The following is a 57,671-nucleotide window of genomic DNA, read 5'->3' as shown; positions in this document are numbered from 1 at the left end:
AGACTTGCCGAGGATTCGATAGATTATTAATTACTAAAATCTTCCATGCACTTAGTGAAAAAACTGAGGGAAATGCCATTTTAATAGCACTCAATATTTTTCCTTGCTTGAGAGCTACCAGACTCCAATGTAGTTTAAGATAAGCTTGAATATTTTTAATTGGTGGAGTTTCAGCACGGTGAGTTTCACTCACCAAAGCATAGATTTTTTCCTTCATCAAAATATTAGTATCCATCCTCGTTTTAAGAGGAAACTTTTGATTGTAAGCTCCAGGCCAAATTGTGCGATAAGCAAGGCACTGATTTACAAAAACAGCATCTCCAAACTGGGCAATTTTGATCCAAGAATCAATGTCATCAAAGTTCGCATCTAAGCTAGAATCCCAGCCGCCGGATTTCAGAAAAGCCCAACGAGCGAAGACAACTTGAATGGGAGTACCAAAAGGGATAAGTTCTAGTAGCATCCCAAAATGAAGGTCTTCTTGGGGAATAGAGAAAGCTTTGCCGGGACCAATTTGTCGGGTTCTGTAAAGTTCGACCTCGTTGACATCAACCTGCGCCGCCTGACAAGAGGCAATGACAGCGTTTGGACACAGCGCGATCGCCCGATTCATTTCCTCTATAAAATTCGGTGCTAAATAGTCATCATCATCAACCGGCTTAATCCACTCGCCTTTAGCAAGTTGCACTCCAGCATTCATCGTCGCCGAGTGACCCAGGTTAATTTGATTGCGGTGATAAACGAGGCGTTCGTCACCTTTGTCTCGAAGCGCTGCCACTAAACCGCTCACATAGGCTTGGGTGCCATCCGAGGAGCAGTCATCAGCAACAATGACTTCACAGGGCAGTGTTTGGGCAAGAGAGGTGTCAATTGCCCGTTTTAGTAAGGAAAGGCGGTTATAAGTCGTAATAACGATACTGAATTTCATCCCAGCTCCGCTTGGGATACTTCAGCCAAAGGTATCCTATCTTGATGCAAAAGAGAAGGTGGAAATTACTAGATTTGCAAAGCTTTATAGTACAGGAGTCAGACAATTTTAGCTTTTAGAGGAGCGATCGCTCCTCCATAACCGCTTTAAAATCCAAAATTGGCTGACTAGAGAGCTAGTGGCTGGGCGCAAAGCAGTGGGACGTAAAGTTGCCATGCAACCCATAAGGGATATGATGCTTCAAGTGCAATCGCGCCACCGGACCTCGATCGACGTGTGCGGCATCTAAAATAACGACATCAGAGCGGTGGTGAGAAGAGTCGTAAACTAACGTCAGCACCCAACCCTCATCTTCACGGGTAGCACCCGGACGAGGGACAAAGATCGGTTCGCTAACATAGCCTTGGGGTGCTGCACTCCAGAGTTGGCGACAATCTGATTCTAAATCCACCTTGAGGATAGCTTGGAGAGGCGCATTGCCCTCGGCAGCATGAGCTGCACCCAGATATAGATACTGATAAGGGCGTCCGACTCGTTCGGGATGAACGAAGGGAAACTCGCAGCAACGGCTTTCTAAAAGCCTCCGCCGTACCGTTTTATCTTTATCCTTTAAATTAAACTGGAACCGCCACATTTGTCCGGGGGATAGTGCCTGAAAGTCTACCTCCCGATAGTCTGATTCCGGCTCAACTTCTGGAAAAGACTCATAGCAAATTGAGTCAATACAAATTTCGTCCCCTTGCTCAAAGGCATTGGCATGGTGGAAGACAAAACCCGACTGAGTTTCAAAAATTTGCATTTTTTCCCCTGGTTGGGGGTTGCGGGGAATCACCACAATCCGGGTGAGTTGCTCCGCCTGGAACTTGACACACTCACCCGCACCGCGAAATCCCAGCAGGAAAGGCACCGGGTTGAAGGAAACGGGATTTTGGAAGAAGATGCAGTAATTGGGCGTAATCGCAAAATCGTGGATGAAGGCGAAGCCAGGAACGCTGTGAGAGTTCTGCTGCACAACTTTGCCAGCCGCGTCTAATTCATAGATGATGATGGTGCTGGAAAGACCCGGTTTAATGGCAAAGTTCACCAGGCAAGGGGCACCACCCTGGCGATCGCATCTAGGGTCAATGCGAGGATGAGCGGCAAAGGCGTCACCATTTTGCAAAACCCCGTCCAAATATTCTTTCCCCAGGGTTTCCAAGGTGTTGGGGTCTAAAAGATGAGGTTCGGCAGCTTCCCAAAGCGCCAGGAGTTTGCCCCCCCAGTAAATGACGTTGGTGTTGGCAATATTTTTGAGTTTCACATCAAAAGCATTGGCTAGCCAACCACCGGGCTTCTGGGTGCCAAAGACGCCGCGATAGAGAATTTTACCGGCTTTCTGTTCTTCCACATAGCCCTGTGTGCGGACAAAGCGATTGCGAAAGTGGGCGCGACCTTCTGAAAAGGCGATCTTGGCAATCATGCCATCTCCATCAAATGGGTGATGGATGCGTTGACCCTTGACATCTAGCAACCCGGGGCCATTCCGAAACAGCGTTCCTTCTAGTTCTGCGGGAATCTCCCCTTCAATGTCATCAATCCAATAATCGAATTCTTGCGGCAAAGATTCATAGCCCTTTTGCCACTTTTTAATGTGGTAGGGAAGTTGATCGGGCACCTCTGTGGGCACCGGAAAGCGTTCTGGTGTGGGTATTTGCATATTAAACGATTCGGCTTAGAAAAACTCGTGACGCGATCGTGAACTAGGACAGACGTGTTAGCGCCGCTGCACGTTAAGTCGCACGGATGAATGATTTGTCGGATGGGATAGCGATCGCTACCCTATGCAGGTGTTGGGTTTCCTGGCGTCCCAACCGACGAAAATCTTCAATTTCATTGCATCCGCCTAGTGAGTGCCGCAGCTTTCTGATTTTCGTTTCCAGTCTGAAACGGGAAGCGGAATCAGCACTGCCTACTCTCGATCCTTCCTCTTTTAGTCGGCGGGTTCTTCTACTGTGGGGATGAGTTCTGGAAGAAAGTCAGGAACAAAAGACCGTTCCCGATGCTGAATGGGGGCTGACTGAATATGTATGGCTGATGACGGTTGCAAGCTTGGCATCTCGCCAGATGGCTCGGTTTCCGGTTTGCCTGCGGGTAGCCAACCAATCAGTGGCAGCGGCAAAAGGGTTGATAGATTCGTAATCACGACCAACTGCCAGAGATGGTCAAAATTCCTTTCGGTGATGCCCAGCCAATAGGTGAGGACGGCTCCCAGTTCGTGGGACAATAACCCTGCCATATTTGTCACCGACATCAGCAGCGCAAACAAGGTTGCTTCTACTCCAGGCGGACATAGCCGCGCCGCGAGTACCAACAAGGGCATATAAGCAATCTGTCCCATAACGGTCAGAATCAGACTGTCTCCCAGGCTGAACCAGCGATCGTCGATGCCTAAAGAGCGGTTGGTATGAGTCACCAGCAGCAGCGTGGTCATTCCAAGTGCCGCTGCGATGATCGTTGTCCAGGTGAAAATGGTGCGAAAGGGGACGGCTTTGAGAAATCGTTGAAAAATTGCAATTCCGAGCAGGGAGGCGAGACTGGTGACGAGACGTACCCGTCCCAAAAATTCTGGCTCAAACCCTAGTTCGTTGGTAGTGAAGTAGAAAAAGGCACTATCTGCGGTCGGTGTGGCTTGCAAAAGGAACAGAAAGGCGGTTGGTAGCCAGATTGATTTTTGGCTAACCGCTTTTCCCAGTTGTTTGATCTGGTTGGCAACGGTGGAGACATCCGGGCGATCGCTAATTGGCTCTTCTGCAATTAACCAAGCAACCGCTGACACGATTAAGGGGAAACCAGCGGTAATGGCAAAAATAGTATGGCTCCCGAAGTGTTGCAAAAGGAAACCGCTAAAATACGCAGTTACTAAGCCTCCCAGCGATGAGGCACCCCAGGAGAGGGATTGCAGGGAACCGGCATCACTCTGAGACTCTGCCCTGGCTCGTTCTACCACCAGCGAGTCTACAATTACATCGCTAACCGCTACCGAGAGGGACGAAAGCGCGATCGCCACTGTCGCCGCCCAAGCTGTATGCACAATCGTTGCCAGACTAAACCAGGAAATCGCTCCCAATAGTCCGGATAAGATCAGATAGGGTCGCCGCCGGTAGCCAAACACCGGTAGACCATCTGACAGAAAACCAAATAATGGCTTTACCACCCAAGGAATGGCAGCAATGCCCATCAAAGCCGAAACTTGAGCCGGACTTAGCGACAGTTCATCTTTGAGAAAAAAGCTGACTGCTAGACGCGCTAAACCCAAGATTCCCTGCACCAAATAGACCGTTAGAATGGCGCATAACTCAGGAGTCGGCTCATGACCAAAGAACACCTTTTTGATCGCGGAGTTCTTGATTTCGGACATACCAGAGGGGGAAAACTGCATTGATAACTTTTTTTAAGAAATATCAACATTCACCCTATGATAACCTCCCACTTTGGATGTGTTGTCAGTCCAAAGCCGGGATGATTCAGTGGTTGGTAGCCCTTAATTCCTTCCTCTCAAGAGAGTACAGATTAGGCAGGATAGGAACTTCAGAGGCTTCTAGGGAGAAGGTGGAAATAACTGCATTCGGTAATCTTGTTGTGGGAAAGAAGTCGTCTATAAAGATTGACTTGTATAGGGTTGGCGATATTTGTAAGTCGCTTTCCCATTTCGATCGAACCCATTTCTAGAAATTAGCAATTTTTTCTTTTTCCATGATTCCTGACTGTTTACCCAGAATGAGGGGTGTAGCCCGTCACTGTCCAAGTGCCATAATGTGGTAATGCCAAATCAGCAGTCGGTAAATTTACCAGTTTTCAATTCCCGAAATTAGCCCAAAAGCTACAGTAGAAAATGCTATGGCTCTGTCTTTGCCTCTGTTTCTCCCCATGTTAGCTCCGCTAAGGCTAGGGCGATGATGAAAGGCTTTTTTAAGTCCCAGACATCCACGCTATTGGATCTAAGCGATCGCCTCAAGATTGCGTTGTCGGAATTCACGGGTGTGCGAGTGGTAGCGATCGCTAGTCTTGTTGTGAGCGGGTTCGTTTTAGGAGTGCGTCATTTGGGCGGTCTACAACCTCTAGAACTCGTCGCTTTAGACCAACTGGTGCGGTTACATTCCGATCCAGGTCCCGACCCTCGGCTCTTAGTTGTGGGCATTACAGAAGGCGACATTCGCACTCAGAAACAATGGCCTTTATCCGACCGGACAATGGCGCAGCTATTGGCAAAGTTGCAATCATTGCAGCCTCAAGTAATTGGCTTAGATGTGTATCGGGAAATCCCGCAACAACCAGGAAATGCCGAACTTAAGGTGCAACTCCGGGAAAAAAATATCTTTGCCATTAAGAAATTTGGCGATACGGAGCTGGAACTGGTGTCGCCGCCGCCGGGATTTCCAGAGGATCGAGTTGGTTTTAACGATTTGCTGCTCGATCCGGATGGCGTTGTCCGTCGCAATCTATTGTTTGTCTCGGATGATACAAGCACTTATTTCTCGTTTTCCCTGCGGCTAGCGATCGCTTATTTAGAAAGTGTAGGCATCACACCAGAGTCCAGCCAACAAAATCCCGATTATATTCAACTGGCAAAAGCGGTATTTGTCCCGCTCCAGCAAAACTCTGGCGGGTATCAAAATATGGATGCGCGGGGCTACCAAGTTCTGCTGAATTACCGCTCCTCAAACGTGGCGCGGCAAGTTACGCTCACCCAAGTTTTAAAGGGACAGATTGACCCGAACTGGGTGAAAAACAAGATTGTGCTGATTGGCACAACGGCACCCAGCGCCAAAGATACTTTCTCAACCCCCTACAGCCCAGCCGAGAAGGAAACCGCCAAGATGCCCGGCGTCTTGGTTCATGCCCAGATGGTCAGCCAATTCCTTGACGCTGCCACGGGGGAGCGACCCCTATTTTGGTTCTGGGATGAACGGATAGAGGTGTTATGGATTGTCGGATGGACACTGCTCGGCGCGATCGCGGCTTGGTGGTTGCGGCATCCCGTTGTCTTAATTTTGGGCTGCGGCGTTGGTTTGGGGGTTCTGTTGGGCACCTGCTTCTATCTATTTACTGTGCAAGGATGGGTGCCTCTGTCGGCTCCCGTACTGGGATTTATCCTCACCAGCGGGGTGGTCATTACCTACCGCTCTTATGATGCACAGCAGCAGCAACAAATTATCATGAAGCTTTTGGGACAGAATACTTCACCGGAAGTTGCCAAAGCTCTCTGGAAAGGACGCGATCGCTTGATCAAATCTGGGAAATTACCAGGAATTAAGCTAATCGCAACCATGATGTTTGCAGATATCAAAGATTTCAGTACCATTGCCGAACAAATGCCTCCGGAAGCTTTGCTGGAATGGTTAAATGAAATGCTGGATGTCGTCACCCACGAAATCATCGGCCATGAAGGCATTATCAACAAGTTTACCGGGGATGGCTTCATGGCTGTGTTTGGCGTGCCGATGGATCGCATCCACAAGGAGGAAGTCGCTCTTGATGCCCAGCGCTCGATAGAATGCGCTCTAGCAATCGGCGAAATTCTAGAGGAATTGAACCAAAACTGGAAAACTCGTGGCTTGCCAGTCATCCAGATGCGAATTGGAATTTTTACGGGTCCCGTCGTCGTTGGCAGTTTAGGAGGCAAAGACCGCCTAGAATATGGCGTCATTGGGGACAGCGTTAATACTGCCGCTCGCTTGGAAAGTTGCGAGAAACACCGCCAACCAAGCAACTGCCGCGTCCTGATCGGTAAGGAAACCCTGGTTCATCTTGATAACCAGTTTCTGGTTGAATCTTGGGGACCATTGCCACTGAAGGGCAAACAGCAAATGGTTGATGTCTATCTTGTGGTGGGGCGTCAAAGGGAAAGAGCGTCAGAAGTTTGATGACTAGCAAATTTTCTAAGATACAGCGAGTGTAGATGCTCCTTTGACGTGTTCCGATTAATTAGGTTACAAAAATTAATGAATATTTTTTGCGCTTATTAAAGCAGTGTCATAAATCGTTAAAAATTAACGTCACTATCAGAAGTATGCTGAATGATGAAAAACTCACTTCCCAGATAAATCGGTTACTGTTGTTAGCAGTTATCACACTTTCATCAACATCTACTTCCCGATTCATTGGGTCAGAAAGCAATAAAAACAGAGCGATTTTTTCTGATAAAGAGGCATTTCGATGATTGAAAAAATTTTGTTAGCAGACTCTGGAACTGGACATTCTGAAGAGATGCTCAAGGCTTTGATAGAACTGCCTTCGATCCAACGGGCAGCGGTCACTATCTTGCACGTCGTTCCTTCTCAAATTACCACTGAGTCCATGACTTCAAAGTGGGAAGAGGGAGGCAGGATTCTCGCTACAGCCATCCAGACTCTGAACCTAGACCCAAATCACGTTAACACCATGCTGAGGCAGGGCGATCCGAAGGATACGGTTTGCCAGGTAGCAGAAGAAATAAATGCTGATTTGATTATTATGGGTTCGCGGGGCCTAAAGCGTCTGGAATCCATTTTAGAAAATTCGGTCAGCCAATATGTTTTCCAATTGTCTTCCCGCCCAATGTTGTTGGTGAAAGACGATATTTACGTCAAGAAAATCAACCGCATCATGGTTGCAATGGACGGCTCAGAATCGGCACAACAATGCTTAAATCTGGCTTTGTTTCTGTTGCGAGATAAAAAGGGTGGGCAGTTGGTTCTGGTTCACGTCAACAAAGCTCGGACAGGTTTTGAAGAAGCCGCTAACGCTGAAAAAGATCCTGTACTTGCTCCTGCGATCGCTGCCGCTAAAAAACAAGGCATTTCTTATAAGTGTGTCACCGGAAATGGTAAAGCAGGCCCAGAAATCTGTCGTTTGGCAGAGGAATCAAATGTTGATTTGTTGATGCTGGGTTCTCCCGATCGCCGTCCTTCGATTGCCAAAGGTTTACCAGATTTGGATCGCTTGCTGGGAACCTCGCTATCCGACTACGTGCGAGTCTATGCAAATTGTCCCGTTCTCTTAGGACGCACAGCGACTACCTAAGAAACGCCAAACCTAAGCCTAAAAAAATTCCCCTCGCCAGAAGGACATGGCAAGAGCCTTGTCCATACTACAGCGGGGGGATTTTGTTCGATACAGATGATTAAGGATTCTTGTTGCTTTCGCGGCTAGCAGTTTGGATGTACAGAATCAACAAGAAAACTGTGGGAACCAGCACAAACAGGATGCTGGCGACAAAACCAAGATCGTTAACTTGCATTGAACCCAGCCTCTAATTAACTTTAAAGCACCACCCTTAAGCATATCATCCGGTGTCTGTCTTGAGGAGAGTGCGATCCCAAGAAGCCAAAATAGCGATCGCATTTTCCCATGCAAGCGCGATCGCTCTCCTGGAGCAGACATTGAGGCGATCGCGCTCTCACCAATATAAAAAGCGAACCGACAGGTCGGCCCTTCGCGATCGCGCTTTATTCTTAAAGGAAAGAGAAAAGCGATCGCATATTTTACGCAACAACCTTACTCAGACTCGTCACCCAAATAAGCTTGGCGACTGTGCCGAACATGAAGAACGGCTACGACATCTTGTTCGACCACAAATAGAATGCGGTATTTCCTTGGTTTTCCGACCCATAATTGCCGAATTTCACGACCAATCATCGGCGCTTCTGGTGCTGCTGTGCATCGGTTGGGTAAAGTTCTGAAACGATGCGATGCGATCTCAAGATGTTCCCTTATTTTTAGGTACGACTTTTTAGGTACGACCGGGTATGCTCACATCCAACCGGGAAGATTCCAATTTATCAAAAGATCAAGCAAGAATTTTTCAAGCTAGTGTCGCTAGGAGGATTGTTCTAGGCAGTAGAGCGAGAAAACTTAAACGCAGAGGATGCAAAGGAATCGCAGAGTCCGGCAGAGAATTTATCATTGCCTTTGCGTAACTTTGCGAAATCCTTGCGATCTTTGCGTTAATAAACCTTCAATTTTTTATCGCGGCTTTGTTTTCACACTTGTTGGGCCATTTACAAGAGTTTGACAAGCTAAGCGATAGGTTTCTGGCTTTTTCTTCAGTTTGCGATTTTCCACCTCAGTGCGAGGCGAAAGATTTTCCATACCTTCCACAATTTCCACAATGCAGGTACCGCATTGACCGTAGCCCCCGCAGTTCATCATCTTTCCCCTAAAGGTATAGATATCAATGCCGTTCTGGAGGGCTTTTTCTCTTAAGTTAGCCCCATCCGCTGCGATCGCTTCTTGATTTTCATTGACAAATGTAATATTAGCCATCCGCCTTTTAACTCACCTCGCTTCTATTAACAAATCTTAAAAAATTATACAAATTTAGCAAAGCCGATCTCTACTGAAATGCCAGTGGTGTTTTGAGACACCGTAGGCTCGATTTGCTTCGCTCACCCTATTGGGGCTGATCGAAAAGTTGACTATCTGGGAGATTGCTGATCGCCCGTTCGAGAGCTGCCAGAGAGCGATTGTAATCCAGAACCGCTGTAAGACGGTTTACTCTAGCACGAGTTAGCTCGGTTTGAGCGCTAATGACATCTGTCTGGGTACCAACGCCAGATCTAAATCGTAACTCTGCCAGACGCAAGCTTTCTTCTGCCTGGGTAACGGCAAAAAAGGCAGTTTGAATATTCTCGGCATTCGACCTTAAGTTGAAATAAGCTTGTTCCACCTCCAAGCGGATTTGGTTGCGCTGGTCGGCAAATTGAGTTTCAGCGATCGCTATGTTCGTTTCTTCCTGACTGGCTCTCGCTCTGGCGGCTCCCCCATCGTAAAAATCCCATCGGAATTGCGCCCCCAGGGTTAAACCATCGGCAGGCCCGATATCGTCATTTAATACCCCTAAAACGCTGTAGTTGGCAACGAGGTTGACTTGCGGTCTGGTTGCCGCCAGGGCAATGCGCCTTTGCTCTTGGCTGATGTTCCGTCGAGCCAAGAGCTGTTCTAGCTCAGCGCGATTCTTCACGGCGAGGATAATACTCTGTTCTAGTGTTAGATTCCATTCACCAGCGACCTCAATTTCATCTGCTGCTGCCACCTCAACGGTTTCCCCTAGACTCAACAGCCTCGTTAATTGCCTGCGGGCAATGCTCTGCTGACTCCGGCTGCGAGTGAGATCCTGCACGGCATTTGCCAGCTGCACCTGCGCCCGCAGTACGTCAAATCGCGTTCCAAGTCCAGCTTGTTCTAGCAATTGAGCATCCCGGAGACTCCTGGCGGCATCTGTCACTGCTGCTTGGGAAATCTCAGTTTGGGAGTCGGCTTCTTGCAGATCGTAGTAAGCATTGCTGACATCCAGGCGTAGTTGCTCGGACTGGCGTTCTACTTCTAACTGATCGAATCGCAGCTGTTCTTCTGCCGCCCGGATACGTGCCCCGCGCCGCCCGGAGGTGTAGAGTTCGTAACTCACTTGCAGGCCGGTGTCAAAGGATGTCGAAACAGTATTATCGTCGTCATTCCCCAAGAATGGGTTTAATGGCGATGACTGTTGTCGCCGATTTTGTAGCTCAGCATTCGGGGAATCTGACCTAGTAAAATTTGATTCTACGCCGATTGTTGGAAACTCAGCCGCCCGAAATTCTCGCACGGATGCCCGCGATCGCTCTAGGGTAAGAATTGCCACTTGTAAATCCCGATTGTTGCGCCGTGCCAGCTCCAGAGCTTGTTGTAGGGTAATTCGTTGGAAGTTTTGAATTTGCACTTCCTCAGATCTGGTCGGAAATTGTAGGGGATTAGCGCTGGGGTTGAGATATTCAGGGGGTAGGCTTTCCAGCGTGGCGGGTGCTTGTGGCGATTGTGCTGGAGCCGACTGGGAAACGTCTGTCTTGCCTCCCGTTGCATTTGGAGGGCTAGCTCCATCTCGGCTAACGGCTTCCTTTAGCGTCTGGGAAGAGATTGCGGGAAGCGCTGGGGTAGGGGCAACCGACGGGGTTCCCTTACTTTCAGCGGAAGTAGGATTTGGCTGAGTAAGCGGAGGCTTTTCTTGTGCAACACTGACTTTTGCACAGCTCATGGCGATCGCTGCACTCGCACCCACAGCCATGAAACCAGTTCCTACCCAGTGAAACGGATGACTAGAATTTGGCATAAGTTTTTGAATTTGGTCTGCGCTGTTAGAAAAACTTCTTTTCTTTAGCTCAAGCACCTTAAGAAGGATACTGGGTTGCGAATGTGCTTGGCAAACGAATTTTTGTGAATTGGGGCAAGAACCTGAAAATGCAGAACCCTAAGCCTGATATTGGTGCATTCTGCCAGAAATAATTGATTTCCTTAGCCCTAAAGCAGATAGCCCCTGTATTTCCCTTGACATGGCTTTGCCATTATTTGATTGCAGTATTCGATGTCTCTCAAGTGGCGATGATTCCCGCCTCTACCTGGCTTTGCCCCGAACTTCCCAGAGGGGGTTCGCTTCGTTCAGACGCCAGTCGTTCGTTCAACCATTCGATTTCGCTTTGAATCACTGCTTTACATCTGTGCCAAACTTCTGCCTGGTAAGGTTCTGCTGGCAGCGATTCTCTTTCTTGGCTTTCCAGGCGCAGCCGACAAACCATCAAGCGATGCTCCAGCAACTTAATCCGTTTGGCAGGTTCTAAGTGACCAAAAAAGAAAAACTTGATCGTGAAGCGAGAGCGAGCATTCACCCAGCTTTCATGGGGATATTCCATCATTTTGTGCATCCATCGCTCGCGCCCTCGATCCGTAATGCTGTAAATCTTGCGGATCGAACCCGCTTCTCCTTCCTCCTCTACCAGCACTGATATTGCACCCCGTTCTTCCAGGCGCTTCAAGAGCGGATAAATAGCTCCATAGTTGACGCTGATACAACCACTCATGAACAGCTCTAGTTGCTGTTTTAGGCGGTAGCCATGTAGCGGTTCGCGTTGTAGTAAACCTAAAGTAGCTAATTCCAGCATTTATATCAATCTGATACAATTAATAGTTGCATTTGATTTTAATATATGTAGATGTTATCTGCTGTCTCTCTTTCGCAATCATCCGGCTGAGGTGGGGTGGCGATGAGCGCAAGCCGATTAAGAAAACTATATAAGCCAATCACGACGTTGTTAAAAGTGGTTTAAGTACGGCTTTGTAAGTGTAGAGCGGTTTGCTATCAAACTTAAGTAAAAGGAGAGGAAACGACAATGCCCGATCCTGATTCCCCGTCTCCAGTTCCAATTGACGCAGAACCGTCTGCGATCGCAGCCGACGGTCAGGCTCTAGAATACGATGAGTCTGCGGCAAATGAGCGGTATCAACCACGGAAAAAACAGCGTTGGTCTATGGCGCTGGGAATTATCCTTTTAATCGTTGGTGCAGGTTTTGGTTGGCGGTGGTGGCATAGCCGTGCTAATGATGCACCGAATGCGACTGCTGCGGCGGCGGGCCAACCTCAAGGAGTTCCTGTCAAGCTATCAACGATAGAGACAGCGACAATTCAGGAAAGTTCCGAGTTTGTCGGTGCTTTAGAAGCGCAACGTTCAGTGGTATTAAAGCCTGAAATTGACGGACGAGTCAGTCAGATTTTTGTTGCTGAAGGCGATCGCGTTCTGGCTGGGAAGCCCTTAGTCCAACTCAGCCGCGAAAAGAGACAAGCAGAATTAGCTGGCGTCCTCCAGGCTGTTAACGCCGCCCGCGCCACCCGTGCCAATGCCGCCTCGCAAATTAAAGCCTTAGAAGCAGAACGGGCTTCTCGTGTCGCTGAAGTGGAACTACAACAGGAAAACCTCCGCCGCACTTCCACCCTCGTACAGCAAGGCGCGTTGCCCAGAGCGCAACTAGACCTAGTTACCCGCGATATCCGCGCCGCCCAAGCCGCCTTAAATGCTAGCAACCAAGGCATTCAGGCAGCTCAAGCCAGCCTTTCTGAAGCACAAGCCGGGGTACGGCAAGCTGAAGCCAACGCCAATCTTTCCAATGAAGAACTGAAAGATGCCACAATTGTCGCCCCCATCGCTGGCGTTGTCGGACTTATCCCAGTCAAGTTAGGAGACTACGTTAGGAGTGGCGATACGATTGCCACGGTTACTCAAAACCAAGCGCTAGACCTGCGGTTATCTATCCCGCTAGAACGAGGGCCAGATATACGCTTGGGGCAGAGAGTTGAAGGGAAGGATTCTCAAGGAAAGGTGCTAGGTACAGGTCAAATTAGCTTCATTTCGCCTAGAGTAACGAGCAATTCTCAAAGCATCCAAGCAAAAGCTAGCTTTGACAATTCACAAGGACAACTGCGAGATGGACAATTTATCAAAGCTAATCTGATTTGGCAAGAACGTCCGGGAGTTTTAATCCCCACTAGCGCTATTTCTCGCTTGGGTGGAGCAACTTTTGTGTTTGTGGCGCAAACACAACAACCTCAACCAGGGCAACCAGAACAACCAGGACAACCCAAACTTGTGGCTAAGCAAAAACCCGTGAAGTTGGGCGCGATCCAGAAAAATAATTATCAAGTGTTAGAAGGATTACAACCCGGAGAAAAAGTTATTGTCTCAGGCCTTCAGAATTTGTCTGATGGCGCTCCCATTCTTCCTGAGTCTAAGTAATCAGTAATGGGTAATAGGTAATGGGTAAGATAATGGAGAATTTTCTTCACTAATCCCTAATATCTAATACTTAATACCCACCGATTACCAATTACAAATTACTAACAATATGTTTGCAGATTTCTTCATTAAGCGACCAGTCTTTGCTACAGTCTGCGCCATAGTTATTTTGCTAGTGGGAGGAATTAGTATTCCCACTCTACCTATCGCCCAGTTTCCAGAAATTAGCCCGACTCAAATCAACGTTACGGCTAACTACAGCGGAGCTAGTGCTGAAGTCGTAGAAAACGCTGTGACCAACATTTTAGAAAGGCAAATTAATGGAGTCGAGGGATTAAAATATCTGAGTTCGAGCAGCAGTAACGATGGCACCAGTACAATTACAGCTACCTTTGACTCATCCCGGAACAAAGATATCGCCGCAGTCGATATTCAAAATAGAGTTTCCGTCGCCCAACCGCAGCTACCACAAGCCGTACAACAAACTGGGGTCACGGTAACAAAACAGTCCAGCAACATCCTCTTAGCAATTGGTTTGTACGCCGAAAATAAAGAGTACGACAACATATTTTTAAGCAATTACGCAGACCTCTATTTAACAGATTCTCTGAAAAGATTAAAGGGCGTTGGTGACGTGCAAATTTTCGGTGAACGCCGATATTCTATGCGTTTATGGCTAGACCCGAATCGGCTTGCTAGTCGTAGTTTAACGGCTCAAGATGTAGTCAACGCACTCCAAGAACAGAACTTACAAGTCGGTGCTGGGCGAATCGGTCAGGAACCTGCTCCAGAAGGGCAAATGTATCAAATTGACCTGCGTGCAGTCAGCCGGCTGACAGAAGCTTCTGAATTTGAGGAAATTGTCTTAAAAACGGATACTGACGGCACGCTTGTCAAACTTAAGGATGTGGGGAGAGCAGAATTAGGAGCGGAAAATTACAGCTCTTTTCTGCGATTTCGAGGCAATGATGCTGTAGGTTTGGGTATTTTTCAGCTTCCCGGTAGTAATGCTTTGGATGTTGCCAGAGCAGTGAAAGCAGAAATGGCAAAACTGGCTACTCGCTTTCCGCCTGGTTTGCAATATCGGGTGGCGTTTGACACAACTTTGTATGTTGAACAATCGCTCAAAGAAGTAGTTAAAACACTATTTGAAGCGATTGTTTTGGTCGTCTTAGTTATCTTTGTTTTTTTGCAAGATTGGCGAACAACTTTGATTCCAGCAGTGACAATTCCCATTTCCTTGATAGGAACTTTTGCTTTTATCAAGGTATTCGGGTTTTCGATTAATAGCTTGTCTCTGTTTGGTATTACATTAGCTACTGGCTTGGTAGTTGATGATGCGATCGTTGTAGTTGAGGATATCGATCGCTTGATCCAGCAAAAGGGGATGACTCCTCGTGCAGCTGCAAGTGAAGCGATGCGGGAACTTTTTAGCGCCTTAATTGCAACTTCACTGGTGCTAATGGCGGTGTTTGTTCCAGTTGCATTTTTTCCCGGAACAACGGGAGCGCTGTACAAGCAATTTGCATTAACAATTGCTTTTTCAGTTGCTATTTCTACCTTTATTGCTATTACATTGACTCCATCTCTTTCAGCTTTGTTATTGCGTCAGGGACAAAAGCCTGGAGGATGGCTTGGCTGGATTTTTGACCGAATTAATGGAGCGATCGACTGGACGCGGCGAGGATACAAGCGATCGCTTAACTTCCTGACACGCTTTCGAGGCTTCGTCGTCGGGTTGTTTATCGTTTCTTTGGGAATAACTGCTTGGCTTTATCTGAGCGTACCTACAGCGTTTCTTCCCGAAGAAGATCAGGGTTATTTCATCACGCTTGTCCAAGGGCCAGAAGGCGTTTCCCTGCAATATACAGGCGAAGTTATGGACAAGGTAGAAAAAGAAATTCTTAAAAACCCTGAAGTAGTCGGAACTTTCGTAGTAGGTGGCTTTAGTTTTAGCGGTAATACTTCTAACAATGGGATTATATTTACTACTCTCAAACCTTGGGAAGAACGCCATAAAAAAGAGCAGTCAGTGCAAGCGATTATTGACAGTTTATTTGGTACGCTATCAGGTATCACCGAAGCAAGAGTCTTCCCCGTTAATCCTCCATCAATTCAAGGTTTGGGCAGTTTTGGCGGCTTCCAATATCAGTTGCAAGACCAACGCGGTAATAGTCCCTTAGAGTCTTTGGTTCAGTCAATGGGTCAACTATTAGGTCGTGCTAACCAGACACCTGGATTGCAACAAGTGTTTAGCACTTTTGCTGCAAATACGCCACAGCTACTAATCGAAGTTGACCGCAACAAAGCTAAGGCGTTGCAAGTTTCGGTAGACGATATTTTTAATACACTGCAAACATTCTTGGGTTCGCAATATGTAAATGATTTCAATTTACAGCAAAGAAATTATCGGGTGTACGTGCAAGCAGACAAACAGTTTCGCTCTAACCCGGAAAATATTGGTAATCTGTACGTCCGCTCCCAACAAAATCAGATGATTCCTTTGAGCAATTTGGTAAAAGTTACTCCAACGACTGGAGCGCAAACTATTAATCACTACAATCTATATCGCTCCATTGAAATCACTGGTTCTGCTGCTCCTGGCTATAGCTCAGGACAAGCACTTAAGACAATGGAGCAGGTATCCAAAGAGGTTTTACCAGTTGGTTTAGGTTATGAATGGTCGGGGACTTCACTAGAAGAAATTGAGTCTGGCGGTCAAGCACCAATAATTTTTGGTTTGGGACTTATTTTTGTGTTCTTGGTGCTGGCTGCTCAGTATGAAAATTATGTTGACCCCTTCATTATTCTGCTTTCAGTTCCGCTGGCAATTTTAGGGGCATTGTTAGCTCAATCGATGCGCGGGTTGTCTAATGATGTTTATTGCCAAATTGGTCTAGTAATGTTGATTGGTTTGGCGAGTAAAAATGCAATTTTAATTGTAGAATTTGCCAACCAACTCCGAGAAAGCGGGATGTCAGCAACCAAGGCGGTGGTTGAAGCTTCCCAAGAGCGTTTGCGACCAATTCTGATGACTACTTTCGCCTTTGTCTTGGGTATTGCTCCTCTGGTAAATCCCGAAGGAGCAGGAGCCGCCAGCCGACGTTCTCTAGGAACTGCGATCGCAGGCGGTACCATTGTCTCCACTGTCTTAAGTTTATTCATTGTGCCAGTTCTGTATATCGTAATTGTGACGGCACGCGATCGCTTAAAAGGTGGTGGAAAAAAACCCGGTGGAAAGTCTAAACTAACTAAAAAACCAGAACCGAGTCGAGAAGCTGATATTTTGCACCATCACTAAGCGCACAAATTCAAACTGGCGATCCTTTCTGGATCGCCAGTTCTGAGGGAATTTTATTCCCAACTCCAATTTTGCACTGTTATCTTTTCTAGCGTTAGGGAAGCTCTGCGTGATCGCCCTACATTAACGATCCTCAAGCTCCCTATCTGCCTGATTAGGATGCGACCTTCGCAGTCGAACGGCGGCGGCGTCTTCCCGCAGCCTTCGCAGGTGGCTCTTCTTCCGGAGTTTGCAGTAAGAAGACGAGCAACGGGCGAGAAGACTGGAATTCGCGGCGGATCAATCGCTGGAGGGCAGACTCCATTTGAGTTTGCAGCCCTATCCAGTCAACTTCTAAAAGTTCATCATCCAAGGTGCGGGCGAATTCTGACCAGCGATCGCCCAAAAGAGATTCTAGGGTTTCGCGGACAATTCCCTGTAGGCGATCGCGTTCCATTGATGTCACAACACCGCGCAGGTGAACTTCTGGCTTAGCACTCAGTTTGCCTTCCCAGTTCACTGCCGCTGCAATCGTGACAATTCCATCCTCAGCCAACTGCTGCCGTTCCTTCAGCACATTGGCTTTCACCACGCCAGAATTATCTACCAGCTCAATGCCAGAAGGAACTTTACCTTTGACGCGGATGCCATCTTCAGACACCTCCACGACATCCCCATTGTCAATAATCACCATATTTTCCGCAGGGATGCTCATGCTCTGGGCAGTCTTGGAGTGCTGAATCAACATCCGATGCTCGCCGTGAACTGGCAAGAAGAATTTCGGACGAGTCAAAGCAATCATCAGCTTTTGGTCTTCCTGACAGCCGTGACCGGAAACGTGAATCCCCTTATCACGACCATAGATGACATTCGCACCTTGCATCATCAGCTTATCAATGGTGTTAACCACTGCAACGGTATTTCCCGGAATCGGGTTTGCCGAGAAGATCACCGTATCACCCTTACGGACTTTAATTTGTCGGTGTTCGCCGTTGGCAATCCGCGTCATTGCTGACATTGGCTCCCCCTGCGAACCTGTAGTTAGAACGAGCACTTTGTCTTCAGGCAGCTGATGAATCGACTGCAAAGGTTGGAAGAGATTGTCCGAACACTTGATATAACCTAAATTGCGTGCTTGGGCAATCACATTCAGCATCGAACGACCCACAACGGATACCACCCGTCCCTGTTTTTGGGCGATTTCCAAAACCATATTGATCCGGTGTACAGACGAAGCGAAAGTCGTCAATAGCACCCGTCCCTTTGCTTGACTGATAAAGCGCTCGAGATTGGGATAAACTGAGCGCTCAGAAGGGGTGAACCCTGGTACTTCCGAGTTTGTAGAATCGCTAATCAGGCATAAAACGCCTTTTTCGCCGTATTCAGCCAGCCTCTGTAAATCAAAAAACTCCCCATCTACGGGTGTGTGGTCAATCTTAAAGTCACCCGTATGGATGACGACGCCAGCTGGAGTATGGATAGCGACGGTGAAGCTATCCGCGATGGAGTGAGTGTTGCGAATAAATTCGACGAAGAAGGAAGCGCCTATTCGCACCAGGTCGCGGGGCCCTACCCGTTTGAGCGTGGTGCGGTTTAAAACGCCCGCTTCTTCTAACTTGCCTTCTAGCAACGCCATTGCAAGGCGGGGACCATAGATGACTGGAATATCAAATTGTTTGAGGTGATATGCAATTCCCCCAATGTGGTCTTCATGACCGTGGGTGACGATCATGCCCTTAATCTTGTGGCGATTTTCTCGCAGATAAGTCATATCGGGCAGGACGATATTGACGCCGTGCATTGAATCGCTAGGGAAAGCCAATCCAGCATCTAATAGAACAATTTCGTCGTTGTATTCAAAAACACAAGTATTCTTTCCAATTTCATGCAGCCCGCCCAGGGGAATCACTTTCAGGGCGGGGGCAGATGATTCGTTCTTATTGAGGATGGGTGCGGATGATTCGTTCTTATTGAGGATGGGTGCAGATACTTCGTTCTTAGTCATTTGTTTCCTTCTATTAAGTCAATCAATGTCAATCAATACAAAATCGTTGAAAATTTGCATAAGATAGGGCAGCTTTGGCACGTAAAAAGCCCCAAGTAAAAAGAGAAGGTTGTGTCTTTGGTCTTTTTACTTTGTCTTTTTTTGCCGCTTGCCTTTTTACTCTTGCCTTTGTGGACGTATTCAGTTTTCCAAAAAACCGTCGCCTTACATCAAAGCCATCTGAGTCATTACAGCCTCTACCATTTGCCTATCTGACTCTGAGAGATGGCACAGTGGTGGACGAGTGGCACCTACATCCCAACCTTGCAGTTGTAGAGCCGCTTTGACGGGAATAGGATTGGTTGAACAAAACAAAACTTTAAATAAGGGAAAAAGTTTCAGGTGAATCTCGGTTGCTACCAGAGGTTGACCGTTTTCAAAGGCTTGGATCATCTGTTGGAGCTGAGTCCCTACCAGATGGCTGGCAACGCTAATAACTCCCGCAGCCCCAATGGCTAATAAAGGCAGCGTCAGGGAATCATCCCCAGCGTATATCTGAAACTCTGCGGGGGTAGTGCGTCGAATTTGACTCGCTTGGTCTAAGTTGCCACTGGCCTCCTTTATTGCCACAATATTCGGAATCTCTGCTAAACGAGTCACGGTTTCTGGCTGGAGATTCTGTCCGGTGCGACCGGGTATGTTGTAGAGGATCAGGGGCAGGTCTGGGCAGGATTGGGCGACGCGGAGGAAGTGCTGATACAACCCTTCTTGCGGGGGCTTGTTGTAGTAGGGAACAACTTGTAAAGATCCATCTAATCCTAGTTTAGCGGCTTTTTCGGTGGCTGCGATCGCTTCTTTGGTTGAATTTGACCCCGTACCTGCGATTACCTTCGCTTTGCCAGCTACCGCCCGTTGCACTACCTGAAATAACTCGTATTCCTCATCCCAAGTTAGCGTCGGAGATTCCCCCGTCGTGCCGCATACTACTAAGGCATCGCTGCCATTTTGAGCCAAATGAGCCGCCAATTGCTCTGCAACAGCGTAATTCACACTGCCATCTTCTTTAAACGGCGTCACCATTGCGGTGAGAACACGCCCAAAATTTACCACACTCTTTTAACTCCTCCCTGTCTTTCGTGATTAGTTTTGTGATGGGTTGTTTGTTGATAGGGGTACACAACGACTGTGCCCCCTACTGTTGTAAATCGCTTAAAAAACTATTTAGAAAAAGCTGGGGTTGTCGGTTTCAGTAGATGCCGTTCTACCAATAATTCGGCAATCTGGATGGCATTAAGAGCCGCTCCCTTGCGAATTTGGTCTCCACTCAGCCACAGTTCTAACCCACAAGGATGAGAAATATCTTGCCGAATCCGACCCACTAACACTTCATCCCGACCGCTGGCTTCAATGGGCATCGGGAAATAATTGGTCTGCCAGTTTTCGACCAACTTAACGCCAGGAGCATTCGCTAACACTTCCTTTGCCTTTGCTACCGGGAAGGGTTGTTCAAATTCTAGGTTAATCGCTTCTGAATGGGCGCGGAGTACGGGAACCCGCACGCAGGTTGCTGTCACTCGCAGATCGGGCGCACCGAAAATTTTGCGCGTCTCGTTAAGCATTTTCAGCTCTTCCTCACAATAACCCAGATCGGTCATCGGGGAATTATGGGGAAACAAATTAAACGCTAAGGTGTAGGGAAAAATGCCTGGTTTCGGGTCTTCTCCCCGTAAAATTGCTGAAGTGTGGGTTTTTACTTCTTCCATTGCCCTCGCCCCCGCACCGCTTGCCGATTGGTACGTAGCGGCAACAATGCGTTTGACTGGCTGCACTTGATGCAGGGGCCAAACCGCCACTGCCAACAAAATCGTCGTGCAGTTGGGATTGGCAATGATTCCTTGATGAGTTGCTGCTGCTTCTGGATTTACCTCTGGAACCACGAGAGGCACCCCAGGATCGAGTCGAAAGGCGCTGGAGTTATCAATCACCACTGCCCCAGCGTCTACTGCTTTCGATGCCCAAGCTTTAGAAGTAGACCCACCGGCAGAAGCTAGCACGACATCCACATTATCAAACGAGCGATCGCCCACTGCCTCTACAGGCAAATCTTCGCCTAAAAATTGCAAAGTTCGACCGGCGGAACGGGGAGATGCCAAGAGTTTCAACTCAGCAACCGGAAAGTTACGGGATTCTAGGAGTTCTAGCAACTCCGTACCCACCGCACCCGTTGCTCCCAGAATGGCAACGCGATAGGAATCAGACAAAGATGGTTCCTCCTCTTGAATACATAGTAGGTGTCAAAAGTTTTAATGAGAGTGAGCCAAAACAGTTAAATATTTTTTTTCGTGAAATTTGAGCTTGTACGGAAAGATGCTTTTTATTGACTGTTGCTTGTTATATAACGAATATCTCTAAAGAAATTTTACACAGCTTAGCACCGACTTCGTCGAAGTTTCCAGTCCCGAACAAGCTAAATTGAATTCGCAACAGAGCGATGGCTTAGTCAATGTACTATCATCAAATATGTCAACGAGAGGGATAGGTAAGGTTTTATTTACCAAAGCTCCAACTGTTGCAAAACTAGGATATCACGGGGTTGAGACAGAAATTGTATCCATTTGGCTTGAACCGACCGTCCGAAAACGTCTGCAATACCCGCCCTCTCGAATTGTTATCAACCTTGTCGCTCTGAGTTTTGAGAGAAGTTAACTGATGAAAGTTACCCAGGAAAAGCTTCCCGCCAGCAAGATTGGCTTGGAAATTGAAATTCCAGCCGATATGTCAAAAAATGCCTACGAGCAGGTGATTCAAAAGCTCGCACGCTCAGCCAATATTCCTGGGTTTCGCAAAGGAAAGGTGCCTCGCCAGATCCTGCTACAGCAACTGGGAACGACCCGAATTAAAGCAACTGCTTTGGAAGAACTGATTCAAGATGGTCTCCAGCAGGCTCTCAAGCAAGAAGCAATTGAGGCGCTTGGTAACTATGAGCTGCGTTCTGACTTCGAGGAATTAGTCAGCCAGTTTAAACCTGGAGAACCTATCACTTTCTTAGCTGCGGTAGATGTCCAACCGCAGGTGCAGCTAAGCGATTACAACAACCTCTCTATCACAGCCGAAGAAGTCCCCTATGACTCCAGTGCGATAGAGAAGTTTTTAGAAGAGCGTCGCGTCGAGCAAGCTACGTTAATTCCAGTGGCAGGTCGTCCGGCACAGATGGGAGATGTGGCGGTAGTCGATTATACCAGCCGCTTTGTCAGCGAACAAGAAGATGAAGCACAGGAAGAAATTAGTGGGGGTCAGGCAGAAGACGCTCAAATAGAGCTGTTAGAAGGGCGGTTCTTGAGGGAATTTATCGATGGGATTGTGGGAATGAATCCCGGAGACAGCAAAGAAGTAGAAGTAAAGTTTCCGGAAGATTATCGCCAAGATTTAGCCGGTCGCACAGCGATGTTTACCATCACGCTCAAAGACCTCAAGGAAAAAGAGTTACCGGCGGTGGATGATGACTTTGCCCAAGAAGTCAGCGAGTTTGAAACCCTGGCTGAATTGCAAGCTGACTTAGAGAAGAAATTCCGAGAGAAGGCCGATCAAGAAATGTCAGCCAATAAAGAGCAAGCACTTGTCAAGGAACTTTTGAAAAGAGTTGAAATTGACCTGCCGGAAACCCTGATTCAGCGGGAAGTTGAAACCATGCTTCGTCAAACCATCATCCAGATGGGGCAGATGGGGATGGATGTCAAGAAAGTGTTTACTCCCGACATGGTAAAACAAATGGGCGTGCGATCGCGTCCGGAAGCCATCGAGCGGATCAAACAAACTCTGGCACTTGAGGAGATTGCTCAGCGCGAATCCCTCAAAACCGAGCCGCAAGAGGTGACAGATAGAGTCAATGAGCTACTCCAGCAGTTCCCCGATCAAGAGATCGACCTAGAACGGTTGCGTACCATCGTTGAAGGCGATTTGCTCAAAGAAAAAGCGATTAAGTGGCTGGAAGAACACGCCACGATTGAACTGGTTCCCCAAGGCTCTCTCGCACCTGAGGAGACGGAGGAACAGGCTGAAACAAACACTCCAGAAGCAATAGAAGCGGCACAAGCGGAAGATTCGGAAGTAGAAGCAACCGCTACTGAATCCGTACTAGAAGCTGAGGTGTCTGAGGTTGAATAAACCTTGTGTCGGGGCAATTTAAAAATTGCCCCAACATCTGCACACGCAGTCCTGAATGGTCAAATACAGCGGATTCGGATATAACGGAAGTATGTGGTGACAAGCCACTCGCCAGTTCACCTGATAGTGCAGCGTTTAAATATAAGTTTCGCTCGTTATGGATTTATCTCTGTCCCGGAATTACGAAATCACAAACCTGAGGAAGAGTAATATTTACTCGCAACTCCCCAGCAACGTCGTCCCTATGGTGGTGGAACAGTCCGGAATGGGGGAACGGGCGTTTGATATCTACTCGCGGCTATTGCGAGAGCGCATCGTTTTCTTGGGGACGCCGGTTGATGATAATGTGGCTGACTCGATTGTGGCTCAGATGCTCTTTTTAGACGCCGAAGACCCAGAAAAAGATATTCAGCTATACATCAACTCCCCCGGAGGGTCAGTGACCGCTGGGATGGCGATCTATGACACGATGCAACAAATACGCCCTGATGTTGCTACCATATGCTATGGTTTAGCAGCCAGTATGGGTGCGTTTTTGCTAGCAGGTGGAGCGCAGGGTAAGCGTATGGCTTTGCCCAGTTCCAGGATTATGATTCACCAGCCCCTGGGAGGCGCTCAGGGACAAGCGGTTGATATAGAAATTCAAGCAAGAGAAATTCTCTATCATAAGCAAAAGCTGAACGAGCTACTAGCTCAAAATACTGGTCAGCCGTTTGATAAAATTTCGGCAGATACCGAACGCGACTTCTTCATGTCATCTGCTGAAGCAAAAGATTACGGTTTGATCGATCAGGTCATCTCCAGACAGAACCTTCCCCACTCGGAAGCAACTGTTACTTCACTCAGGTAAGAGGCAAGTATGTCTAAGTACGACTCCCATCTAAAATGCTCATTTTGCGGCAAGTCCCAAGAACAGGTACGCAAGTTAATTGCAGGGCCGGGAGTCTACATCTGTGATGAATGCGTTGACCTATGTAATGAAATTTTAGATGAGGAGTTGCTGGACTCAGGGGCACCCGCACCCCAACCAGTACCTCGCGCCGAACCTCCCCAGAAGCGTCGAACCCGGTCGGGGAATATTTCTTTAAGTCAAATTCCCAAACCGAGAGAACTGAAAAAGTATCTCGATGAACACGTCATTGGTCAGGATGAAGCCAAAAAAGTGCTTTCTGTAGCGGTCTACAACCACTACAAGCGCCTGAGTTTTATCCAGTCTAAAGGCAGTGGCAAAGGTGGGCAGGAAGATCAAGTAGAGCTGCAAAAATCTAACATTCTTCTGATTGGCCCGACGGGATGCGGGAAAACTCTGCTGGCGCAAACGCTGGCGAGTATTCTGGATGTGCCCTTTGCAGTAGCAGATGCTACCACGCTTACAGAAGCGGGGTATGTGGGGGAAGATGTAGAAAATATCCTACTGCGACTGCTACAGGTGGCAGACCTCGACGTTGAGGAAGCCCAGCGGGGGATTATTTACATAGATGAAATTGATAAGATTGCCCGAAAGAGCGAGAACCCCTCAATTACGCGGGATGTTTCCGGTGAGGGCGTTCAGCAAGCTTTGCTGAAGATGTTGGAAGGGACGATTGCGAATGTGCCGCCGCAGGGTGGACGCAAGCATCCCTACCAGGACTGCATCCAGATTGACACCAGCAACATCATGTTTATTTGTGGTGGTGCTTTTGTCGGTCTGGAAAAAGTAGTAGAGCAGAGAACTGGGAAAAAGTCAATAGGCTTTGTCCAAGGTGGCGAAGGGCAACCGCGAGAAAAGCGGACAGCAGATATTGTGCGGAACCTGGAGCCGGACGACTTGGTGAAGTTTGGGATGATCCCAGAGTTTATCGGTCGGGTGCCTGTGGTGGCGGTCGTCGATCCGCTGGATGAAGAGGCGCTAATGGCAATTCTGACAGAGCCTCGGAATGCTTTGGCGAAGCAGTATCAGAAGCTGCTGAAGATGGATAACGTGCAACTGGAGTTCAAGCCGGATGCGCTGCGAGCGATCGCGCAAGAAGCGTATCGGCGGAAAACAGGCGCACGGGCGCTGCGCGGCATTGTTGAAGAACTGATGTTGGATGTGATGTACGAGTTGCCGTCCCGCAAGGATGTGACTCGCTGCATGATTACGCGGGAAATGGTCGAGAAGCGATCGACTGCCGAACTCATCGTACATCCCTCCTCGATGCCAAAGCCCGAATCTGCCTAAAGCTTGTATTCACCCTAGGCACAAAAAAGCTGAAAATAATATATAAACCCGTTTTCTTTCTCGAAGACGGGTTTTTTACATAATAAGCATCACTCAAAACTCAAAAATTTCAACATGGCTCATATTCAAGTTCGCGGCATCGCCCATTATTACGAGTGGATTAAGACACCCAGCGAGGAAGGTAAAAATAAGCCGGTGATGGTCTTCGTACACGGCTGGGGGGGATCTTCTCGATACTGGGAAAGTCCTGCAAAAGGCCTTTCAGATACGTTTGACTGTTTGCTGTACGATATGCGAGGATTCGGGCGATCGCGTAAACTTTCGCCTGTGGGGAACGGTAGCGCCTTAGCAGAAGAAATCTCGTCTCCACTAGCAGACGAACCTGCGACAGCGGAAGAGTTTACTTACGAAATGGAAGAATACGCAGATGACCTAGCAAGCTTATTAGATGCCTTAGAACTGGAGCGCGTATACATCAATGCTCATTCTATGGGCGCATCTGTCGGCGTCTTTTTTCTAAACAGCTACCCAGAACGAGTATTCAAGGCAATCTTAACCTGTAGCGGCGTTTTTGAATACGACGAAAAATCATTTAAAGCCTTTCATAAATTTGGCGGTTACGTCGTCAAATTCCGTCCCCGTTGGCTGTATCAACTTCCGTTTGTTGACCGAATGTTTATGGCGCGATTCTTGCATCGCCCCCTACCCGGTGCTATCAGTCGTGCTTTCTTAGATGACTTTCTCATGGCAGATTACCAAGCTGCTGTAGGCACCATGATTACCTCAGTTAGCGAAAAAGCTTCTGAAGTGATGCCTAATGAGTTCGTCAAGCTTACCGTTCCAACACTTTTAGTTGCTGGCGAATACGACATTATCATTCCCGCAGCAATGGGGCGACAAGCAGCAGGATTAAGTGAGAAAGTCGAGTATGTTGAGATTCCCGATACTGCTCACTTCCCCATGCTAGAGGCACCGGAAGCTTACCTGAAGGTAGTGCGAGACTTTCTGGGAACCCCAGCTTTAAATGAATAGAACACGCATTCTGTCTTTTTGGCGATCGCAGGAGATGATTTTGAACAGTTTACCTTAATTTTCAAACTGCATTCTACTGTGCCATTCGCTCTGCCATGCGAGACTTGAACGCTTCCATTAGCTCTGGTGTAGCCTCAGTCGCTTGCCACGTCTCTCGTGCGATTAGGCGATCGCACCAAGCACTCAGCTTTGGATAGTCACTCAAGGATACGCCCCCTCTCGGCAACCAGGGTATTACACTTCCAGCAACAACCTCGGCTAGAGTTAGGTTTGGACTACCAAAGTAAGAGCGATCGCCAGCATGAGAAAACCTCACAGCTTTATGAGTAGGGCTGGCATTGCCAATCTTACACCCTATACTCAATTGAATTTTTATAAAAGTGTCTCAACACTGACCTTTCAATTCAGGAGAGCCAAAATTATTGCCTGTGCCAGTTGAAAGAGCGCGTGTGTAGGTTGAAAATTCACAGCAGGTTGTACTTCATTACGTCGCAACCTGCTGTAGTTGCTGATAAAAACTACTTTCTTCCTAGTATTAGATTACCAACATTTAGTAGGCACTTTTGAGAAACGAAAGAAAGCAAAAAAAGTTAAGTTAACCGCTTTTAATTATTTAATCTACGGATACAGATTCTAGAAAACTCAGCCAGGTTTAAAGCGCAGCAAGCCAATTAGGGCAACGCCTGTAATGGCAGCGACAACAAGCCATGCCACGGCTAAACCGACTACCTCACTAACGAATAAGCGCGTCGCTTCGCGCAATAGTCCGCCAACAGCCCAACCCATTCCTAGCCCCATCGCCCAGCTGACAGAACTGACCAAGATCCATATCCAAGCTTTTTGCGCCTGCTCAAACAGGACAAGCCCTTGCAGCAGTCCCAGCAAAGCGCCTGCCAGTGCCCCATTTAGGATTCCAAAGATTATCCTGGCTTCAAATAGTAAGGTTTTGGGTGCCACCCAGCCGATGGCTCCGATACCACTGCCGCCAATGAAGCCCCAACTCAGTACGCTAGTGAGTACCCACCAACCCGCGATCGCTTTTGGCATCGCTTTACTCACCTCAACTCGCTGTCTGAGAACTAACCCTTGTGCCAAACCAACCGCAACCCCGCCGATTGCACCCTCTACAACGCCAATATCGGGTCTTTCACCCACCTCGATCCACAACAAACTGACTAAAAATCCCACGAGGGTGACAAATACCCACTGGAACCAGAAAATGTAGTAATTGGTAATTGGCGATTGGTCATTGGTCATTGGTCACATTGCTAATTGCTCATGGTTCATCACCGATTACCCTTTACCGATTACCGGATGGCAAAACCTGGGGTCGTGTAGCGCTGGCAGGAAAAAGTGCCCGGAATGCCTCTCGGCGTCGCTTTGGTGGCTCTGGAGACATATAACCCCACAAGCTTTCCCAGTAGAAGAAGGATACCCCACTAAAACCGCGATCGCGCACCGCCTGAACTTGCTGCTGAATCTGCTTCATGTCAACCGGACGACTCACTAAGCCCGATAAGATCCCGACACCCACTGGAATCTGACGACGCGCCATCTGCACAGAGGGTTGCGACAATTCAGCCAAAAAACTTTTTAGGTCATCTCGATACACTTGCACTACCAACTCCTCCACCAAACCCCGTTGTACCCAAGTCTGCCAATCTTGAAGATAGAATCTGTAGGCAAAAGAGTAGGGGTTAGGAGACAAAGACACCAAGCAGCCAGGTTTGACAGACTTAATAGACTGAAAGAGGCGCTGCATAAAATCAGTAATCTTGTTTGCTCTCCAGCTCATCCACTCAGCATCTTTGGGGTTGGTGGGAGGGCTTTTACCCTGGTGTTCTTGCCGATAAAGCTCGACTGTAAAAGGGTCGTAGCCAAACTCAACCGGCAAGCCAAAGTGATCGTCCATCTGAATGCCAGCTACATCATACTCAGTGACGACTTCAACCATCAGATTTAGGATAAACTGCTGCACTTCTGGATGCAGGGGGTTAAGCCATACGACTTTTCTGGCAAACTGGTTGCGGATAAATTGTTCTACTTTTCGAGAAGAAGGCTGAACATTTGGCTTTGCCGGGTCGCGCAAGCCCTGTTCCAGAATCTCCGGCAAGATATTCTTGGTGCCGTCCTGACGAAGTGAGATCCAGTCTGGGTGGCGCTTCGCCAGTTCTGAACTCGCAGGAGCCATAAAACCATACTCAAACCAAGGAATCACTCGAATTTGCTGTCGATTTCCCTGCTTGATTATCTCAGCCAGGACATCTCGCCCCAGCCCCAGAAGCTCTAACCCTTGGTCTTGAGGGCGACCCGTCTTCCGTCTTGCCACAGTGCTGGGGTAAAAAGTGTGTCCCCGATTCCAGACTACAGGGTAGACGGTATTGAAATGTAGTTGAGATAACTGGTGCATCGCCCGGTTAACTCCCCAGGGCATAAATAGCACGGAACTCGCAACATTGGTCAACCAAACGCCCCGCAATTCAGTGGAAGCTACAGAAGGCGGGGAGTTGGTTCTAAACTGGGGAGAATAAATGGAGAACGCGATCGCTAGCCCCAAAGAGAGCAAGGAAATGAACCAAGTATAAATCCCGTTCCTTTTTCGGCGGCGCGACCTCCTTAGACCATTGGGCTTTGAACTTGCATAATTTCTAACCACTGATTCTAACCACTGATAAATACGCCGCTAGATTGCTTCGGTCAATCCAACATCCAAAATGGCATAAGTTGAGTCAACCTCATCTGAAATTTTTGTTCAAAAATTTGAAATTGAACCGCAACGCTGCCATGCGCTGAAGAAATCCGAATTGGAAGTGCCGTAGCAGGAACTCTAATCTCCAATCACCTAACCAGTCATGGCATGATTAATCTAATTGTCGCGAACTTGACTGTTCTCGAAACATCGTTATAGTTTTTCAAGCGGCTCGTAAAAAATCGATCTAGTATGAAGCATTTTCTCCGACTAACAGCATTGGTTTTGGCACTCGTGCTTATCTGTTTTTCCCCTTCAGCACTCGCCGCTAGCTCTTCTTCCATTTCCCGTTCAGCTAGTCAAGGGGAACTTACGGGTAAGGATTTCTCCGGTCAAAACTTACAAGCAATTGAGTTTTCCAATGCCAACCTGGAAAATATTAACTTTAGCAATGCCGACTTACGGGGTGTGGTGTTTAATGGTTCAGTGTTGAGCAAGGCGAATCTACATGGAGCAGACTTTACCAATGGAATCGCCTATTTAGCTGACTTCACGAATGCAGATTTAACTGATGCAGTGTTTGAAGACGCGATGATGTTGCGATCGCGCTTTAACGATGCGGACATTACAGGTTCCGATTTTACTAATGCGATTTTAGATGGTGTCCAAGTAAAAAAACTGTGTGCCAGAGCAACAGGTGTTAATTCAAAGACGAAAGTGGTAACTCGCGAATCTTTAGGCTGTCGGTAAAAACCTGTTTATCTAGATATTCGGGGCTATCGGTTTTCATACACAAATTTGCTGACAAATCAAAAACCCGTTTTCTTCGAGAAAACGGGTTTTTCAAGCTAAAAAATTAGGTTAGCAGACTATCAGCCACTCAGCAGGGCTTCTACAAATTCGTAGCTAGAAAAGGGACGTAAATCTTCTATCCCTTCCCCCGCACCGATGAAGCGGATGGGCAAGCCAAGCTGTTGCACTACGGCTAGAGCCACGCCTCCCTTTGCCGTTCCATCTAGTTTTGTCAAGACGACGCCGCTGAGTTTTGCGGCTTCTGAGAAGACTTGTGCTTGACGTAAGCCATTTTGACCGAGGGTAGCATCAAGCACCAAGAGGGCTTCTACTTGGGCGTCGGGAGCTTTTTTATCGACAATACGGCGGATTTTGCTCAGTTCGTCCATCAGATTTTTCTTGTTCTGGAGACGCCCTGCGGTGTCGATGAGGAGTAATTCTGTACCCCGTGCCTGGGCTGCCGCGATCGCGTCAAACACAACAGCAGCCGGATCGGTATTCTGCCCTGGGTTGGCGATCACCTCAACGCCACTGCGCTGTCCCCAAATCTTGACCTGTTCTACAGCAGCGGCACGGAAGGTATCGGCAGCGCCAATTAAGCAGTTATAGCCGGATTTTTGGGCTAAATGGGAAATTTTGCCAATCGTAGTTGTTTTACCTGCACCATTCACCCCAGTCATCAGCCAGATATTCAGGGTGTCTTTTGTCGGGACAAAGGTGGGGCTGTAGGATTCCTGAATGGGTTGGTCGAGTAAGTCGCGCAAGATTTGCTTGAGGTAGGCGATCGCTTGTTCTGGCGGTAACACCTCATCTCGCAGCCTCTTTTGGAGCGTATTGATGATAGAGTCTGTCGCCTCAACGCCAGCATCTGCCTGCAACAGCAGCGCCTCAATCTCCATCACCGCGTCTTGATTCAACGGCCCTTGACCGACAATTGCCTTCAGCCGGTTGATCAAGCTGCGACGAGTTTTATCCAAGCCTTGCCGCAGTCGCTTCAGCCAAGTAATTTCTTCAATTGAAACATCCTCCGCCCGACGCCCTTGAGCTGCCAGCACTTGCGCTGACCACATGAAGCCCTCATCGAAGGTAAGTCCCGGTATCGCTCCAGTCTCCACGGTTGCCGCTGCTGGCTGCACGGGTGCCCTGACAGGTTCTGGTTCTTGCGTCTCTATCGCTGTTGCCTTGAGGCGTTCTAGCCGTGCCTGTCGGTCTTCCCGTGCCCAGAAAGGCACCGGGGCAGTGGCAGTCTCATCTGTCTGGGATTCAGTCGCTGCTGGCTCTGGTGACGCCTCTGAGGGTACGGCTTCTAAATCGACGCCAGTTTCGGCGATCGCTGTCTCGACCTCTGGTTGCGCTGACTCTAATTCTGGGGGGGCGGCTTCTAAATTAATCCCGGTTTCGGCGATCGCTGCCGCGACTCCTGGCTCCCCAGACTCATCTGTTGCCAGTGCTTCTGCCTCGACTACAGGTTCAGGCGTTTGAGTCGGTTCTGCTTCTGTTTCTTGGGCTGGTTCTACCGGGGATGCTTCTGCCAGTGTCGGAGTTTCAGAAGTTTCCGGTGCCTCAGGTTCAACCGTCGTTGTCGCGGGTGCTTCAACTGATTGAGCCGTTTCAGCCTCCACGTTGACTTCTGCCGTTTCTACTTCTGTCGTTTCTGCAACAGTCTCTAATTTGCTGGGTTCCGCTGCCGAAGTGGCGGGTGACTCAGTTACCGCTGGAGCCGTTTCCACCTGGGATTGTTGCTGTTTTTGCTGAATATTTTTGTAGGCTGCCTTAGCGTAGCTGAGCAGGTCTTCAGCAACCTGCTGTGACTGAGCCTCTGTTGTTGATTCTGACGTTTGGGTTTCGGCTTCCGGTTGTAGAGACGCAATATCTGGCGTCTCTACATCGGTTTTTTCCCGTTCAACTTGGGAATCACTTGTTTTATCGCTAAACTGACGACGGAACCAATTAAAAACCATTGCACCTACAAAACTCAGCAGCAATTCAGGAGCTATTACTGCTACTAACTATAGAGAACTTTTCTACGTCGTGGGCGATTGAGCCTTAAGCTGGTCAGTGACTCGGCGCAGGACGCCTTGAATAAACCGATGCCCTTCCTCATCACTGTATCGTTTAGCTAACTCTATCGCTTCATTGACGGCAACTCTGTCTGGCACGCCAATATACATAATTTCTACCACTGCCACCCGCAAGATATCTCGGTCAATCCGAGGCAGGCGGTTTAACTGCCAATTCACCATTGCTTCGTCGAGCTGTTGATCGATCTCTTCCCGCTTGGCGTTGACTTTGGTAATAATTTCTAAGGCGTAGGCGCGAACTTCCTGCTGGTTTGACAGTTGAATAAATTCTGGCAGTTCTAGCGCAGTTCCCACACGGTTGATGGCTGCCTGCGTTAGCTCAATGGCTTCGTTGATCATCACCTTTGCACTCTGAACATCCGAGGCGCGGGTTTCGCTACTGAGCAAGCGCTCGCTGGAGCGTTGAACTTCTGCTGCGGCAACTTCTAAAGTCTCTTGAACTTCAGAGCTGAGGGCGCGGATGGCAGCAGTGACTAAGCTGGATATTTGCTGGGTCGCCAGTCGTTCTACAGTCCCACTGAGCTGGCTAAGGCTGAGGAGAGCTAATTCACGGGCAATTCGGCGGGGTTGGCGGTTTTGCATGACAAATTCTAATGGGTAATCGGGAATGGGTAATCGGTAATCGGTCGTTGGTCAAAAGCTCATTCGTCATTGGTCATTAGCCAGTAGTAACGAACCAAGGACTAAGGACTAATAACTACTAACAATTACCGATTACCGATTACCGATTACTCATTCCCTCGTGATTTTTTAATCTTCCTCTGTAGGTAAAACCTGCCATCTTCCTTCAGAAACCAGGGGTTCTAGTTGGCGATCGCTACCAGTCGGAACCGGCACTAAGGGTAAGGGATTGGGACTGACAATTCCTCCCGAAACCACGACCTTGAAGGCATCTTCAATCGACATGGAGAGGTTCAGCACTTCTTCTTCCGGGACAACCGCATACCAGCCAGTGGTTGGGTTGGGCGTGGTTGGAATAAAAACGCTGAGCATGGGACGAGTCATCTGACATTGAATTTCGCTGCTCATCACACCTGTAACAAAAGCGATCGCCCAGACTCCTCGACGAGGATACTCTACCAAAACGACGCGGCGAAACTTGCCGTTTGTATCCCTTAGAATCGTTTCTAGTAATTGTTTGAGCGTTTTATAAACCGATCCGGCTAATGGAATCGCTTGCAACAGTCGCTCCCCAAAATCTAGAAGCCACCGTCCGGCAATATTGCGTGCCATTAAGCCAATCAGCATAATACACAGCAATGGAACTGCCAGTCCCACCAGCAGATTTAGGACATTCACCAGGATGGGATGCAGGCCATCGAAGGGATTTACCTGCTTTGGAATGCGGGTCAAAAAGTTGATCACCCAGCTGGCAATTGTAATTGTCAGCCAGATTGTGGTAGCCAAAGGAATGACAACCAGGAGACCTGCAATCAGGTCATTCTTTAAGTCCTGCTTGAAGCGTTGGATCACAGATTGCCCAATCTCCTTACAACTGGCGGTGCTTTCTTTATATCGGGATACCAATCTCACTCGGTGAGTGTTGGCTGAAAAAGTTCGTCAATCAACCCCAGAAGACACGCCTGCAAAATTGGAACCGGGCATTCTCTAAAAGATTGCTGCTCCTTCATGCATGACTTACCTGCTGCAACAGCGTAGGTTTGATTCTGGAATTGTTTCTTTTCTATCTTTATTTGTAAGACTTGTGAAGAATTGTTGCAACTCCCCAAGGATCTAGTATCACACTTTACACTTTAGCATTTACAAGTCCGTTACCTTTATCGAGGAGAGGAACTGACTGTCGTCGCATCCACATTCGTATCGTCTGGAGGAATTGGCTGACTTGGGTCATCCAGCGGGGACTGGGGAAGATGCTTAAGCTCCCAGACCTTGAGTAAGATGAGATATTCATAGAATGCCTGCAAAGTACACCAGGCAAATCCTCCTCGCCCGTCCAGAAAGCCACCCAGAAAGAAATACATATATACGAAGCGCACGAGCGGACGGAAGGGCAGCCTTAAAGACAAATCTTTGAGGGCGCGGCGTTTTTCTACTTCCGAACGACCCAAGAATAATTCTCGCCAGTTGACACTTCCTTTGTCTAACTGACGCAGGGTTTCAACGGCTTCGTCTGTAGAATAGCGGTTGTGCTTGTCGATCCAGCGACTCAATCCCTTACTACAGGTGTAGTGGGGATAGGTTTCTTTCAAGAAGCTGGTAGCTCCTTCGCAAACTTCCCGTTCGGTATGACCGTAGTCGCTAAACCAGACTTTGCCCGGTTTTAACAGACGCATCTGGTAGCGGGGATACTGGGTGCTGCGGCGAATCCAACTGCCCATGAACATGACGCGCTCTGCTGCATAGTAGCCGACATATTCAGTCGTTTTAATTGCTTCCAGGCATTCCTGAAACAGCTCTTTTGTCATCCGCTCATCAGCTTCGAGGATATAAATCCATTCGTGTTTGGCGGGGACTTCTTGAAGCATCCAGGTTCTTTGTCGTCCGTGACTTTCAAACCGATGCTTCACAATGCGCACATCGTAGCGACTGGCGATTTCGAGGGTGCGATCGCTACTGTACGAATCCACCACAATCACATCATCCGATAACATTGCCGACTCAATACAAGCGGCAATATCAATTTCTTCGTTATAGGTCAGGATGTAAATTGAAAACATGCGATGCCGTTCGTGAGAGGAAATAACCAATCCCTGCTTTAGGATGCACTTCAGAAAGGGAAATCCCAATCGCGTTGGGTTCCTTGGGGCGTTGTGACTTCAAAGAGTAGAAGTCTGTTCGTGGATGCTTTCTTCGCCGGATGAAGGATGAGAAATTGCAGCCTTCATCCTAGCCTACTCAACAGGCAGCAGCTTCGCCACCACTTCGCCGAGGGGAAAGCCTACAGCTTTTTCGGCAACTGAACCCCTAACCCCTCACAACTCGCGATTTCTTACCGCGCCTGAGCTTTCCGACGGCTTCCTCCCGAACCTGTCAACCCCAGTGCCGCAATGCTAAGGTAGCCAATCGCTAAGAGTAAACTGCTCAGACCATTCCGGATACTCGTCTTCAATAACTCGCCTTGAGCTTGTTTTTGGGCTTCTAGTTTGCCGCCTCGAACTTGGGTTTTAGCTGCATCGACTTGTGCGTTCAAAGCTTTTGGGTCTTGCTTTAACTTTTGTAGTTGATCTTTGAGTGCTTGCAATCTCGCCTGTTGCTCCCCTTGAACTTGACCGCTCTTGAGCGCCTGATCTAGTTCCGCAAGCTTCTTACTATCTTCAAGCAAGGCGGTAACTTGGGCTGACTGGCTGGCGATTTGAGTTTCAACTTGAGTGGCTCTTTGGTTAATTCGGGCGAGCGCTTCCTGGTTCAGCAGACGCAGGCTATTGATGTTCAGTAAGGGAACTGGCAGCAGGAAGCTCAAACCTAAAATAACAGAGAGTATCAACGCTCCGATTTTTACTATATCTTCCCACCCTTTTCGAGCTACTCCAGAGTTATTGTCAATCCAATATCCAGCGAACAGCAGCGCCAGACCTACCATTGGAATCACCCCTCTGTCAATTAGCTGCCCTGTAACGCCCTGTTGCCACTGTAGGAAGTTCAGCCGCCACTGTGGATCGTCCACGCCACTAGGTCTATTTGGCGGAATTAGAAAAACCGCATAGTCAACCAGTGAGGACACAATTAGGATCACTCCGACCAACTTGAGGATTTTGGAGGCAACGGAGGAAGGTTGACGGCTATTAGCTGCTTTCATGGTTTTCGTCGTGAGTTATGAATTTTTTACTTCAAACTTAACTGAATAACATACTGAGTGACCTATCTGCCCACCGGATAATTACGCATTTATCAAGGTTTAGAAGACTCAGTAAAGGAAGGGAAGTTTTCTTAGATTCACCCGTTGGCTTCAGGGAAGTTAACCCAGAGGACTTCTACTCAGTTGTCGGTACGCCGTGATTATCTTCAGTTTAAAGCTGCTGATTTTCCAGAGACTTTCTTAGCAAGTTCCACATCTTACATCAACTGGGTCTATCAGTGTTAAATAATCACAATTTGCAACTAAAAGTATAAAACTTTGTAAGCATCGCAATCTTTATGTTCATCGTCCAAAAAATTCGCGTCCAGAGCGTGAGGAACTGTTAAAAATCAGTTGTTTTGCTTTTGCTCTAATAAATCTTAGCCGTTTTTTTTAAAGATGGCTATCGAAGAATGCAAGGCTAAAAAAAATAATAATATTTCCGGAAAGCGAGTTAACAGAAAAATAAAATTTATAAGAAAAATACATTGACATCGTCAATGTAAAAATTGCTCCCGCTACTCCTTTGAGTTCGGAGAGAGAAAAGTTCAGACATCACTTGCTTTGCTGCAAATTGCCTTCATTAACTCAATCCGATAAACCAGAATCGGTGCATCCAATCCTTTAAGATTCATTGCGTTACCCCGCCGGGGGCAATCCTTGACAGCACTGGCAGCGTCAGTGTCCATGAGTACAGTTTCGGTACAAGCAATGTCGTTTCCTTGGCTTGTCGCCTGCACCCGTGCTGCTGTATTCACCGTCGTGCCGAAGTAGTCAAGCCGCTCGTTTAGGGTGACACTAATACAAGGGCCGACATCAATGCCAATTTTGAGGATGAGCCGATCTTCTGCTGTTAGTTGCAACTGTTGATTCAAAGCTTCCATCTGCTGGTGCATGGCGATCGCGCTTCTCGTCGCATCAGCAGGCGCAGTGAATGCTGCCATCACCGCATCCCCAATCGTCTTGACAACCACACCATTGTGGGCATCTACTACCTGAAACAGCAGCTCGAAGTGTCGGCGCACCAGATGATAAGCCCGCGAATCTCCTCGCCTTGCGTAGAGTGCCGTCGAACCAGCTAGATCCGTAAATAAAATCGCTACCCGCCGGATCGTTAAACTCTCATTAGGCGGAATCGTCTCGCGGGGAAAAAAGTCGCGGAAAGTTTGCAGCGTCAGCATCTGGTGTCCGGAAACTACCCCATATTGAGCATCGACTTTAGCGCGGAAATTCGGATCGTCCGCGTCCCTTCCCAAGCGGCGCAATCGTTCATCAATACTAAACGTAATCCGCACCTGCTCATCAGCATCAGTGGCGTGGACAGTGTGACACTGTGGGCAGGTATGGTTTGTCCGCAGATCGTACAGACTTTTCAGATTGAAGTCGATGCCCCGACACATGGGACATTGAATGTCCCAGTTGAGAGATAGGATGCCTTCTTTCAGAGCAGTGACTAAAACTCGCAGCGCCTCCCGTTCGCTTAAGTGCAATCGTTCGGCAATTCGGCGGGGGTTAGCATGGTAGAGTTCTCGGCTGTCGCTTTCCTGCAAAAATGCCGTCAGATGCTGCCGTACTGCTGGTTTAACCCCATAAGCTTCCAATGTAGCGACAGCTTTGGCGATCGCGCTTTGGCGTCTAGGAAAAAAGTTAAGCACTGCCCGGTTTATCCTCTATATCGCTAGGTTGATTGAGAATTTTGGTAGCGTGCAACCCTGAGTGTAATCCCAATACAATGATGATTAGCGATTCAGTTTTAGCAAGATGAATGGGTGCCAAGAGTTATCTTAGTACCAGCTTAGAACATTACTAGGAAGACCCCTTTGTCTTTGTTTAGAAAAAAACACCAATCACAATTGGTTCTCTCAATACAAAAAACTAAGCTGTGCAAATTCCCCGACTGCATCCAGACACGATTGAGGAAGTAAAGCAACGGGCTGACATTGTAGATGTCATCTCGGAATACGTCCTATTGCGGAAGCAGGGCAAAGATTTTGTGGGTTTGTGCCCTTTTCATGAGGAAAAAAGCCCTAGTTTTAGTGTCAGTTCCAGCAAGCAGATGTATTACTGCTTTGGCTGTCAAGCTGGGGGAAATGTAATTACCTTCCTGAAGGAACATTCTAAGTGTTCTCTGGGCGAAGTCGTGCTGGATTTGGCGCGGCGCTACCAAGTTCCGGTGCAGATGCTGGAACCAGAACAGCGACAGGAATTGCAGCGCCAAATTACGCTGCGAGAGCAGCTGCATGAGATTTTGGCAGTGACTGCAAGCTTTTATCAGCACGCCCTCCGGCAAGCTCAAGGAGAGGTGGCTTTAGAGTATTTACGCGCGAAGCGGCAACTCTCGGAAGAAACCATCCAACAATTTCATCTAGGCTATGCACCAGCGGGTTGGGAAACCCTCTATCGCTACTTGGTGGAACAGAAACACCACCCGGTGCAGTTGGTAGAACAAGCGGGGTTGATTGTTCCTCGGAAGACGGGCAGCGGTTATGTAGATCGATTCCGCGATCGCTTGATGATTCCGATCCACGACAGTCAAGGGCGCGTCATTGCCTTTGGCGGTAGAACCTTGGGGGATGAGCAACCCAAGTATCTCAACTCCCCCGAAACTGAGTTATTTCATAAAGGCAAAACTTTATTTGCGTTGGATAAAGCTCGTGACGCGATTGGCAAGCAGGATCAAGCCGTCGTCGTAGAGGGATATTTTGATGCGATCGCTCTCCATGCAGCAGGCATTTCTAACGTCGTCGCTTCTCTTGGCACCGCCCTCAGCTTAGAACAAGTGCGGCTGCTGCTGCGATACACCGAATCCAAGCAGATTATCTTTAACTTCGACGCCGACGCCGCGGGGACAAAAGCAACTCAACGAGCGATTGGAGAAATTGCCAATCTCGCTTACCAAGGACAAGTTAATCTCCGCATTCTCAACCTTCCAGATGGGAAAGATGCTGACGAATTTATCCGCAAAGGCGGCACTCAAACCTATCGCGAGCTGCTGCTCAACGCCCCGCTGTGGCTTGATTGGCAGATTCAGCAAATCTTAATTGGCAAAAACCTCAAACAAGCAGATCAATTTCAGCAAGTTACGGGAGAATTGGTGAAGTTACTCAACAACCTCACCAACGACGATCAAATTACTTATTACATCAATCACTGTGCGGAAATCCTGAGTCAGGGGGATTCCCGGCGGGTAGGATTGCTATCAGATAATCTTCTCAATAAAGTTGTTCGTCACTGGGAAGAACTCCTCAATCAAGATAGTTCTCTACAAGTGCCGCTGCTAATTAACAATCTTCTCAAGCAAACTAAGCCCCATCAAAATAAACGTTTCCAGCCGCGCCGTACTGGTAGCAACAATAAACGCCAACAGCCAGTTGTACCGGGTTCTTCGGAACGCAGTCTTTTAGAACGAGCCGAAGCTTTACTTCTGCGCTTTTATCTCCATTGCCCCGAATATCGGCAGGCGGTTATTGATGTGCTAGAAGAACGAGATTTGTTCTTTAGTCTTCCCCACTACCGATTTTTATGGCTAAAAATTTTAGATATACAAAGAAATTCTGAGGCGTCTACAGTAGAAGCGTCAGAACTGATATCTTGCCTACAAAACTTGTTAATTGAGTTTCCTGACGATTTGGCTCAAGTTTCTCCGCTGTTTCATCTCGACGAAAATACACAGCAAGATATTCTCTCTCCTGAATTGATTAAATCAGCTGCTGCTTGTATGGAACGAGTGATGTGTGAAAACATCGCCCGCCGCTTTTTGGATTTATGGAAAAACCCCGATACTTCAATTGCTCCTGAAAAGCGGGAATATTATTGCCAGGAATTTTATAAAGCAAAACAGCGGATCAAAGAGTTAGATGGGCAACTGCAATTTTCGTATTTTTATCGTTAATTAAGCTTGCGAAGCAAGGACGGCAACAGACGGCGTAGCTGGTATTGTCAGGTTAACGGTTCTAGGAATTACGCCTTGAAGACGATCGCGGGATCGACGCGAGTGACTTTTTGAATGGCAAAGATGGCAGAACCGACGCACATGACAACCGTGATTCCCAAGGCAGCGATCGCAGTTGCCGGAGTGATTAAAATGATGATTCCTTGACTGGAAAATGTCCAGGCTACCACTCCTAAGCAAAGAACCATGCTGGGAATATAGCCTAGAATTGCCATCCACAGCGCCTGCTCGATGATTGCACAGTAGATAACCCAATCGGATGCGCCCATCGCTTTGAGAGTACCAAATTCCTTGATGTGATCGGATACTGACGAGTAGAGGATCTGACCGACAACGATCGCCCCGACAATTATCCCCACCGCTGCACCAAGACCCAGAAGGAACCCAATTCCAGTTCGCTTTTGCCAGTAAGTCTGAGTCATTTCAATCATTTCGGCGTGAGTGTACGCACGGGTATCGGGTAAGGTGGCTTCTAGTCTTTGTTTAAGTACCTCTAAATCCTGACCCGGCTTGGCTTGAATCAAGACATAAGTGATGGGGTCTGATGCGGCTAACGGTTTGGGTACAGAAGTAGCAGTGGGATCGAGCTTCTCATAAGTGTTCGTACATTGGATTCCCCTCGATCCCGATTGCAATCGGCAAGACAAATTAGAAGTCTGACCGGAACTTAAGTAAGCATTGGCACTCTCCAATGAGGTAAACATATAAGCATTTGATGCAATTGAGCGATTTCTTTGGGTGAAGCCAACTAACCGAGCTGGTAAAGTACCTACTTCAGCGACATCACCGATCTTTCGTACCTTTAGGGAGTCCAAGTTAGTTACATCCACCATTACGGTGTAAGGTTCTTTTAGGGCACTCACACTTCCTTGTGTGATATTTGTTGGTACAAACAATTGTCCGTTTGGGTTAAATCCGATGACTCTCACTGGAGCAATCTCACCTGAGGGATGACGCCATACGGAACCCCTAGCAATCAGTGCTTCGGCTCGCTCTACGCCTGCCACCTCTTGAGCCAGAACGACGTGCGCCTGGGGGATTGGCAACGTCAAGTCCAGGTACACCATACTTTTGGATGCCACCCAAATATCGGCTTGGGAATTGTCAATTAATTTAGCAGCGGAGCGACTAAAGCCATTGAAAATTCCCGTTTGAATTGTTACCAGGCTAACGGCAAACATAATCCCTGCCTGAGCCACAAGTAAACGAGGAATGTCTTCGAGCAAGTGCTTCCGAGCTAGTGAAACCATAAGAAAAGATTTACGATTACTTGCAAGTTTGACCAAAAGTTAGGCTAAAAACTTAAACGGATAAGTGCTTCTCAAATTAACTCTACTGTGTTTAAAAAGAGCCGAATCCAGGATGATTCTACCGCAAGAGAATTTAATAATCGTCAAATGGGAGCGATTGTTGCCAAAGGGGTAGAGATGGCATTCCCTTCAGGGCGACAGTCTTATCAAGTTCTTAAAGGGATTGACTTAGAAATCTGTAGGGGCGATATCCAACTCTTGATGGGGCCGTCTGGATCGGGGAAAACCACCCTGCTGTCAATCTTAGCTGGGCTGCTAACACCCTCTGCTGGAAAGGTGTACTTACTCGGAGATGAGATTACAGGAATGTCTAGGGCAAAGCTAGCACGGTTCCGACTACACAATATCGGCTTTATTTTTCAGGGTTTCAACCTGTTCGGGGCACTGACAGCATCTGAAAATATTGAAATCGTGCTGAATGTTAAAGGCATTTGGGATAGGGTCGCCCGACAGCAAGCAAAAGTTTTGTTGGAACAGGTGGGATTAGGGGATAAAGCAAACCAGAAGCCGGGTGATTTGTCTGGAGGACAAAAACAGCGGGTAGCGATCGCTCGTGCTTTAGCAGGCAATCCGCAATTGATTATGGCAGATGAGCCAACCGCTGCCTTAGACTCCCATAGTGGGCATACCGTAATTGAGTTACTGCGTCAGTTAGCGAAGGAAGGCGGCTGTACGGTGCTGATGGTGACGCACGATCCTCGGATTGTCGATGTCGCCGACCGAGTCGCTTATCTGGAGGATGGAGTTCTCAAGAGAGAATAGTGCAAATCGTGCAACATTCACGATGCGGCTTGCATGGTTTGGACAATCTCACGTAAGGTTTCTGATGCTGAGCGAGGATGCCAACTAAGTTCCTGAAAGGCTTTGGTGGCATCCACCCGGACGCAGCGGTCGTAAATGTAGTGAACGCGCTCCCGACTGAGGGGTGGCTGCCATTTGAGCAGGCGTCCGACTGGATCGAGTAAGCTTCCCAAAAATCTCACGACGAGCTTAGGAGCTTCGGAGGGGGCTGGAATACGGGTTTCCTGGCTGAAAATCTCAAACATTTCGCGGGTAGTCAGCTCACCGGCAGAAATAATGTAGTGTTCTCCAGGTTTGCTTTTTGCTGCTGCTAGAATCATCGCCGCAGCTAAGTCATCCACATGGACAATGCCGGTAATGCGATCGCCTCCAGCCCACAGCTTTAGCCGTCCTTTGAGAAATTGCTGCATTACAGGGCCAAAATGGGGATCGTCCGCCCCAAAAATCCCAGACGGCAGAAGACTCACAACCGGAAGTCCTTGCGCCGCAAATCGATCCACCCATTCTTGTGCTTGGTATTTAGTGCGATCGTAGGCAGAGGAAAAGCTAGTTTGTGTCCGTTTAAAAGTTTCATTTACACGTTTGCCCCCCGTATCGCCGAACACCCCAATCGTGCTGCAATAGACGACTTTGGAGACACCAGCGGCTTGAGCCGTTTCTAACACGCAGCGGGTTCCTTCCACATTTACCCGCTCCATTTCTGCCTCATCAACGATGCCCAGTTCTACATAGGCAGCCGTGTGAAAAACTATATCTACCCCAGCCATTGCCGAACGCATAGCATCCCGGTCGGTGATATCTCCGTAAACCAACTGCACGGTGCAATTAGAAAGACGCGCTAGATTGCTTGACTTTCGGACTAGCCCCACTACCAAGTCGCCCTGCTGCTCTAAAGCCCGCACTAAGTGAGAACCTGTAAATCCGCTGGCTCCAGTAACTAGCGCCTTCATAATGCTTTTTCGTAAATGCGGTAAGTTTTATAAATCTTGCCCCCCGCTGCTTCAATCAGCTTGCGGGAGGGAAAATTATCTTCATAGACCCAGGAAAGTTCCGCTTGCTTATAGGGTTTACCTTTTTGAATTCCCCCTTGCATTCCCAAATAAATCAAGGCGAGGGGTACCATTTTTCGGCGATATTCCGGCAGAGAACAAATGGCAATTACTCGCCCTCGATCAATTTGACGGCGATACCAAAGAAACTTAAGAATTCCTAGCCAATTTAACTTTCCATTGACGTGTTTTAGAGGAATATTATAGTCGGGTAATCCCATCCAAAACCCAATCATTTCCCCGTTATATTCGGCAATTGGAAAGACATCCGGATCTACTAAAGTCTGTAGTTCTTTCGCTTCTTCTAAAAATTCTTCCAGGCTGCGCGGGGTTGAACTCCAGTTATTAGCGAAAGCGCGGTTAAAAAGATGATAAAGGCTGATACAATCTTGCTCAAATCCTTCTCCTTTCGTTCTTAACGGACGAAAGGTAACACCTGATTTACAAGCAATCCGATAAGCTTTCTCAAATTCTGCTGATAAGGGTTTATCTAAAGAAAAATTATAGGCGTAAGCATCCTTAGCTTTATGCCAGCCATCTTTCTCTATAAATTCTGGATAGTAGGACGGATTATAGGGCATCATCACCATTGGTGGCGAGTCAAATCCGTCTACTAAAAATAAGCAATTATTGTGAGTTGAGAGGTCGATGGGACCCCGAACAACTGTCATGCCTTGCTCCCGCAACCAGTTGCAGGCAGTCTCAAATAAGGATTGCGCGATCGCAAAATCTTGGACACACTCAAAAAAACCGAATAAACCAACATTTTGTCCTTCTCGTTCAATCAACCGATGATTGACTGCGGCAACAATGCGTCCTACTGCCTGAGAACTGTTTGCTCCCTCAGAGATAGCAATAAACTGTTGTAGTTTCCCATATTGAAGGAACGGATTACTAGGAGTGAACTGCTTGGCAATACTGCTGCGAATTTGCGCTACCCAGTGAGGATCGTTCGCATAAACCCGCTCCGGAACATCCAAAAACATTTTGGTTTCTTCCGGAGTTGTTACCGCTCGAATTTGAACCTTTGTTGTTTGATTTTCCACCATTTCTATAGTTGTAAAAGTGTCTCATAAAACAACTTTTGTTTAACTCTCCAAATTCATTGGTAAAGTCAATCCATTGAATGGCTCAAATTGCCAGAACCTTTTCTTGAGGAGTTTCTGTTCCCTTGTTCGCTAGATATTCGGTAAGCTGAGCTTCGATTTCGTCGCGCACAATTTGACGGTACTCGATGAAATGCTCAATATGGGCGCAATTAATCAAATAAGACTCAAATACACCCGGATTGTGTTGAATGATGGAGAACATCTGACGCCAGAACTGGAAGCGGGTATTGCGCTTCAGTCCCTGTCGCCAACAAATAATAAATAATGCCTTGATATCACTGAATCCCGGCATTCGGAACTTCTTCTTGTGAGGAGTCGGCTTCATCTGTATAAAGTGCCGATAGACTCGCGCTAGATAGCGAGATGGTTCATACAGTTCCCAGAAGCAACTGACATATTCACGAGCCAATTCTTCTAAAGGACGACTGGGGATAAAATTGGTCAGCGTTGTCTGATGGATATTCGCCTCTTCACTCCCCTCCAGCAAACGACCCTCTTTTTGAAGTCGATGCCACAGTGCCGTATTCGGCAAAGCCTGAAGCATACTGAACAGTGCTTGAGGAATTGCTGTCGCTTCCACAAAATCAATGATCCGCCGACCTGCCCCAGCCTTTTCACCATCAAAGCCAATGATGAAACCAGCCATTACGCGCAAACCCACCCGATTGATTTTCTGAACCGATTCCATCAGGGAATTGCGCGTATTTTGGAATTTCTGAGTCATCGCCAGGCTCTCTGTGTCCGGTGTTTCGATGCCCAAAAACACTGCACTGAAGTTGGCAGCGACCATCAAATCCAGCAATTCCTCATCCTGTGCTAAGTCTACCGAGGCTTCCGTCGAAAGGCGGAAGGGGTAGCCGCGAGTTGCCATCCAGGGACCGAGTTCGCGCAGCAAGAGCTTGACGTTGCGCTTGTTGCCGATGAAGTTGTCATCAACCACAAAAATAGAGCGCCGCCAGCCTAAATCATACAGAGCTTGTAACTCAGCGAGCAGTTGCGCGGGGGTTTTCGTGCGTGGCTTGCGCCCATAGAGAACAATGATGTCGCAGAACTCGCACTGGAACGGGCAACCCCGCGAAAACTGCACCGACATATCGTTGTAGGCAGTTAGATCCAGCAGGTCGAATCTGGGAATGGGTGTGTTCGTGACATCCGGCTTTTCGCCATTGGAACGGAATACCCCCTCGGTTTCACCCCGTTCTAAAGCCTCGACTAAGAGCGGCAGGGTAATCTCGCCTTCGTCTAAAACCAGAAAGTCTACTCCGGCTTCCTGTGCCGCATTTGGAACTGAGGTAACGTAGGGACCACCGACCGCTACCAATTTGCCGCGCTGCTTCGCTTCGCGGATCAGGTGTAGCATATCGGGTTTCTGGACAATCATCCCGGAGATGATGACGAGGTCTGCCCAAGCCCAGTCTGCTTCAGTCTCACATCGAACATTGCGGTCTATTAAGCGGAACTCCCAAGTTTGGGGCAGAATCGCTGCGACTGTAATCATTCCCAGCGGAGGAAGCGATACCTTCCGTCCGATTAGTTCTAGCGCTTTGTCAAAAGACCAGAACGATTTGGGAAATTGTGGATAGAGGAGCAGTACACGCATCACGCACTCCAAAAAAGGGGTTAAGCAAACGGCTAGTCATACGGCAATCTCAGCTTAAGCCTGGTATTGCTATGCGCTAATCGTTGGTTTATACAACAAGTCCCGAACGGCTACCATTCCTGCCACCAAACGATCCATTTCCTCGTGAGTGTGGAGAGCGTTGACGGTAATGCGGAGGCGGGGTTTGGCAATAAACCAAATCGGAGAGACCCAAAGACCGCGCTCTTGCAAAAGTTGTCTGCCAAAGACCTTGGGATTAATCTCCGACGGTAAAATGACTGGGACAACGTTGGTCTCGCCAATTGCGGCAAAATCATTTTCAGCTAAGCGCGATCGCAAGTATCGGGTATTTTCCTGTAGCTTTTGGACTCGTTCTGGCTGTTGACGAACGATACGGATGCTTTCTAAGGCAGCCGCCGTGGTTGGTGGCGGTAAAGAAATGGTTCCAATTGAGGTAGGAGAAACATTCAGCAGGGGTTTTAACTCTGCGACGTGGCTGCTAATGGCGGCTCCGGCTGAGGCGGCAAACTTAGAAAAAGTCGTCATAATCAGCGGCACGACGCCCCGCTCAATCGCATAACTGGGCAAAATGCCAAAATGCTCGTAGATCCCTCTGCCCGTGGCTCCAATGGCACCGCTGGCATGAGCTTCATCCATTACCAGCACGCTGCCCTCGTATTTTTGCAGCACACCGATCATGTCGAGCAGCGGCGCGATATCCCCATCCATTGAGAATACGGCATCGGATACAACCAGAATGCGATCGCCAGGTCGGGCATATCGATGGAGTTTCCGCGCTAAATCCTCCACATTACAATGGCGGTAAGCTTTTACACGGGTGCGGGGGCTATTGCCAAACACTTTTCCGGAACGAGTCCCGGCATTGACCACGGCTGAGACAATGCAGCCATGATTGAGGACATCGGTGAGAATTAAAGTTTCGCGAGTGTTCTGAAATCCCGGCACGGGAATTGCCAAGTGGCAGAAGGCATCCATTAAGGCTTGCATCGCCATCCAAGCATTCAGAAATAGCTGGGTATGGGGCAGATGCTTAAAGGCTGAAATCTCGTCCTCTAGCTGTCGATGCAGATCGATTCGACCGCTCAAGACGGAGCAGGAGCTGTTTGACGTTCCGTATTTCAGGATGGCATCAATGGCACCTTGCTTAACGGCTTCTTCGTGAACTAACCCTAAAACATCATTGGTGCAGAAGCTGAGAACGGTTTGACGCTCACCCGTCGCCGCGTCTTCAATCTCGACTGTATTCCCCTGCTTCTGATGACAGATATATTCATCGGGGTCAAGTCCACTCTCGTACCAATGCTGGACATATTCTTTTACAATTTGCACAAGTTGACTCCTCTCAGCTTTTACCAGATCGGCGATCGCCTCTGGCTCAACAGTAATATTTGCCAGACTCGGTTTCTGCTATCCAGGTCTGACGAAACGCCCAAAGGAATAAGACCTCATAGTGTTTATGAATATATTGCTCCAGCTCACTTGACCGCAGGACTGAGAAAGGGCTAGAGGATACGCCGCTGCTAAGATTGCCTTCATCCGAGTGAATTTTCTTGGGTTAGTTCAGATGGCTCTCTTGCAATCGCCTCACGAGAGAGAAATAGACTTTTCTGAATTCCCCTGATGATTTTGCGATTGACTAGATTTTTGCACAAATTTCTCATGTTGCCGGACAATTAGCCGCTGGATAGCAATAATCGCTGGATTTATTTCTACATAACGTCGCTGGGGATTGGCTAAATAGGTTCGCTGCTCGCTTTCGATCATCTCGATGTCTTGAGCGAGAAATTTCAACAACACAAAGCGCGGGAGCAGGATTTGCAACAAAGGCTTGAGCGGGTTGAGTACCCATTTTGGCAGGCGGACTTTGAAAAAGAAAAAGGCAAAAGAGCGGCTCTCAGTTAAGCCAACGGGCAATCGCATCAAGTATAGGGCGGAAACTCCTTGGAGAACGGTATAAAAATGAGGGTATCGATACTGAATCGAGATCGGTAAGGTGGTTACTTCGTCAGCGCGATCGCTCAATCCGAGAAACTGAGCCATGCGACCTTTGTAGGAAACATTGTATTCGGCGCAGACTGCGGCGTCCGTCTCTCGCAGACTTGTTAGCACCGGATCGAACCAACCCTGCAATTTTTGGTGCAGGAAACCATGAAAAACATCCATCGTGTTCTCATTGCAGATGGAAAAATGTGCCTGGAAGTGGGCACTCACTGGCACCATTAACCAATCTGGCTCGTCAAATTCAGGGATATCCGGCGGCTGACAGGTGGTGGCGAGAGCGCGATCGCCAGGGAAGATCCAGATAAGATTATATTTTTCTTGCACTGGATAACTGCGGGCTTGGGCGCGGGGAAGTTTTTGGGTGTCGGGAAGATAGGGAATGCTGACACAATGACCTTCACCGTCAAATTCCCAGCCATGATAAGCACACGCCAAGTTACACCCTTGGACGGTGCCCTTGTGCAGTGCGATGCCTTTGTGAGGGCAAGCATCCTCTAAGGCATGGAGATTCCCTTGAGTATCGCGAAAAATTGCGATCGCTTGCTGCCAAATGACGACAGGCATGATATCACCGGGCTTCAGTTGGTCTGCCCACCCCACCGGATACCAGTGATTCCCATTGATGCCCACCTCTCGAACAGCATTCTGAACGGTCTGGCTGGTTAGCGTTGTAGCCAGTTCCATGAATTGTGCCTCTGTTGCCTGTTTCTGTGACAATATTTAGCTTCCTAGTCGCCGATAAGTCAATATCAATTTGTTTTGTCTTTTGGGATTTTTCAAATGATGAATCACCCATCACCCAGAACAGCCCAAAATAAGTTGATTTCCACCTATCTAGGTTATGATGACCAAAAATTGCAGGTTTCTGGCTTATGTTGGGCGATCGCAGACTGTTAGTGCTGCTGGCAGCAGGCTCCCTGACTACCATGACGGGGGGAGTCATTGCGCCAATTTTGCCAGAAATGGTACAACAACTTCACCTCGATCCTGCATTTGCCGGTAATTTGGTGAGCCTTCATTGCCTGACGATTGCCCTATTCAGCCCACTGCTAGGGATTTTGGCAGATCGAGTTGGTCGGTTACGGGTGCTAATTCCTTCCCTAATTCTCTACGCAGTGTTAGGCACGGCAGGAGCTTTCATGCAAACGCTGACGCCGCTGTTAGTGATGCGGGGGTTGCTGGGTATCGCGAGTGGGGGGATTGCCGCGGCGAGTCTGGGCTTGCTGGGGAATCTGTATGAAGGCGAAGCGCGATCGCAAGCTTTAGGTTACGCAACCAGTACCCTAACTCTGACTGGTATTGCTTTTCCGCTTTTAGGGGGCTGGGTTGGTGCCACTCACTGGCAATATGCTTTTTATCTGTATGGGCTAGGGTTGCCGCTAGCGTTTTTGGTTGCTTTAATTTTGAAAGAAAAGCCACCGAAGCTTCGGGTTAAAGAACGCGCCACCGATTCCAACCAAAAGCTGGGTAAAATCATCGGACAGCCCCACGCCTTGCAGTTGTTACTGACCCTTTGCTTAGCCTCAGTGGCAATGTATGCCGTCGTTATTTACGCACCCCTTTACCTCAAGGCAACGATAGGGGCAGGAGCATCTCTCAATGGGATTGTCCTGGCATCGCGGGCAGTTGGGGCAGCGGCTGTCTCCGCTTTTGCTGCGAAGGGACTCGCCAAGCGACTCGGTTTAAATCGAGCCACCGCAACCGGATTTGCCCTGATGGCATTAACCTTGGCAACCATCCCACTGCTGTCCCAACTCCTCTGGATTTTGATAACAGCGGTACTCTTCGGGGTGGGATTTGGGATTGTACTACCCAACCTCTATAGCGCTTTAGCCGATCTCGCCCCCTCACAACTCCGGTCTAGCGTGCTGGCAATCGGAACGGGTGCCGGTTTCCTCGGACAGTTCCTCTCCCCGATTCTCCTAGGGCCAGCGATCAATTATGGCGGCTTGCCAGGGGTCTTTTATGGGGCAGCGAGTGTCTCGATGGTGGCAGGATTGCTGCTTTTCTTTGGTAGCAAAGACAAATTTAATCGCGATCCTCTGGAAGTCTAACCTCTTGCTCCACTTCCAGTCCAGCTAGAAAATTCCGATCTTCGCTAATATGGGGAAATTTTAGTTGAGAATCCGGAATTCCCCTTTCTACTTGACGTTGGCGAACTTTGGCAAAGCTGCCAGGAGCCAGAATTCGCAGTCGGGGAGGAGGCACCTGATCCTTGCGTTTGGATTGATAGTAAACGTTAGTTTCTTTGAGTTTACGGTCAAAGCTGGCTAAAAAAGCAAGGCGATCGCTCAAAATATGACCATTAACGAGTTCAATATTCACGAGATAATGGGCGGGGAACTCATTTTCGGACAAAGTGATACAAAAATCCTCTAATGGCAAGCCAAATTCTTGTTGCAGGCTTTGCATCACTTGAGTGGCATGAAATTCAGTCGTTTTCTCCGTCGTGGAAGACAAGATCCCGCCTCGACGGTGACGGAATACAATCAGAGGAGCCTGCTCGTAAAAGCCTAGAACTTCGACAACATCACCAATATCGTAACGGTAGAAGCCGCTATAGTTGGTCATCAGAATCCGGTAAAGTTCTCCCGCCTTCACTTCCGTGGCAAGTAAGGTTTTGGGATGCTCTACTTCCCACTGGTCTTGCGGGATAAATTCAAAAAAGCCTGCTTCAATGGCTAAGATGCTGCCATCGTTGTTGAGGTCGTGGTAAATACTAAAGGTGCCTTCAGCGGAGGCGAAAACAGCCCCAAAGCTAGGGATGTCGTCAAAGTAGCTGGGAAATCGCTCAAAGTAAAAATCTGAGGTTCCTCCCCGCGCGGTGGCGGTAAAAGATAGCTCAGGCCATGCTAGTTTCGGGGTAAGCCGTCCCTCTGATTTTAAGATTTCCCGCAATTGAGCGGCGCGACTTGGATTTGCTGACCATTGCCGTTCCAATTTGGCTCGAAGTTCTGGTTCGAGTGTTAACCAACTGGCAATGGTTCCGGTTTCGATGTCTCGGATTAAATCTTCCGCGTAGCGCTCTAAATAGTTGCAGATTCGCAGGATGAGCATGGGAAAATTGGCTCCGATTCCGCGCATCGAGCGATCGCGCAGGGCAAATAAAAAGCAAAGATAGTGGCGTGTTAGACTATCCGCAGCTTGTAGGGTTTCGTAAGGATGAGCAAAGAGTTGTTCGTAGAGAAACTTGCCCATGCGGAGGACGCCTGTACCTCCCGGCCCATACTCAATCCCGCCACTGGTGCGTCCCGTGATTTGGGCGGTGTTGGTGACTAACAGTTTGCCAAATTTTCGCTCTTGCGAACGCAGCGCCTCACTTAAAAAGCCGATGCAAGTCAGATTCGCCCATCCCAACGAGTTCTGAAATCTCTGAGTCACGGGGATTAATTTCTGATTTCCTGTCGAGCCACTGGTCGTATTGAGATAAACGACCGGATCTGGCGTTAAAATATTTTTTTCACCTTGGGCAATGCGTTCAGTATAGGGTTCGTAGCTGCTGTAAGGCAGAATCGGAATCCGTTGTTGAAATTGCTCGATTGTTTTGATATCTCTCAGCCCATATTTGCGACCTAATTCGGTATCTTTATGAGCCTGCAATAGCTCCTTTAATAACTGCTCCTGTACAGCAGAAGTCCGGCGAGTTTTTTTCACAAAATTCGCCCTGGCACGTTCAGCAATCGTTGTCAAAACTGGTAGCAATAGATTTGCCATTAGTGCATTAGATCCATTAGCAAGAATAACTAGATGTCGATTAAAGCAGATTTTTTCTTTTTCTTCAAACTAAATGCTAAACTTCGCTAGTAGTTATTATTCATAATGTCTTTATTAATGACTAATGAGCGATGAAAACGAAGCTTTTTGGGGACAGTTATAGCAGTTCTATAGGAGTTGTAAATTTTATGAACCGCGTTGGCGAAGCCTGCGCGTTGGCGTTAGCCTCGCGTTAGCGATAGCGCTTAGACGCCAAGAGCGATAAGGAAGAGAGAAAAGAGATATCTAAGCTTTCATAAATGAATTATGATTATATATCCAATTATTATTGACTCAAAATAGGTGAGGAGATAGGTATGGAAACCAAATCGGAAAATGTCATAAAATTAGGCTTGGAAAAGCAGGTCAAGCCAATCGAACGAGTGGATATTTCATCGGTAACACCAGAAATATTTTTTGAAAAATATCAAAAAACCGGAACTCCTATTATCATTACGGGCTTATTGGAAAGTGAAGGTGACTGGAATTTAGACTATTTATGTGAAAAGTTTGGCAGCCAAGAGTTAATCTTCCGAAATCCAGGGCGGGAAAGGGAAAAGCAGGAAAAGCGCAAATGGAAAAGCATCGGCAGTGGCGTAAATCTGCAAAGTATGCCATTCACAGAATATGCAGAGATGTTGCGTAACCATAAGGCTCATGAAAATGACATTAACCTAGGAAAATGTCCCCTCAAAAATACCCCGCTTGCTAATACCCAGTCTTTAAAAATCATTGGCTCTCGGCTAGGTTTAACGAAACCTGCGAGCGAACTGAACATTTATGTAGCTCCGGGAGGTCATCGCTCAGGCTTACATTATGACTCAGTGGACGGCACGCTGATGCAACTGCATGGTGCTAAAAAAATAGTGTTTTTTCCACCCTCAGAGACATACAATCTCTATCCATTTCCGGTGTATATTCATTTGCGCCACGGATTGAAATTGCGTTCTTGGTTTAGTCAGGTGGATCTGGAAAACCCTGACTTTAAAACAATGCCAAAATTCAAGCAGGCACTCCAGCATAAATGCGAAGTAATCCTTGAGCAAGGTGAAACACTTTATATTCCTGCCGGTTGGTGGCATGAAGTCATCGGATTGGGCGATGAAATGGTGTGTGCAGTCAATCGTTTCTGGAGGATATATCCTACATCACGAGCCGTGTTCTCTTGGAGTCGATGGCGTGCAGCTTGTGGAATTATATTTGCCTTACCCTATACTTTTTTGAATTTCGCGATCGCTCTCGGCAGCAGCAATAGAAAACAAAAAATTAGTAAGATTTCCCATAGGATATAACCGTCCTAGCTAATCAAATCGAATAAACAAGGCTTCAGGTGTGTTGATATACAGAAAAAGTGTGAGGAATGGGAGTTTATGACCTTATTAGCAAAACTTTCTGTAGGAATGGCTTTTTTTTGTGTGGCGTTTGTCTTGGCAAGTCTGGTGGAATATTGGCTACATCGCTTGATGCACGTCTCGCCTCGGATTGGCGAACGTCATCGAGATCATCACCGTCGTAACGAAGGACAGGGGGTGTTGTGGGAGTTTCGAGACTATGTTAGAGGCAGTTTGCTAGTAATGTGTTTGATGTTTTTCTACTCGTGGGAGGCTGGAATCGGTTGGTTCCTTGGTGGCTTATTCTATGCTGCATTTTCAGCCTATGCCCATCAGCTACAGCACGAAAACCCAACCAAGTGCTTCTGGATGAAGATGCCAGTTCACTACGTGCATCACAAATATGGAATGTGGCATCACAATTTTGGTTTGGGGGTGGATTGGTGGGATCGGGTTTTTGGCACTTACAAGCCTGTAGAATGGCTGGGCGAAGAGGAACTGAGTCAATCACGGGGTTATTTGCAACTCCGGTGGCGGTAGGCGTGTCCTAGAGGGAATGGGACTGACGCAAGAAGCCGGGAAATTTATTTCCCGCTTAAAGCTAAAGTAAGCTAAAGCTTACTGGGGTAAGCGATTGAACCCGTTTGAACGGGTTTTAGCTTTAAGCCCAAACTTTAGTTTAGGGCTGACTTAATGACATTCTCCTCGCTGCCATCCCAAGGGTAAAATTTCCAAACTGGGTTAAAGCAACCTAAAAAAATTCTAATTTCTCTCCCTTTCGCAAGAGACTTAGTGATATCGTTCCTACAACGCTTTGAGTTTGACAAATTCGGGTTTCAACCGCAGGAGAATTACTTTGAGCTACTTCCAGGAGGCTAAAGCCCACTTTGTTGCGAGTCATCAGCATCCCATCAACCAGTTTCTGCACCACTTGACTAATGTGCTAGCGATCGCCGCTGTGGTCTTTCTGTTTTATGATTGGCGGTTAACGCTCGTGTGTTTAGTCCTCACCCAAGTATTCGCTTTGGGCGGTCATGCTGTCTTCGAGAAGAATCACCCGGCTTTTGTCAAGTACCCCGGCATTACCATCCTGGTTTCCCTCATGTGGTCTTTTGAGAACTGGTTTGGACTGCGCCAAGTTTGGACATACTTGCATCGCAAGCAGAAAGCGTTGAATTAAATTTCAGCCGCAAGGCGAGTATTCAATTAAAAACATTGTGTCTTCATCGGGGCAGGCTTCTATCCGACGCCCTGAAAACCTGGAATTTATTTGCAGGTAACGATTGAGCAAATTATTAAGGAGTGTTCATGTATCAAGGTCTACTGGTAATTGATGCAGATGCCCATAAAATAGAAAATCCTTTAGTAATGCGGGATTATCTAGAGCCAGAGTATCGCGATCGCATCGGTTTAGCGATTGATAGTCTGGGCGACCAACGGGCGAGAATCGTAGACTTTAATCCGGCAACGGGTAAAAACGACTTTATGCGGATGTTCCCGCAGCCTCAGGGACTGGGGAAAGGTGGCTTTCGCAACCTGCATCCAGATACAACCTTGGGGGCAATGTTCAATCGCGTGCGGATTGAACACATGGATAAAGAAGGCATTGATATCCAGGTAATTTACGGCACGCTCAACTTAGTTTTTTCCAGCTTATTGGATAAGGACTTTGCGATCGCGCTGTGCCGTGCCTACAACAACTACATTGCCGACGACTGTCGGGGTTACGATAACCGGCTCAAACCGATTGGTGTATTGCCTCTACAGGATGTAGATGCTGCGGTTGCGGAAATGCACCGTTGCGTCAACGAACTGGGCATGATTAGCGTCGCCGTTGCCCCAAACCTCCCGATTCCCCATCCGAAAGCGCCCCAAGCTTTCCCCGATATCCGTACCTGTAAAGCGATTAGCCATCCTGACTTCCGCCCGATCTTGCAAGCAGCCGCCGATTTGGATATTGGTCTGGGCATTCACGGAGGGCCGGGATCTTACATGGTGGGGGGGATTTCCGATCATGTGGAAACCTTTGTCTTGACGCACATTTTTGTGCAGCGGAACCAGCAACAATTGGCTTTAGCCAGAATGGTTTTTGATGGGGCGTTTGAGCAATTCCCCTCCCTGCGGGTTGGCTTTTTAGAAGGCGGTTGTGGTTGGGTGCCGGATCTTGCCCATGCTTTCCACGAGCATTGGGAAAAACGCATCCGTGACTTTGACCCCAAGCATCCCTATCGTCCTTCCCTGATGGAATTCACCAAGCTGATGATTCAGGAAAGAGGCACTCACAACAATATCAATCTGATTAGTCAGGCAAAAAATCTCTTCGATCTCCTGTGGAATGCTCAGCATGACCCATCTCAGATTGAGGATGCAAGTCTTTATGAGCATTACGATCTCCGCCATCGAGATCCGTTGGAATACTTTGAGCGGGGTCAAATCTTTACTTCCTTTGAATCAGACGATCCAGGCCCTGCTTATCTTCACATTGCGATGGGAGAAATTGGCAAACATCTGGCTTGCTTCTCTGGAGATTATGGGCACTGGGATGGGGTACTCCATGACTGTGTCAAGGATGCTGCAACTGTTGCCGATTATGACCGGGAGCATTTAGAACTATTGCTTAGCGGCAATGCACTGGCTCTGTATGGCGATCGCTTACGCCAATCTGCGGCTACAATCGCTGATGCACCCATCAACACTACGGTTAATTAGCCCTTTTGGTTAGAGGCAAATCTGGAAACCTCACCAGATAAGGATTCTGTTTTTTCTGGCAGTTAAGACAGAATCCTTATATTGCCGTTCTCAATTCATTGAGAAATATCGCAATTCTCAGTTGTATAGATAACACTCTCCGGGGCATGGTAATGCCGTGTCCCGGAGAGGATTTGTATTGCACGCTCATCGAGAACCTCCTCAGAGCGCTCAAAAAGGATTAGGGGCAAAACAAAGTTTCGCGGGTTTCGCGCCCAGTAGTGGGATTGGTACCGGACGCTATTTTACACAACTGTTGTTGCACATCCCGACGAAGCAGCACATCTGTAAAATCAGCTCCATCAATAATCGCACCTTCAAACTTAGTGTTAAAGGCAAACGCCCCTTCCAAAACCGCGTTCTTTAAGTTCGCTTTGGTCAAGCGGGCTGTGTCCAGAGTTGCGTTTCTGAGATCGGCTCCTTCTAAATTGACGCTTTCCAGATTAGCCCCAAAAAAACTGACACCCCGCAAATTCGTATGACTCAGGTTACTACTGCGGAGATTGGCTTTAGTAAAGCTGGAGTCGGTCAGCTCTTTGCCGGAGAAATCTACACCAATCAAAAATTCTTTGTTGTAGTCGTTCGCCCAGGCGGGAGATGCGATCGCGCCAAAAGAGGCAATGGCGATCGCCACAAGCAATAAACCGAGTAAAATTGTCGAAATCCGATTATCTAGCCTACACTTCATGCTGGTTCCATTTGATGGAAAACCGTCGTCTATCTCATTATCCCGATATCGGTGTTTTAGGAGAAGACCTAGTTGCTCAATGGTTGATTTCCCAAGCCTGGGAAATTCTTGAGCGCCGGTGGCGTTGCCGCTGGGGAGAAATTGATATAATTGCGCGACAACGCCCAGATGAAGGTAAGGGAGGGGGAGACAGAAAGACAGGAAGACAGCGGGAGGAAGAGTTTCCCACTACCCATTACCCATCACCCGTTCCCCATTGCCCCATTACCCTGTCCTCTTGCTTAATCTTTGTCGAGGTCAAAACTCGCAGCCGGGGAAATTGGGATGCGGATGGAATGCTAGCGATTACACCGCAAAAGCAAGCTAAACTCTGGCGCACAGCAGAGATTTTTTTGGCAGAGCGCCCAGATTTAGTAAATCTTCCTTGCCGGTTTGATGTCGCTTTGGTCAGATGTCAACGTCCTAAGACCAATACTGTTCTGCTACCAGAACCTGAAAAGCTCCCTTTGATTTCTTTACCAGAACCTAGAAATTTAGCTGTGGGAGAATATCAGTTGAGTCTACAAGACTATATTCAGTCCGCTTTCGATGAGCCGTTAAGTTAATTAAGCTAGAGTTTCCGGGCAATATCCCAGCCCTTTTGTGAACTGCTGGCGAAAGGCTTCAATATCGCTCCGATCGGGACTACCATGAGAAACCACAGCGACTTGGTAGCGACGCATCACATCGATGGGGGACTGTCCAGTTTCCAGACTCCAAAGCGCCATCTGGAGGCGAATAGCCGGTTCGTAGGGAATACCCAGTTCGTTCATGAACGCCCGGAAGTCACCATCTTGCTGCGCGTTTAGATGGTTACTCATTTTGACCTTGATCACCCAGCCATCAATCTGATGAATCACCGTCATTAAACGAACGGGCAACTGGGGCATTGTGTGTAAATACTCAACCACCCGTAGTGTCAGGCTGGCATTGGCCAGAAAGTAGACGTATTCCATGAGAAGTTCTTAGTGTCTAGGTCGTGCTGGTTCTATAACTCTCATTCTCCATGAGTAAGATAGTCTGCGATAGGGGAGAAGCCCCCGTTCTTATCTGGGGGTATTTACCCAATCTGCAAAGTTAAATTGATCGATTCCTTATCAGTAAACTAACGGCATGACAGAATTTAACGAAGACAGTCACATCAGCGATCCCCGGTTGGGAGAGTCAAAAGCCGTTAGTGGGGCAAGAAGATTAAAGATAGACAGCCCCGAATCCTTACGGTTTCAAGCTGAAGCACCCAGCCGGGATGATATAGATATCGATCGGTTAATCGCCAGTTATGACTATGAACTCCCGGCAGAACTGATTGCCCAGAATCCATCTGTGCCAAGGGATAGTGCGCGTTTGCTGGTGGTATCCCCAGATCATCCCAGCCACGCCATTTTTCGGGATTTACCCGACTTCCTCCAGTCCGGAGATTTACTGGTATTAAATAATACTCGTGTCATCCCTGCCCGCCTCCGGGGTCGTAAATCTACGGGTGCCCCCGTGGAGGTGTTGCTGCTGGAGGAACAGCAGAACAACTGCTGGCTAGCTTTGGTGAAACCAGGGCGACGTCTGCAACCGGGGGCACAGATATTCTTTGAACCACAGAAACTAGGGGCTGAGGAAAAATTGAACCCAGCCTCAAGCCCGAATCAATTGAGTGCGACGATTTTGTCTAGGGATGAGGCGACGGGGGGGCGGGTGTTGCAGTTTGATGTTCCAGTGGGGAGTCGGTTTGAAGATTTGTTGGAGGAATACGGTCAAGTGCCGCTACCTCCTTACAT

The 57,671-nt window shown here is 48.0% G+C and carries 46 protein-coding genes and 1 pseudogene (1 of these 47 only partly in view); 18 read left to right on the top strand and 29 right to left on the bottom strand.

The window, feature by feature from the left end; all coding sequences use genetic code 11:
- Positions 1-34: 34 nt before the first annotated feature.
- The 3 genes and pseudogenes from NDI44_RS21575 to NDI44_RS21565 form a co-directional block, all read right to left on the bottom strand.
- A pseudogene (locus tag NDI44_RS21575) lies at positions 35-928 on the bottom strand (glycosyltransferase family A protein); the annotation flags it as partial.
- A 175-nt stretch (positions 929-1,103) separates the two neighbouring features.
- On the bottom strand, positions 1,104-2,624 hold the full coding sequence (locus tag NDI44_RS21570; RefSeq protein WP_190414687.1) for a carotenoid oxygenase family protein: 1,521 nt from the start codon (positions 2,622-2,624) through the stop codon (positions 1,104-1,106).
- Between the two features lie 273 nt (positions 2,625-2,897).
- On the bottom strand, positions 2,898-4,346 hold the full coding sequence (locus tag NDI44_RS21565; protein WP_190414685.1) for a folate/biopterin family MFS transporter: 1,449 nt from the start codon (positions 4,344-4,346) through the stop codon (positions 2,898-2,900).
- A 514-nt stretch (positions 4,347-4,860) separates the two neighbouring features.
- On the opposite strand from NDI44_RS21565, the gene NDI44_RS21560 reads away from it, so the two are divergent.
- Together NDI44_RS21560 and NDI44_RS21555 are read left to right on the top strand one after the other, a co-directional pair.
- On the top strand, positions 4,861-6,831 hold the full coding sequence (locus NDI44_RS21560; RefSeq protein ID WP_242037142.1) for an adenylate/guanylate cyclase domain-containing protein: 1,971 nt from the start codon (positions 4,861-4,863) through the stop codon (positions 6,829-6,831).
- A 292-nt stretch (positions 6,832-7,123) separates the two neighbouring features.
- Entirely contained in the window at positions 7,124-7,969 is an 846-nt protein-coding gene (locus NDI44_RS21555) for a universal stress protein (RefSeq protein WP_190414684.1), read from the top strand.
- A 100-nt stretch (positions 7,970-8,069) separates the two neighbouring features.
- On the opposite strand, the gene psbM is transcribed toward NDI44_RS21555, so the two are convergent.
- From psbM to NDI44_RS21530, 5 genes are all read right to left on the bottom strand, one after another.
- Positions 8,070-8,186 carry a photosystem II reaction center protein PsbM gene (gene psbM / locus NDI44_RS21550; RefSeq protein ID WP_190414683.1) on the bottom strand — a complete coding sequence of 39 codons (117 nt, stop codon included), beginning with the start codon at positions 8,184-8,186 and terminating at the stop codon, positions 8,070-8,072.
- Positions 8,187-8,443: 257 nt separating this feature from the next.
- A complete protein-coding gene (locus NDI44_RS21545; RefSeq protein ID WP_190414682.1) occupies positions 8,444-8,584 on the bottom strand; it encodes a hypothetical protein in 141 nt (46 codons plus the stop codon).
- Positions 8,585-8,911: 327 nt separating this feature from the next.
- Positions 8,912-9,211, bottom strand: coding sequence for a 2Fe-2S iron-sulfur cluster-binding protein (locus tag NDI44_RS21540; protein WP_190414681.1), 300 nt, complete (start codon positions 9,209-9,211; stop codon positions 8,912-8,914).
- A gap of 127 nt (positions 9,212-9,338) precedes the next feature.
- Positions 9,339-11,030, bottom strand: coding sequence for a TolC family protein (locus NDI44_RS21535; protein WP_242037141.1), 1,692 nt, complete (start codon positions 11,028-11,030; stop codon positions 9,339-9,341).
- Between the two features lie 259 nt (positions 11,031-11,289).
- Positions 11,290-11,856, bottom strand: coding sequence for a PadR family transcriptional regulator (locus tag NDI44_RS21530; protein ID WP_190414680.1), 567 nt, complete (start codon positions 11,854-11,856; stop codon positions 11,290-11,292).
- Positions 11,857-12,084: 228 nt separating this feature from the next.
- Here NDI44_RS21530 and NDI44_RS21525 point away from each other — a divergent pair, with 228 nt between their 5' ends.
- Both NDI44_RS21525 and NDI44_RS21520 read left to right on the top strand, forming a co-directional pair.
- Positions 12,085-13,482, top strand: a complete 1,398-nt coding sequence (locus NDI44_RS21525; protein WP_190414679.1) for an efflux RND transporter periplasmic adaptor subunit — start codon at positions 12,085-12,087, stop codon at positions 13,480-13,482.
- A gap of 109 nt (positions 13,483-13,591) precedes the next feature.
- On the top strand, positions 13,592-16,783 hold the full coding sequence (locus NDI44_RS21520) for an efflux RND transporter permease subunit (RefSeq protein WP_190414678.1): 3,192 nt from the start codon (positions 13,592-13,594) through the stop codon (positions 16,781-16,783).
- Positions 16,784-16,937: 154 nt separating this feature from the next.
- On the opposite strand, the gene NDI44_RS21515 is transcribed toward NDI44_RS21520, so the two are convergent.
- The 3 genes from NDI44_RS21515 to NDI44_RS21505 all read right to left on the bottom strand — a co-directional run bounded on the left by NDI44_RS21515 (position 16,938) and on the right by NDI44_RS21505 (position 21,007).
- Positions 16,938-18,767, bottom strand: a complete 1,830-nt coding sequence (locus NDI44_RS21515; RefSeq protein ID WP_190414677.1) for a ribonuclease J — start codon at positions 18,765-18,767, stop codon at positions 16,938-16,940.
- A 204-nt stretch (positions 18,768-18,971) separates the two neighbouring features.
- A complete protein-coding gene (gene dapA / locus NDI44_RS21510) occupies positions 18,972-19,856 on the bottom strand; it encodes a 4-hydroxy-tetrahydrodipicolinate synthase (protein WP_190414676.1) in 885 nt (294 codons plus the stop codon).
- A gap of 107 nt (positions 19,857-19,963) precedes the next feature.
- Positions 19,964-21,007, bottom strand: a complete 1,044-nt coding sequence (locus NDI44_RS21505) for an aspartate-semialdehyde dehydrogenase (RefSeq protein WP_190414675.1) — start codon at positions 21,005-21,007, stop codon at positions 19,964-19,966.
- 448 nt (positions 21,008-21,455) lie between these two features.
- Here NDI44_RS21505 and tig point away from each other — a divergent pair, with 448 nt between their 5' ends.
- The 4 genes from tig to NDI44_RS21485 all read left to right on the top strand — a co-directional run bounded on the left by tig (position 21,456) and on the right by NDI44_RS21485 (position 26,142).
- Complete coding sequence (gene tig, locus NDI44_RS21500; RefSeq protein ID WP_190414674.1) at positions 21,456-22,910, top strand: trigger factor; 1,455 nt, start codon at positions 21,456-21,458, stop codon at positions 22,908-22,910.
- A gap of 157 nt (positions 22,911-23,067) precedes the next feature.
- A complete protein-coding gene (clpP, locus tag NDI44_RS21495) occupies positions 23,068-23,760 on the top strand; it encodes an ATP-dependent Clp endopeptidase proteolytic subunit ClpP (protein WP_190414673.1) in 693 nt (230 codons plus the stop codon).
- 9 nt (positions 23,761-23,769) lie between these two features.
- Positions 23,770-25,110, top strand: coding sequence for an ATP-dependent protease ATP-binding subunit ClpX (clpX, locus tag NDI44_RS21490; RefSeq protein ID WP_190414672.1), 1,341 nt, complete (start codon positions 23,770-23,772; stop codon positions 25,108-25,110).
- Between the two features lie 114 nt (positions 25,111-25,224).
- Positions 25,225-26,142: an alpha/beta hydrolase gene (locus NDI44_RS21485; RefSeq protein WP_190414671.1), complete on the top strand. Its 918-nt coding sequence runs from the start codon at positions 25,225-25,227 to the stop codon at positions 26,140-26,142.
- A gap of 73 nt (positions 26,143-26,215) precedes the next feature.
- Here the strand turns inward: NDI44_RS21485 and NDI44_RS21480 are convergent, their stop codons facing one another.
- The 3 genes from NDI44_RS21480 to NDI44_RS21470 form a co-directional block, all read right to left on the bottom strand.
- Positions 26,216-26,506, bottom strand: a complete 291-nt coding sequence (locus NDI44_RS21480; RefSeq protein ID WP_199291947.1) for a glutathione binding-like protein — start codon at positions 26,504-26,506, stop codon at positions 26,216-26,218.
- A gap of 278 nt (positions 26,507-26,784) precedes the next feature.
- A complete protein-coding gene (locus NDI44_RS21475; protein WP_190414670.1) occupies positions 26,785-27,399 on the bottom strand; it encodes a hypothetical protein in 615 nt (204 codons plus the stop codon).
- A gap of 43 nt (positions 27,400-27,442) precedes the next feature.
- A complete protein-coding gene (locus NDI44_RS21470) occupies positions 27,443-28,798 on the bottom strand; it encodes a glycoside hydrolase family 10 protein (RefSeq protein WP_339380767.1) in 1,356 nt (451 codons plus the stop codon).
- A 285-nt stretch (positions 28,799-29,083) separates the two neighbouring features.
- Between NDI44_RS21470 and NDI44_RS21465 the strand changes: the two genes are divergently transcribed.
- Positions 29,084-29,581 carry a pentapeptide repeat-containing protein gene (locus tag NDI44_RS21465; RefSeq protein WP_190414669.1) on the top strand — a complete coding sequence of 166 codons (498 nt, stop codon included), beginning with the start codon at positions 29,084-29,086 and terminating at the stop codon, positions 29,579-29,581.
- Between the two features lie 122 nt (positions 29,582-29,703).
- Here NDI44_RS21465 and ftsY read toward each other — a convergent pair whose 3' ends face one another.
- From ftsY to NDI44_RS21435, 6 genes are all read right to left on the bottom strand, one after another.
- Positions 29,704-31,584, bottom strand: a complete 1,881-nt coding sequence (gene ftsY, locus NDI44_RS21460; protein ID WP_190414668.1) for a signal recognition particle-docking protein FtsY — start codon at positions 31,582-31,584, stop codon at positions 29,704-29,706.
- A 63-nt stretch (positions 31,585-31,647) separates the two neighbouring features.
- On the bottom strand, positions 31,648-32,286 hold the full coding sequence (nusB, locus tag NDI44_RS21455) for a transcription antitermination factor NusB (protein WP_190414667.1): 639 nt from the start codon (positions 32,284-32,286) through the stop codon (positions 31,648-31,650).
- Between the two features lie 168 nt (positions 32,287-32,454).
- Positions 32,455-33,177 (bottom strand): DUF502 domain-containing protein, encoded by a 723-nt coding sequence (locus NDI44_RS21450; protein WP_190414695.1) that lies wholly within the window; start codon positions 33,175-33,177, stop codon positions 32,455-32,457.
- A gap of 305 nt (positions 33,178-33,482) precedes the next feature.
- A complete protein-coding gene (locus NDI44_RS21445) occupies positions 33,483-34,382 on the bottom strand; it encodes a glycosyltransferase family 2 protein (RefSeq protein WP_190414666.1) in 900 nt (299 codons plus the stop codon).
- Positions 34,383-34,654: 272 nt separating this feature from the next.
- Positions 34,655-35,461, bottom strand: coding sequence for an HpsJ family protein (locus NDI44_RS21440; protein ID WP_206755324.1), 807 nt, complete (start codon positions 35,459-35,461; stop codon positions 34,655-34,657).
- 587 nt (positions 35,462-36,048) lie between these two features.
- Positions 36,049-37,155 (bottom strand): adenylate/guanylate cyclase domain-containing protein, encoded by a 1,107-nt coding sequence (locus tag NDI44_RS21435; protein WP_190414665.1) that lies wholly within the window; start codon positions 37,153-37,155, stop codon positions 36,049-36,051.
- 227 nt (positions 37,156-37,382) lie between these two features.
- Between NDI44_RS21435 and dnaG the strand changes: the two genes are divergently transcribed.
- Positions 37,383-39,392 (top strand): DNA primase, encoded by a 2,010-nt coding sequence (dnaG, locus tag NDI44_RS21430; RefSeq protein ID WP_190414664.1) that lies wholly within the window; start codon positions 37,383-37,385, stop codon positions 39,390-39,392.
- 68 nt (positions 39,393-39,460) lie between these two features.
- Here dnaG and NDI44_RS21425 read toward each other — a convergent pair whose 3' ends face one another.
- On the bottom strand, positions 39,461-40,702 hold the full coding sequence (locus NDI44_RS21425; RefSeq protein WP_190414663.1) for an FtsX-like permease family protein: 1,242 nt from the start codon (positions 40,700-40,702) through the stop codon (positions 39,461-39,463).
- 147 nt (positions 40,703-40,849) lie between these two features.
- On the opposite strand from NDI44_RS21425, the gene NDI44_RS21420 reads away from it, so the two are divergent.
- Positions 40,850-41,524 carry an ABC transporter ATP-binding protein gene (locus tag NDI44_RS21420; protein WP_190414693.1) on the top strand — a complete coding sequence of 225 codons (675 nt, stop codon included), beginning with the start codon at positions 40,850-40,852 and terminating at the stop codon, positions 41,522-41,524.
- A 17-nt stretch (positions 41,525-41,541) separates the two neighbouring features.
- Here NDI44_RS21420 and NDI44_RS21415 read toward each other — a convergent pair whose 3' ends face one another.
- The 5 genes from NDI44_RS21415 to NDI44_RS21395 form a co-directional block, all read right to left on the bottom strand.
- The gene (locus tag NDI44_RS21415; protein ID WP_190414662.1) at positions 41,542-42,513 is read right to left on the bottom strand and encodes an NAD-dependent epimerase/dehydratase family protein; all 972 of its coding nucleotides are present in this window, start codon (positions 42,511-42,513) and stop codon (positions 41,542-41,544) included.
- Positions 42,510-43,661 (bottom strand): hypothetical protein, encoded by a 1,152-nt coding sequence (locus NDI44_RS21410; RefSeq protein WP_190414661.1) that lies wholly within the window; start codon positions 43,659-43,661, stop codon positions 42,510-42,512. The genes NDI44_RS21415 and NDI44_RS21410 overlap by 4 nt, the downstream gene beginning before the upstream one ends.
- 82 nt (positions 43,662-43,743) lie before the next feature.
- On the bottom strand, positions 43,744-45,321 hold the full coding sequence (locus tag NDI44_RS21405) for a B12-binding domain-containing radical SAM protein (RefSeq protein ID WP_190414660.1): 1,578 nt from the start codon (positions 45,319-45,321) through the stop codon (positions 43,744-43,746).
- 69 nt (positions 45,322-45,390) lie between these two features.
- Positions 45,391-46,671, bottom strand: a complete 1,281-nt coding sequence (locus tag NDI44_RS21400; RefSeq protein ID WP_190414659.1) for an aminotransferase class I/II-fold pyridoxal phosphate-dependent enzyme — start codon at positions 46,669-46,671, stop codon at positions 45,391-45,393.
- A 255-nt stretch (positions 46,672-46,926) separates the two neighbouring features.
- Positions 46,927-48,027 (bottom strand): aromatic ring-hydroxylating dioxygenase subunit alpha, encoded by a 1,101-nt coding sequence (locus NDI44_RS21395; RefSeq protein WP_190414692.1) that lies wholly within the window; start codon positions 48,025-48,027, stop codon positions 46,927-46,929.
- Positions 48,028-48,215: 188 nt separating this feature from the next.
- On the opposite strand from NDI44_RS21395, the gene NDI44_RS21390 reads away from it, so the two are divergent.
- Positions 48,216-49,397 (top strand): MFS transporter, encoded by a 1,182-nt coding sequence (locus NDI44_RS21390; RefSeq protein WP_190414658.1) that lies wholly within the window; start codon positions 48,216-48,218, stop codon positions 49,395-49,397.
- Here the strand turns inward: NDI44_RS21390 and NDI44_RS21385 are convergent.
- A complete protein-coding gene (locus NDI44_RS21385) occupies positions 49,372-51,057 on the bottom strand; it encodes a GH3 auxin-responsive promoter family protein (protein WP_190414657.1) in 1,686 nt (561 codons plus the stop codon). The genes NDI44_RS21390 and NDI44_RS21385 overlap by 26 nt on opposite strands.
- Positions 51,058-51,413: 356 nt before the next feature.
- Between NDI44_RS21385 and NDI44_RS21380 the strand changes: the two genes are divergently transcribed.
- From NDI44_RS21380 to NDI44_RS21365, 4 genes are all read left to right on the top strand, one after another.
- On the top strand, positions 51,414-52,388 hold the full coding sequence (locus NDI44_RS21380) for a cupin-like domain-containing protein (protein WP_190414656.1): 975 nt from the start codon (positions 51,414-51,416) through the stop codon (positions 52,386-52,388).
- 78 nt (positions 52,389-52,466) lie between these two features.
- The gene (locus NDI44_RS21375; protein ID WP_190414655.1) at positions 52,467-52,967 is read left to right on the top strand and encodes a sterol desaturase family protein; all 501 of its coding nucleotides are present in this window, start codon (positions 52,467-52,469) and stop codon (positions 52,965-52,967) included.
- A 316-nt stretch (positions 52,968-53,283) separates the two neighbouring features.
- Entirely contained in the window at positions 53,284-53,607 is a 324-nt protein-coding gene (locus tag NDI44_RS21370; RefSeq protein ID WP_190414654.1) for an Mpo1-like protein, read from the top strand.
- 128 nt (positions 53,608-53,735) lie between these two features.
- Positions 53,736-55,136: an amidohydrolase family protein gene (locus NDI44_RS21365; protein ID WP_190414653.1), complete on the top strand. Its 1,401-nt coding sequence runs from the start codon at positions 53,736-53,738 to the stop codon at positions 55,134-55,136.
- 220 nt (positions 55,137-55,356) lie between these two features.
- Here the strand turns inward: NDI44_RS21365 and NDI44_RS21360 are convergent, their stop codons facing one another.
- On the bottom strand, positions 55,357-55,863 hold the full coding sequence (locus NDI44_RS21360; RefSeq protein WP_190414652.1) for a pentapeptide repeat-containing protein: 507 nt from the start codon (positions 55,861-55,863) through the stop codon (positions 55,357-55,359).
- Between the two features lie 14 nt (positions 55,864-55,877).
- On the opposite strand from NDI44_RS21360, the gene NDI44_RS21355 reads away from it, so the two are divergent.
- Positions 55,878-56,468 carry a YraN family protein gene (locus tag NDI44_RS21355; protein ID WP_190414651.1) on the top strand — a complete coding sequence of 197 codons (591 nt, stop codon included), beginning with the start codon at positions 55,878-55,880 and terminating at the stop codon, positions 56,466-56,468.
- Here NDI44_RS21355 and NDI44_RS21350 read toward each other — a convergent pair whose 3' ends face one another.
- Positions 56,469-56,858: a hypothetical protein gene (locus NDI44_RS21350; protein WP_190414650.1), complete on the bottom strand. Its 390-nt coding sequence runs from the start codon at positions 56,856-56,858 to the stop codon at positions 56,469-56,471.
- A 157-nt stretch (positions 56,859-57,015) separates the two neighbouring features.
- Between NDI44_RS21350 and queA the strand changes: the two genes are divergently transcribed.
- Positions 57,016-57,671, top strand: the 5' portion of a protein-coding gene (queA, locus tag NDI44_RS21345) for a tRNA preQ1(34) S-adenosylmethionine ribosyltransferase-isomerase QueA (protein ID WP_190414649.1). 580 nt of this gene lie beyond the right edge of the window; 656 of the gene's 1,236 nt are visible here — the first part of the coding sequence; its start codon is at positions 57,016-57,018; its stop codon lies beyond the right edge, outside the window.

The sequence above is a fragment of the Trichocoleus sp. DQ-A3 genome (assembly GCF_039961975.1).
Lineage (GTDB): Bacteria > Cyanobacteriota > Cyanobacteriia > Cyanobacteriales > FACHB-T130 > FACHB-T130.
The sequence above is the reverse complement of the archived record's forward strand: the minus strand, read 5'-3'. Positions and strand labels throughout refer to the sequence as shown.

Excerpts from the sequence above, each read along its gene's own strand:
- NDI44_RS21355 (WP_190414651.1), top strand. The coding sequence starts at position 55,878 with ATGGAAAACCGTCGTCTATCTCATTATCCCGATATCGGTGTTTTAGGA.
- clpP (WP_190414673.1), top strand. The coding sequence starts at position 23,068 with ATGGATTTATCTCTGTCCCGGAATTACGAAATCACAAACCTGAGGAAG.
- NDI44_RS21445 (WP_190414666.1), bottom strand. The coding sequence starts at position 34,382 with ATGTTTTCAATTTACATCCTGACCTATAACGAAGAAATTGATATTGCC.
- NDI44_RS21560 (WP_242037142.1), top strand. The coding sequence starts at position 4,861 with ATGATGAAAGGCTTTTTTAAGTCCCAGACATCCACGCTATTGGATCTA.
- NDI44_RS21475 (WP_190414670.1), bottom strand. The coding sequence starts at position 27,399 with ATGACCAATGACCAATCGCCAATTACCAATTACTACATTTTCTGGTTC.
- NDI44_RS21415 (WP_190414662.1), bottom strand. The coding sequence starts at position 42,513 with ATGAAGGCGCTAGTTACTGGAGCCAGCGGATTTACAGGTTCTCACTTA.
- NDI44_RS21485 (WP_190414671.1), top strand. The coding sequence starts at position 25,225 with ATGGCTCATATTCAAGTTCGCGGCATCGCCCATTATTACGAGTGGATT.
- NDI44_RS21515 (WP_190414677.1), bottom strand. The coding sequence starts at position 18,767 with ATGACTAAGAACGAAGTATCTGCACCCATCCTCAATAAGAACGAATCA.
- clpX (WP_190414672.1), top strand. The coding sequence starts at position 23,770 with ATGTCTAAGTACGACTCCCATCTAAAATGCTCATTTTGCGGCAAGTCC.
- NDI44_RS21420 (WP_190414693.1), top strand. The coding sequence starts at position 40,850 with ATGGGAGCGATTGTTGCCAAAGGGGTAGAGATGGCATTCCCTTCAGGG.
- NDI44_RS21425 (WP_190414663.1), bottom strand. The coding sequence starts at position 40,702 with ATGGTTTCACTAGCTCGGAAGCACTTGCTCGAAGACATTCCTCGTTTA.
- NDI44_RS21540 (WP_190414681.1), bottom strand. The coding sequence starts at position 9,211 with ATGGCTAATATTACATTTGTCAATGAAAATCAAGAAGCGATCGCAGCG.
- NDI44_RS21365 (WP_190414653.1), top strand. The coding sequence starts at position 53,736 with ATGTATCAAGGTCTACTGGTAATTGATGCAGATGCCCATAAAATAGAA.
- NDI44_RS21530 (WP_190414680.1), bottom strand. The coding sequence starts at position 11,856 with ATGCTGGAATTAGCTACTTTAGGTTTACTACAACGCGAACCGCTACAT.
- NDI44_RS21395 (WP_190414692.1), bottom strand. The coding sequence starts at position 48,027 with ATGGAACTGGCTACAACGCTAACCAGCCAGACCGTTCAGAATGCTGTT.
- NDI44_RS21390 (WP_190414658.1), top strand. The coding sequence starts at position 48,216 with ATGTTGGGCGATCGCAGACTGTTAGTGCTGCTGGCAGCAGGCTCCCTG.
- NDI44_RS21465 (WP_190414669.1), top strand. The coding sequence starts at position 29,084 with ATGAAGCATTTTCTCCGACTAACAGCATTGGTTTTGGCACTCGTGCTT.
- psbM (WP_190414683.1), bottom strand. The coding sequence starts at position 8,186 with ATGCAAGTTAACGATCTTGGTTTTGTCGCCAGCATCCTGTTTGTGCTG.
- NDI44_RS21545 (WP_190414682.1), bottom strand. The coding sequence starts at position 8,584 with ATGATTGGTCGTGAAATTCGGCAATTATGGGTCGGAAAACCAAGGAAA.
- NDI44_RS21410 (WP_190414661.1), bottom strand. The coding sequence starts at position 43,661 with ATGGTGGAAAATCAAACAACAAAGGTTCAAATTCGAGCGGTAACAACT.
- NDI44_RS21380 (WP_190414656.1), top strand. The coding sequence starts at position 51,414 with ATGGAAACCAAATCGGAAAATGTCATAAAATTAGGCTTGGAAAAGCAG.
- NDI44_RS21350 (WP_190414650.1), bottom strand. The coding sequence starts at position 56,858 with ATGGAATACGTCTACTTTCTGGCCAATGCCAGCCTGACACTACGGGTG.
- NDI44_RS21405 (WP_190414660.1), bottom strand. The coding sequence starts at position 45,321 with ATGCGTGTACTGCTCCTCTATCCACAATTTCCCAAATCGTTCTGGTCT.
- NDI44_RS21570 (WP_190414687.1), bottom strand. The coding sequence starts at position 2,624 with ATGCAAATACCCACACCAGAACGCTTTCCGGTGCCCACAGAGGTGCCC.
- NDI44_RS21535 (WP_242037141.1), bottom strand. The coding sequence starts at position 11,030 with ATGCCAAATTCTAGTCATCCGTTTCACTGGGTAGGAACTGGTTTCATG.
- NDI44_RS21520 (WP_190414678.1), top strand. The coding sequence starts at position 13,592 with ATGTTTGCAGATTTCTTCATTAAGCGACCAGTCTTTGCTACAGTCTGC.
- NDI44_RS21385 (WP_190414657.1), bottom strand. The coding sequence starts at position 51,057 with ATGGCAAATCTATTGCTACCAGTTTTGACAACGATTGCTGAACGTGCC.
- nusB (WP_190414667.1), bottom strand. The coding sequence starts at position 32,286 with ATGCAAAACCGCCAACCCCGCCGAATTGCCCGTGAATTAGCTCTCCTC.
- NDI44_RS21525 (WP_190414679.1), top strand. The coding sequence starts at position 12,085 with ATGCCCGATCCTGATTCCCCGTCTCCAGTTCCAATTGACGCAGAACCG.
- NDI44_RS21360 (WP_190414652.1), bottom strand. The coding sequence starts at position 55,863 with ATGAAGTGTAGGCTAGATAATCGGATTTCGACAATTTTACTCGGTTTA.
- NDI44_RS21555 (WP_190414684.1), top strand. The coding sequence starts at position 7,124 with ATGATTGAAAAAATTTTGTTAGCAGACTCTGGAACTGGACATTCTGAA.
- NDI44_RS21375 (WP_190414655.1), top strand. The coding sequence starts at position 52,467 with ATGACCTTATTAGCAAAACTTTCTGTAGGAATGGCTTTTTTTTGTGTG.
- NDI44_RS21440 (WP_206755324.1), bottom strand. The coding sequence starts at position 35,461 with ATGAAAGCAGCTAATAGCCGTCAACCTTCCTCCGTTGCCTCCAAAATC.
- NDI44_RS21565 (WP_190414685.1), bottom strand. The coding sequence starts at position 4,346 with ATGCAGTTTTCCCCCTCTGGTATGTCCGAAATCAAGAACTCCGCGATC.
- ftsY (WP_190414668.1), bottom strand. The coding sequence starts at position 31,584 with ATGGTTTTTAATTGGTTCCGTCGTCAGTTTAGCGATAAAACAAGTGAT.
- tig (WP_190414674.1), top strand. The coding sequence starts at position 21,456 with ATGAAAGTTACCCAGGAAAAGCTTCCCGCCAGCAAGATTGGCTTGGAA.